The sequence below is a fragment of the Pseudooceanicola endophyticus genome (genome assembly GCF_018760365.1).
Taxonomy (GTDB): domain Bacteria; phylum Pseudomonadota; class Alphaproteobacteria; order Rhodobacterales; family Rhodobacteraceae; genus Pseudooceanicola; species Pseudooceanicola endophyticus.
Map to the genome: position 1 here is coordinate 220525 of NZ_JAHIAB010000004.1, position 54568 is coordinate 275092.

Consider the following 54568-nt stretch of genomic DNA (forward strand, 5'->3'; position numbering starts at 1 on the left):
CGCCCATCCCGACTGGCCGGGCCTGGACCTGCTGCGCAAGCGCAGCGAGGCGGGCTTTGCCGGGGCGACGTCTGACCAGATCGCGGCCTTCTTCAAGGGGCAGGCGCCGACCTCGGGGTTCGGGGCGCTGATCTGGTCCGAGATCCTTGAGGAACGCGGCCAGAAGGATCAGGCGCGTGCCGTGGTGCAGCAGGCCTGGCGCAGCCTGGTGATGAGCGAGGGCGAACAGGCCGCCCTGCGCGAGGCCTGGCCCGATGCCACCGCCGAAGTCGATGCCGAGCGCCTGTCGATGCTGTTCTGGGCCGGCGCGCGCGACCAGATCGCCGATCTGCTGCCGCTGGTGACGCCGCCGCTGCGCGATCTGGGGCTGGCCCGGGAACTGGCCCGGGCGGGCTCGGACGAGGCGCCCGGAGCCATTGCGGCCCTGCCCAAGGCGCAGCGGGACGATCCGGCCATCGCCTACGGTCTGTTCCGGGCGCTGATGGATCAGGGCCAGATCCCTGCCGCCCGCGCCCTGCTGCTGAACCAGAGCCAGAGCGCGGCGGGACTGGGCAATCCGCAGGCCTGGGCCGGGCAGCGCCGCTACTGGGCGCGCACCGATTTCCAGGACGGGGATTATGCCGATGCCTATGCCATGGCCTCGGACAGCGGGCTGAGCGGGGGCGCCGATTTTGCCGATCTGGAATGGCTGGCGGGCTTCATCGCGCTGCGCAACATGAAGCAGCCGGCGTCGGCGCTATCGCATTTCGAGCAGCTGCGCGACGGTGTCGGCTCTCCGATCTCGCTCGGGCGGGCCTGGTACTGGATCGGTCGCGCGCAGGAGGCCCTGGGCAACGATGCGGCGGCCCGGGCCGCCTATGGCGAGGGGGCGCAGTACCAGACGACCTATTACGGGCTGCTGGCCGCCGGGCGCGCCGGGCTGCCCTTCGATGCCAGCCTGGCCGGGGCCGATCCCCTGCCGGACTGGCACGTGCCCCGGATCGAGGGCTCGGACCTGCTTCAGGCGGCGCTGCTGCTGGAAGGGGCCGGGCGCACCGGCACCTCCGACATGTTCCTGATGCAGATGGCCGAGGGGCTGGACGAGGACGGGTTGAAGCGGCTGGCGGGTTTTCTGGAGGCGCGCGGCGATGCCCATCTGCTGATCCGCCTGGGCAAGGGCGCCGCCGACCGGGGCATCATCCTGCCGCAGGCCTATTACGCGCTGCATCCGCTGCGCGACATGACCCTGCCCGTGGCCCCCGAGCTGGCGCTTTCCATCGCCCGCCGCGAGAGCGAGTTCAACGCGACAGCCGCCAGCCCGGTGGGGGCGCGCGGCCTGATGCAGCTGATGCCGGGCACCGCCGACAAGGTGGCGCGCGACCTCGGGATCGACCACGACACCGCCATGCTGACCGCCGACTGGCGCCACAATGCCACCCTGGGCGCCGCCTACCTGGCCGAGCTGGGGCTGCGTTTCGATGGCAATGTGATGATGGTGGCAGCGGCCTACAATGCCGGGCCCGACCGGGTGGATGACTGGATTGCCACCTATGGCGATCCCCGACAGCCCGGTGTCGATCCCGTCGACTGGGCCGAGGAGATCCCCTACCGGGAGACCCGCAACTACGTTCAGCGCGTCGCCGAAAGCCTGCCGGTCTACCGCGCCCGGCTGGGCCGCGATCCCCTGCCGGAACCGTTCCGGCAGGAGCTGGGGGGCTCAGGCCTTCTGCCGCTCTCGGAAGAAGGTAAATAGGCCCGCGCCGATGATCAGCGCCGCCCCGATGGCGACATTGGTGCGGATGTGCTCTCCGAAGACCGGGATGGCGATCATGGTGCCGAAGGCCAGCTGGAAATAGGCGAAGGGCTGCACGGCCGAGGCCTCGGCGATCTCGTAGACGCGGATCAGCAGGTAGTGCCCCGAGGCGCCCGCGATGCACAGGATCAGCATCAGGATCCAGTCGGTGCCGCTCATCGTTTCCCAGGAGGAGAGGCCGATGGCGGTCATCAGCACGAAGCCGGTGACCCCGGTCCAGAAGAACGAGGTGGCCGAGCTGTCCTTGCGCGCCACGTAGCGGTTCAGCAGCCCGTAGCCCGCGAACATCAGCGCCGCGATCAGCGGGATGACGGCGGCGGGCTTGAAGACGCCAAAGCCGGGCTCCAGGATGATCAGCACGCCGATGAAGCCGACGCCGATTGCCGACCAGCGCCGCCAGCCGACCTTTTCACCCAGCACCGGACCGGAAAGCGCCGCGATCAGCAGCGGGTAGCAGATGAAGACCGCCTGGGTCTCGATGATGCCGAGATAGGTGAAGCCCAGCACCATGACGCAGATTTCCAGCGCCAGCAGCGCCGAGCGGAAGATCTGGATGCCCGGCTGCGCGGTCGAGGCGGCGGCGCGCAGGCTGCCGGCCTGCTTGATTCCCATCGCGATCACGAAGGCCGCGAAGAACCAGTAGCGCATCATCACCACCATCAGGACGTTGTAGGTCTCTGACAGGTGAAGCGAGAAGGCGTCCTGCACGGCGAAGATCAGCGTGGTGAGGATCATCAGCATGATCCCCTTGCGGGTATTCTGTTCGGTCATGTCCTGCGGCCCTGGGTCATGTGGCGCTTGCGTCCGAAACCCGGGGCCCGCGTCACTTCGAAGCCGGCTGCGGCCAGCGCCCGGCGGACATGGCCCGCGGCGGTATAGGTCGCGACCGTGCCCGAGGGCGCGGTGTGGTCATGCACGGCCTGCATCAGCGTCTCTTCCCACATTTCGGGGTTCTTGGCGGGCGCGAACCCGTCCAGGAACCACGCATCCGCCCGTTCCCGCCAGGCGGGAACCGTTTCGCGTGCATCTCCCGTGACCATGCGGAAGTCCAGATCCGGGAGGGTAAAGGCGCTCTTGCCCCAATAAGGCGAAAGCTCCTGCGAGAGGGCGGCGACCTCCGGGAAGGCGGCCTGGGCGCGGCGCATGTCCCCGGGGGCCATCGGATAGGCCTCGAAGGTGGTGAAGCGCAGGGTGCCGGGGCTGCCGGCCTCGCGCCAGAGCTTCAGCACCGCCAGCAGGTTCAGCCCGGTGCCAAAGCCCAGCTCTGCCACCTGGAAGCCGTCGCGGAAGCGCTCGGGCAGGCCGTTGCCGGCCAGGAAGACATGCGCGGTCTCCGCCAGCCCGTTGCCGAGGCTGAAATAGGGATCGTCGAACCGGGTGGCGACAGGCACGTCGCCTTCGGTCCAGTCAAGCTCGGGCGGCTGGTCCTGCATCTGGGTATCCTCTAGGAAGGCTCCGGCGGCCGGAGCGGGCCGAAGATGGATTGGAGGTGCGCAAATGGCAAGGATCGACGTGACGGTGCGCGGCGCGGGGGCCTTCGGGCTGGCCTGCGCCTGGGCCTGCCAGCTGCGTGGCGCGACGGTGCGGGTGGTCGATCCCTTCGGGGTGGCCGCCGGGGCCTCGGGCGGGGTGGTCGGGGCGCTGGCGCCCCATGTCCCCGAGAACTGGAACGAGAAGAAGGCCTTCCAGCTTGACAGCCTGCTGATGGCGGAAGGCTTCTGGGCCGGGGTCGAGGCAGTGTCCGGGCTGTCGTCGGGCTATGGGCGGACGGGGCGTTTGCAGCCGCTGGCCGATGCCCAGGCGGTGGAGCTGGCGCGGGGACGCGCGGGCACTGCGGCAGAGCTGTGGCAGGGCCGGGCACTGTGGGAGGTCATCGAGGGGAGCGGCGCGGACTGGGAGCCGGTCAGCCCGACGGGCCTGCTGGTGCGCGACACGCTTTCGGCGCGGATCCATCCGCAGCAGGCCTGCGCGGCGCTGGCCGGAGCGCTGGTCGCGAAAGGCGCGCAGATCGTGGCCGAGGCCCCCGACGAAGGCGTGGTGATCTGGGCCACCGGGGCGGCGGGCCTGGAAGAGATGAGCCGGAGTGCCGGGCGGCAGGTCGGCGTGCCGATCAAGGGGCAGGCCGCCGTGCTGGCCCATGACCCGGGCGCCGGGGTGGCGCAGCTGTTTGCCGGCGGGGTGCATGTGGTGCCCCATGCCGATGGCACCGTGGCGATCGGATCGACCACGGAGCGCGACTTTGACGGGCTGGGCTGCGATGCGCAGCTGGAGGCGGTGATCGCGGCGGCGCGGGCCGCCGTGCCGGCGCTGGAGGGTGCGCAGGTGCTGGCGCGCTGGGCAGGGCTGCGCCCCCGCGCCCGCAGTCGCGCCCCGATGCTGGGCGCCTGGCCGGGGCGCCCCGGGCAGTTCATCGCCAATGGCGGCTTCAAGATCGGCTTCGGGATGGCGCCGAAGGTGGGCGCCGTAATGGCCGATCTGGTGCTGGAGGGCGATGGCGCGGGGATCCCGGACGGATTCCGGGCGGAAGCGCTGTTCTGAAGGGGAGGGGCGCTGCCCCTCTTGCGCCTGCGGCGCAATTCACCCCGGGATATTTCGGGCCAGATGACAGAGAGCCCGGGCTAGCGGCCGCGCAGCCGGAAGACCCCCGTGGCGGTGGCGCAGAGCGTGCCTTCGCTGTCGGTCATTTTCGCCTCGGCGAAGAAGGTGCGGGCGCCGCCGCCGGTGCGAATGCCCTCGGCGATCAGGAGGCTGCCCTTCGCGGGGGCGAGGAAGTTGACCGAGAGATTCAGCGTCATGGCCATCTGGCGGCGCTCCGGATCGCCGGTGTAGCAGCCGGCAAAGCCCATCGCGGTGTCGGCCATCACCCCGTGGATGCCGCCGTGCAGGATGCCGTGGCGGTTGGTCAGGAAATCCTCGAGCGGCAGTTCGAGGCGGGCGAAGCCGTCGCGCCAGGCGCTGAGCCGGTAGCCGAGGTGCGACTGGATCGGGTAGGGGGCCTCGGTGAGGCGGGGGTCGAGATCGGGCATGGCGGCGTCCTGCTGCGGAAATCCCGGGCAGTCTGGCGATTGCGGACGGTCGGGGGAAGGGGGGGCTGCCGCTGGTGGCGCTAACCTGTGGCCCGGTTGCGATGCCGGGTCGGAAGGGGATTTCAAGGGCCGGGGGGATGTGGAATAACTCTCGCGACGTCAGAGGAGTTCTTCATGTCTGCCATTGATAAAGCCCTTATTCCCGAAGCCCTTTTCCCCACCATCGACGCGCTTTGCGCCACTGCCGTGAAACTTTCTGCCGTGATCGCGCGCGGCCCGCTGGGCCAGTCGCTCGGGGCCGGTGTGGGCGAGAACTCGGACGGTGACCAGCAGAAGGCGCTGGACGTGATGGCCGACGAGATGTTCGAGGCCGCGCTGAGGCCCGCGGGCGTGAAGCACTATGCCTCCGAAGAGCAGGAAACCGTGCTGGTGCTGGACGAGGCGGGCGCCTATGCGCTGGCCATCGACCCGCTGGATGGTTCGTCCAACATCGACGTGAACGTGACCATCGGCACGATCTTCTCGGTCTTCGAGGCCGAGGAGGAGGCCGAGGCGAGCTTCCTGCGGCCGGCCTCCGAGCAGATTGCCGCCGGCTACATCGCCTACGGGCCGCAGACGCTGATGGCGGTGACTTTCGGGACCGGCACGCATCTTTACGTGCTCGACCCCGAGACCGGCGCCTTCGAGCTGGCCACCGGGCAGATGGACCTGCCGGTGGCGGCCAAGGAGTTCTCGATCAACGCGTCGAACCGGCGGCACTGGACCCTGCCGGTGCGCGCCTATGTCGAGGAATGCGAGGCGGGCGTCGAGGGCGCCAAGGGCAAGAACATGAACTTCCGCTGGGTCGGGAGCCTGGTCGCGGAGACGCACCGCATCCTGACCCGGGGGGGCACGTTCCTGTATCCCTCGGATGCGCGCAAGGGCTATGAAAAGGGCCGGCTGCGGATGGTCTACGAGGTGGCGCCGATGGCCTTCCTGGTCGAGCAGGCGGGCGGCAAGGCCACCGACGGCAAGACGCCGATCCTGGAGCTGCAGGCGGGCGCCCTGCACGAGCGCTGCCCGCTGGTCTTCGGCTCGGCCGAGGAAGTGGACCGGATCGCCGAGCTGCACGGCTGAGGTCCGCAGGTGCCCCGGGGAGCGCCCTGTCGGGCGCTGCCTGCGGCGCAGGTATTTCGAACAAGAAAATGACAGGGCGCTTTCCCTTGCGGGGAGGGCGCTCTATACGGGCGGCGTTCTTGGAAAGGGAGCCGCCCGATGACTGCCGCCTTCGACCGTAACCTGAAGATCGCCCCGTCGATCCTTTCTGCCGATTTCGCCAATTTCGGCGCCGAGATCGAGGCCGTCGAGGCCCAGGGCGCAGACTGGATCCATGTGGACGTGATGGACGGGCATTTCGTGCCGAACCTGACCTTCGGTCCGCCGCTGTGCAAGGCGATCCGCAAGCACATCCACACCGTCATGGACGTGCACCTGATGATCACGCCGGTCGATCCCTATATCGATGCCTTCGTCGATGCCGGTGCCGATATCCTGACCGCGCATCTGGAGGCGGGGCCGCATATCCACCGGACGCTGCAGGCGATCCGGGGCGCGGGGGTGAAGGCCGGGCTGGCGCTGAACCCGGGCACCCCGGTCGAGGCGGTGACCCATCTGCTGGACATGATCGACCTGGTCTGCGTGATGACGGTGAACCCCGGTTTCGGCGGGCAGAAGTTCATCCACTCCCAGATCGCCAAGGTCGAGACCCTGCGCGCCATGATCGGCGACCGTCCGATCCATATCGAGATCGATGGCGGCATCACCCCCGAGACCGCGCCGCTGATGCGGGCGGCCGGGGCCGATGTGCTGGTGGCGGGTTCGGCCGTCTTCAAGGGCGGGTCGGTGGCGAACCCCGCGCCCTACGGAGAGAACATCCGCGCCATCCGCACCTCCTGCGACACGCTGGTCTGAGGGCCGTCGCGTCCCTTCGGGGACGCGCGCGCCGCTCCGCCCCTCGATGGGGCGGGCAGGCGCCCCCTAGAGACGCCCCAGGGCGCCGTCGGGATCGACCGGCGGGGCATCAGGTTCGCGCAGCGGGAAATCCAGCGTGATCCGGGTGCCGTGCGGGCCCGATTCCAGTGCGAAGGCGCCGCCCAGCTGCCGGGCCGAGGCTTCGATCACCTGCATGCCCAGGCCCTGCTGCGCCGTCACGCCCTGGGGCAGGCCGATGCCGTCATCGGTGAGCTCAAGCCGGCAGCGCCCCTCCTGCTCCGCACCGACCCGGAAGCGCACGATGCCCGTCCGCCCGTCCGGGAAGGCGTGCTTGTAGCTGTTGGAGGCGAATTCGTTCAGGATCACCCCCAGAGCGGCGGCGATATCGGCATCGACCTCCAGATCGGGCCAGTCGCTTTCCACCGTCACGTTCGGCGGCGCCGATCCGGCGATCAGCCCGCAGACCGAGGTGCCGAAACGTTTCAGCCCGATCGTCTCGCTGTCGGCGGCACGGTAGAGCTGCTCGTGCAGGGCGGCCACCGTCTCGATCCGGCGGCGGACCTGCTCCAGCGCGGCACGGGCTTCGGGGGTTTTCGCGTGCCGGGCCTGCATCCGCGTCAGCGCCGAGACCGATTGCAGCGAATTCTTCACCCGGTGATCGACCTCGCGGCGCATCAGCTCGGCCTGTTTCAGGCTGCGCTTCAGTTCCAGCTGCGCGATCACCTGCCGGGCCAGCACCTTCAGCGCGTCGCGCTGCAGCGGCGTCAGCTGGTTCGGCTTGGTGTCGATGACGCAGAGCGAGCCGATCGGCAGCCCCGCCGAGCTGCGCAGCACCGCGCCGGCGTAGAAGCGCAGGTGGTCCGCCCCGGTGACCAGCGGGTTGTCGAGCGTGCGGGCGTCGGTGCTGGCATCGGTGATCTCGAGGAAGTCGTCCTGCTGCAGGATCGCATGGGCGCAGATCGATTCGCGCAGGCTGGTCTGGGTCAGCGTGACGCCGGTGCGGGCCTTGAACCACTGCCGGTCCTGGTCGACCAGGCTGATCAGGGAGATCGGCATGCCGCAAAGCGCCGACGCCAGCTGGACGATGTCGTCGAAGGGCGTTTCGGGGTCGGTGTCGAGGATCTCGAACGAGCGCAGCTCGTGCAGGCGGGCGTCGTTCTCGGGGTGGTCGGGGGCTTGCATCGGTCTACTCGGTAACGGCTTCCCGGAGGAGGGGAGCGCATGATCTAATACATGCATCTTCGCCATGGCAAAGGCCTAATGCCGCCGGAGGGGCGCTTCGGCACATTGCGACGCAGCGTTCCTGCCCAGAAAACCCTTGCATTTGCAACGTCTTGTCCGGCGGTTCGCGCCGCACTGGGGGCGCGGCAGGGTGGGGTTGGGGCGCGGCAGCGGCGATCAAAGCCCGGGGCCTGCCAGTTTTCGGATCAGTTCCGCGGCATTGCGGACCTCGTGCTTGCGCAGCAGGCGGGCGCGCACGTCTTCGACCGTGCGCGGCGACAGGGCCAGGGTGCGGGCGATCTCCTTGCTGGTCTGGCCACGGGCCAGCCCCTGCACCACGTCGCGTTCGCGGGGCGTCATGGGGTTCTCGGTGGTGCGGGAAAGTGGCGCGAAACTCATCACCAGCCGGGCCAGGGGCGCTTCGGGCGTCAGGGTGCGGGCACGGAAGCGCACCCAGAACGGGCTGCCGCCGGCGCGCTGCATCATCCGCTCATCGCTGTAAAAGCCGGTGTCGCGCAGCGCCGAAAGGCCGATGTCGCGGATCGTGTCGAATTCGGCATCGCTCGCGTAGAGCACGCGAAAGCTTTGTCCGATCAGGTGGTTGGGGGCGTGGCCGACGAGCTCTGCGAAGGTCCGGTTGCAGGCCCGGATGATCCGGTCCTCGGCCAGCACCAGCCCCTGGGGGGCGTGGTCCCAGGCCAGAAATGTGCTCTCGTCCATGGCCGCCTCCACCGTATTCCTACGGTATTGAGACCGTAGTGCGCCCCGATCAAGCCTTAGGCCATGACAACCGTTCCCGCCGCCGAGGCACCGCCCATCCTTCATGCAGAGGCCCTGCGCGATGCCATCGCGGCGCGCAGGGATGATCTGATCGCGCTGACCCAGGACCTGCTGCGCATCCCGACGCTGAACCCGCCGGGCGACTGCTACCTGGAGATCTGCGAATACCTGGCGAAGCGGCTGAAGGCCTCGGGCTTCGAGGTGCAGCTGGTGCGCGCCCATGGTGCCAAGGGCGACACCGACCGTTATCCGCGCTGGAACGTGGTGGCCCGCAAGGAGGGCCCCCGGGGGGGCGATTGCGTGCATTTCAACAGCCATACCGATGTGGTCGAGGTCGGGCGCGGCTGGACCAAGGACCCCTTCGGCGGTGAACTGGAAGACGGCAGGATCTACGGGCGCGGCGCCTGCGACATGAAGGGGGGCCTCGCGGCCAGCATCATCGCGGTCGAGGCCTTCATCGCCGCCGTGCCCGACTGGGGCGGCGCGATCGAGATTTCCGGCACGGTGGACGAGGAATCGGGTGGCTATGCCGGTGTCGCCTATCTGGCCGAGAAGGGCTTTTACCAGAACGTCCAGCACGTCATCATCCCCGAGCCGCTGAACCCCGACCGCATCTGCCTGGGCCATCGCGGCGTCTGGTGGGCCGAGATCGAGACCTTCGGCGAGATCGCCCATGGGTCGATGCCGTTCCTGGGCGATTGCGCGGTGCGCCACATGGGCGCCGTGATCAACGAGATGGAAGAGACGCTGTTCCCCGCCCTTTTCGCCAAGACCACCGACATGCCGGTGGTGCCAGAAGGCGCGCGGCATTCGACGATGAACATCAATTCGCTGCATGGCGGCCTGCCCGAGCCCGGCAAGGACGAGACCGGCTTCCCCTCGGCCTGCGTGCCCGACAGTGCGCGGATGATCATCGACCGCCGCTACCTGATCGAGGAAGACCCCGAGGAGGTGAAAGCCGAGATCCGCGCCGTGCTGGAACGGGTGAAATCGAAGCGAGAGACCTTCACCTATGCGCTGCGCGAAATGTGGGGCGTGCCGCCCACCATGACCGACAAGGCCGCGCCGGTGGTGCAATCGGTGCATCGCGCGATCGAGGCGACCTATGGCAGGGCGCCGGATTACGTCGTTTCTCCGGGCACTTACGATCAAAAGCACATCGCCCGCATCGGCAAGCTGCACAATTGCATCGCCTATGGTCCCGGCATCCTCGACCTGGCGCACAAGCCCGACGAATGGGTCGGCGTCGAGGACATGCTGCGCTCGGCCGAGGTGATGGCGCTGGCGCTCGCCGAGCTGCTGGCCGGGCCCGCCGCATGACCCCTGCGGCGGGGACCGGGGATGTGGGTGCCGTCTGGCGGGCCGGCTCAGCCCGTCACGGGCCTGTTGTCGATCAGCCGCACGCCGCCCAGCCAGGCGGCGGCGAACAGGCGGCTTTCGCCCGCGGCCTTCTGGAGCAGTGTCAGGTCACTGGCCTCGCGCAGTTCAAGGTATTCGATCTGGGTGAAGCCGGCCTCGCTCAGCGCGGCTTCGGCGGCGGGCAGAAGGTCGGCCATGGCGGCGCCGCCGCGCAGGACCTCGGCCATCTCCTCCATGACCTTGGCCAGACGGGGGGCGGCGGCGCGCACCGCCTCGGGCAGCAGCAGGTTGCGCGAGGACATGGCAAGCCCGTCGTCCTCTCGCACCGTGGGGCAGCCGATGATCTCGATGTCGATGTCCAGATCGCGGGCCATCCGGCGCACCACCTGAAGCTGCTGCCAGTCCTTGCGCCCGAAATAGGCCCGGTCCGCGCTGGTCTGGCCGAAAAGCTTGGACACAACCGTTGCCACCCCGTCGAAATGGCCGGGCCGGTGCGCGCCGCACAGCACATCCGTCAGCCCGGTGACCGCCACGCTGGTGGCAAAGCCCTCGGGGTACATCTGGTCGCCGTCGGGCACGTAGATCGCATCGACGCCGAGCGGGGCAAGCTTGCGGGCGTCCTCCAGCTCCGTGCGGGGGTAGTTCGCCAGATCCTCGGGGTTGTTGAACTGCTTCGGGTTCACGAAGATCGTCACGATCACCCGGTCGCATTCGGCCTTCGCGGCCTTCACCAGGCTCAGGTGGCCTGCGTGCAGGGCACCCATGGTGGGCACGACGCCGATGACTTCCCCGGCGCGGCGCCAGCCCCGGGTCAGGGCGCGCAGATCGGCCAGCGTCCGGATGATCTTTTCGGAGCCGTCCGAGGGCGTTTTGGCGGCCAGGGTATCGGCAAAGACATGTTTGGCGGCGGGGAAGGCGCGCGCGCGGACCTCTTCGGCATAGGCGGCGATGGCGGCCTCGGCCTGGCGGCCCAGATGGGCGAAACGCTTAACGAACTTGGGCTTGAAGGCGGTGAACAGGCCCAGCATGTCATCCACCACCAGGATCTGCCCGTCGCAGCCCGCCGAGGCGCCGATGCCGATGGTCGGGATCGCGACCTCTGCGGTGATCCGGTCGGCCAGCGACGCGGGGACCTTCTCCAGCACCACGGCAAAGGCGCCGGCCTCGGCCACGGCCTGCGCATCGGCCAGAAGCGCCTCTCCCGCCGCGCCGCGCCCCTGCACCTTGTAGCCTCCAAGCGTGTTGATCGCCTGCGGCGTCAGCCCGATATGGGCCATCACCGGGATGCCGCGCGCGCTCAGGAAACGGATCGTGGCGGCCATGTGCACGCCGCCCTCCAGCTTGACGGCGGCGGCGCCGGTCTCGGCCATCAGCCGGGCGGCGTTGCGAAAGGCCTGTTCGGGGCTTTCCTCGTAGCTGGCGAAGGGCATGTCGATGACCAGCATGGCGCTGCTCAGGCCGCGGGCAACTGCCTGTCCATGCAGCACCATCATCTCCATCGACACGGGAAGCGTGGAGGCAAGGCCGTGCTGCACCATGCCGACGCTGTCGCCCACCAGAACCACGTCGCAATATGCGTCCATCATCGCGGCCATCGGCGTGGTGTAGGCGGTCAGCGACACGATGGGGCGCTGCCCCTTCATGGCGCGGATGTCGTCCGGCAGCGGGGCCGTCTTGCGGGCGGTGGCACTCATGTCTCGCTCCTCCTGTCACCGGGGCGGGCAGCTGCCCTTGCGGCAGTGCGGCATCGGTCGCGGGCTGGGTAACGGTATTGCGGGCCAAGGTCCAGCGCCCGAAGGGACAACAGAGCTTGACCCCGTTCCGAAGGGACGCAAGGGTCCGGCCGTAACAGGGAAGGGGACCCCCGGTGGCCCCGCTAGTGAGGGAGAAACAGTGATGCTTTCCAAGTGGATGAAGGTCACCGTCCTGGGCGCGCTGACACTGGCTGCGGCCAGCGGGGCCGCCCTGGCGCAGGCGCGCGACGATCTGAAGGTCGCCCTTCAGCTTGAGCCGCCGAACATGGACCCGACCTCGAATGCGGCGGGTGCCATCGACCAGGTGCTTTATGCCAACGTCTTCCAGGGCCTGACCCGCTTCGGCCCCGACGGAGAGATCCTGCCCGACCTGGCGAAAAGCTGGGACATTTCCGAGGGCGGCAAGGTCTACACCTTCCACCTGGCCGAGGGGGTCAAGTTCCACGACGGCACCGATTTCGATGCCTCCGACGTGAAGTTCACGCTGGACCGGGCGCGTGCGCCCGACAGCACCAATGCCCAGAAGGGCCTCTTTGCCGGGATCGACACGGTCGAGGTGGTCGATCCGCTGACCGTCAAGGTGGTGCTGAAGGCCCCCGACGGCGCCTTCCCCTTCAAGATGGCCTGGGGCGACGCGGTGATCGTGGCCCCCGAAAGCATCAAGGACATCGCGACCTATCCGGTCGGCACCGGCCCCTTCAAATTCGAGGACTGGGTGCAGGGCGATCACGTCGATCTTGAGAAGAACCCGGATTACTGGGGCACGCCCGCCAAGCTTGACCATGTGGAGTTCAAGTTCATCTCGGATCCCACGGCGGCCTTCGCGGCGATGATGGCGGGGGACGTGGATGTCTTCTACTCCTACCCGGCGCCCGAAAACCTGCCCCAGTTCGAGGCCGATCCGCGCTTCCAGGTCATCGTCGGCTCGACCGAGGGCGAGACGATCATGGCGATGAACAACGCCCGTCCGCCCTTCGACAACAAGCTGGTGCGCGAGGCGGTGGCCCATGCGGTGAACCGCAAGGAGGTGATCGACGGGGCGATGTTCGGCTACGGCACCCCGATCGGCACCCATTTCGCGCCGCACAATCCCGATTACGTCGATCTGACCTCCCTGTCGGACTACGATCCGGAGAAGTCGAAGGAGTTGCTGAAGCAGGCCGGCGTCACCCTGCCGCTGAAGGTCAAGATGACCCTGCCGCCCACCGCCTATGCCCGCCGCTCCGGAGAGATCATCGCCGCCGAGCTGCGCGCGGTCGGCATCGAACCCCAGATCGAGAATGTCGAATGGGCCCAGTGGCTGTCCTCGACCTTCAAGGGGGCGCATGACTTCGACCTGACGATCATCAGCCATACCGAGCCGATGGACATCGGCATCTATGCCAACCCGGACTACTACTTCGGCTACAACAACCCGGCCTTCCAGAAGGTCATGGCCGATCTCGACGTGGAGACCGACACCGCGAAACGCTCGGCCCTGCTGAAGGAGGCCCAGACGATCATCGCGCAGGACTACGTCAACGCCTATCTCTTCCAGCTGCCGCTGCAGACCGTGGCAGCCGCAGGCGTGAAGGGCCTCTGGAAGAACGCGCCGACCCAGGCCACGGACCTGACCGGCGTCTACTGGGAGAACTGAACCCCGGCCTCCACCGGCAGGGGATGTCCGGTGGAGGCGCGCAACCCCGGCGGCGCGCTGCCCGCCCTGTTTCGAAGCCTCCGGCGGAGGTATTTAAGACAAGAAAATGAGGGGGCGGCGCCCTGAATGCATTTTCTTGTCCCAAATACCTCGGGGGAGTCGCGCCCTGGCGCGACGGGGGCAGGGCCCCCGCCACCCGACAAGGAAGACCAAGACCTGCCATGACGCGCTATATCCTCACCCGGCTCCTGTCGCTCGTGCTGTCACTGGTTGCGGCTTCTGTGGCGATCTTTCTGGTGATCGAGATCCTGCCCGGTGATCCGGCGGCGATCATGCTGGGGGTCAATGCCCAGCCCGACACGCTGGCGGCGCTGCGCGCCGAGATGGGGCTCGATCAGCCGATGGTGATCCGTTACCTCGCCTGGGTCGGGGGGATGCTGCACGGAGATTTCGGCACTTCCTACACCTACCACACGCCTGTGGCCAAGCTGATCGGGGATCGCCTGGCGGTGTCGCTGCCGCTGGCGCTGTTCTCGCTTCTGCTGACCGTCGTCATCGCCTTCCCGGTGGGAATCTGGGCGGCGGCGCGGCGCGGATCCGCAGCCGACACGCTGATCATGGGGATCACCCAGCTGGGTGTCGCCATCCCGAACTTCTGGTTCGCCATGCTGATGGTCGTGCTTTTTGCCATCAACCTGCGCTGGTTCTCGGCCGGCGGTTTCGCGGGCTGGGACAAGGGGCTTCTGCCCGCGCTGAAATCGCTGACCCTGCCGGCGGTGGCGCTGGCCCTGCCGCAGGCCTCGATCCTGGCGCGGGTCATGCGTTCGGCCCTGCTCGACACCCTGTCGGAGGATTTCGTGCGCACCGCCCGCGCCAAGGGGCTGAGCCGCGCGAAGGCGCTGCGCCGGCACGCCCTGCGCAATGCGCTGATCCCGGTGCTGACCATCATCGGCATGCAGTTCTCCTTCCTGCTGGCGGGCGGCATCATCATCGAGAACGTCTTCTACCTGCCCGGCCTGGGCCGTCTGATCTTCCAGTCGATCTCGGCCCGGGACCTGATCACGGTGGAAAGCGTCGTCATGCTGCTGGTCTTCGCGGTGATCCTCGTCAACTTCCTGGTCGAGCTGGCCTATGCCCTTGTCGACCCCCGCCTGAGGAGCGGCCGATGAGCCCGATGCGCTTCCTGCGGTCCCGCAACCTGGTGATCGGCGCGCTGCTGACCGGGCTTTTCACCGGCGCCGCGCTGCTGAGCTTCCTCTGGGTGCCCTATGATGTCACGCAGATGGACATCGCCCACAAGATCAAGCCGCCTTCGGGGGTGCACTGGCTGGGCACCGATCACTATGGTCGCGACATCCTGAGCATGATCATGGTGGGCGCGCGCACCTCCATCGCGGTGGCGGTGCTGGCGGTGGGGATCGGCATGGGGCTGGGCGTGCCGCTGGGCCTCTGGGCGGCGGCGCGGCGTTTCTCGCTGCTGGACGAGGTGATCATGCGCGGCAACGATCTGGTCTTCGCCTTCCCCTCGCTGATCATCGCGGTGATGATCACCGCGATTCTCGGCCCCTCCGCCACCAACGCCATCATCGCCATCGGGATCTTCAACATCCCGGTCTTCGCGCGGCTGTCGCGCTCCGGGGCGCTTGGCCTGTGGAACCGCGACTTCATCCTGGCGGCGCGGGTCGCGGGCAAGGGGGCGATGCGGATCAGCTTCGAACATGTGCTGCCCAATATCCTCAACCTGCTGATCGTGCAGGGCACCATCCAGTTCTCCATGGGGATCCTGGCCGAGGCGGGCCTCTCCTACGTCGGCCTCGGTGCCCAGCCGCCCACGCCCAGCTGGGGGCGGATGCTGGCGGACAGCCAGACGATGATTTCCTTCGCGCCGCACATGGCGCTGTTCCCGGGTCTTGCCATCCTGCTGACGGTGCTGGGGCTGAACCTGCTGGGCGACGGCCTGCGGGACCTGCTTGATCCGAAACTGCGCCGGGGCCGGACATGAGCCTTCTCGACATCCGGAACCTCTCGCTCTCGATCCACGGCACGCCGATCCTGCACGACGTGTCGCTGCGCCTCGACCCGGGCCGCATCCTGGGCGTCATCGGCGAAAGCGGCTCGGGCAAGTCGATGACCGCCTTCACGGTGATGCGCCTGCTGCCCGAGGGGGCAGAGGCCAGCGGCCAGGTCACGCTGGACGGCCAGCCGATCCTGAGCCGAAGCGAGGCGCAGATGTGCGCCCTGCGCGGGCGCGACATCGGCATGGTCTTCCAGGAGCCGATGACGGCGCTCAACCCGCTGAAGACCATCGGCGATCAGGTGGCCGAGACGATCCTGATCCACGAGAAGATCCCGAAACGCGCCGCCATGATCCGCGCCGCCAAGGCGCTGGCGCGCGCCGAGCTGCCGCAGGACCGCTTTCCGCTGAGCCGCTATCCCCATGAACTCTCCGGCGGTCAGCGCCAGCGGGTCGTCATCGCCATGGCGATCGCGCTGCGCCCGAAGCTGCTGATCGCGGATGAACCGACCACGGCGCTTGATGTCACCACCCAGGCGCAGATCCTGCGGCTGCTGACCCGCCTCGTGCGCGAGGATGGCATGGGCCTGATGATGATCACCCATGATCTTGCCGTGGTGGCGGAAATGGCGGACGAGATCGCGATCATGCAGAAGGGCAGGGTGGTCGAGGCCGGTCCCACCGGCGCGCTGCTGGAAAACCTTCAGCACCCCTATTCCCGCGCCCTGCTGGCCGCCTCGACCCATGCGCCCGCCCGCAGCCCCGCCGCGCAGGACACCCCGCTGCTGGAGGTGACGGCGGTGCACCGCTTCTACCCGACGCCGCGCAAGTCGCTCTTCGGGGCGCCGGGGCGCTTTCACGCGGTCAAGGGCGTCTCCTTCAAATTGCGCAAGGGCGAAAGCCTGGGCCTGGTCGGCGAATCAGGCTGCGGCAAGTCCACCCTGACCCGTGCCATCCTGGGGCTGGAGCAGATCCAGGACGGCGCGATCCGGCTGAACGGGCGCCCGGTCTTCCAGGGCCGCCAGCCCGATCCGGAGGTCCGCCGCCGCATGCAGGTGGTCTTCCAGGACCCCTACGGCAGCTTCAATCCCCGCCACCGGGTGGGCCGCCTGGTGGCCGAGCCGTTTCATCTTTCCCCAAATATGCCCCGCGCGGAGCGCGATACCGCCGTTGCCGAAGCGCTGACGGCGGTGGGGCTGACCCCGGGCGACGCCGACAAGTACATCCACGAATTCTCGGGCGGGCAGCGCCAGCGCATCGCCATCGCCCGCGCGCTCATCACCCGCCCCGAGCTGATCCTGCTGGACGAGGCGGTCTCGGCGCTGGACGTGCAGGTGCGCGCGCGCATCCTCGACCTGCTGGCGGATCTCTCGGCGCGCTACGGGCTGTCCTATCTCTTCATCTCGCACGACCTCTCGGTGGTGCGGGCGATCACCGACCGGGTGATGGTCATGAAGGCCGGAGAGATCGTCGAAGCCGGCCCGACCGAGACGGTGTTCCGCGATCCCCGGCACCCCTATACCCGCCAGCTGCTGGCGGCGGCGCCGCGCCTGCCCGAGGGGCTGGGGTCCTGAGGCGCGGGCGTGCATCCTTGCACAACCGTTGTCGCACCCTGCGGGGGTGAAACCCGCGAAAAGATCCCCAAGTAACGGGGTGTAAAGGAAATTCGAAACATGGCCCCCGATGCGGGCCAGGAGGATGAAGCCATGACTGCACGTGTTGCGGTCCTCGTCGGCTCCCTCCGCGAAGACAGCCTGAACCGCAAGCTGGCCCAAGCGCTTGTCGCGCTGGCGCCAGAGGGGCTCGACTTCGACTTCGTGGAAACCGGCGATCTGCCGCTCTACAACCCCGACCTCGACGGGGCGGAACCGCCGGCCCCCTGGACACGGCTGCGCGACCAGATCCGCACCCATGACGCGGTGCTTTTCGTGACGCCCGAGTACAACCGCTCGGTGCCCGCTTCGCTGAAGAACGCGCTCGACGTGGGGTCCCGGCCAGCGGGGCAAAGCGTCTGGGCCGGAAAGCCCGCCGCCGTGGTCACCGGCAGCCCGGGCGGCATCGGCGGCTTTGGCGCCAACCACCATCTGCGGCAATCGCTGGTCTTCCTCGACATGCCGGCGATGCAGCAGCCCGAGGCCTATATCGGCCATCTGGGCACGTTGCTTGATGCCGAAGGCCGGGTGGCAGAGCCCGGCACGCGCGACTTCCTGGCGCGCATCATGGCGGCCTTCAGGGATTGGATCGGGCGGGGCGCTGCCTGATCCCGGACCGGCCCCGCGCCGGTCCCGGGCCCGGTCGTGATCCTTCGTGCGACCGGGTCCCGTGTTTGCGAAACGCCCTTCGGCAGCCCTGCCGGGGGGCGTTTCATCGCGGCCCTTGATATGGGCCATCACTGCAATACCCTTTCCAGCCAACCCCTATTGCGGTATGGACCCGCGATCCAAGGAGAAGGAGTCATCCATTATGGGTTACAAGGTCGTCGTCGTCGGTGCCACGGGCAACGTGGGCCGCGAAATGCTGAACATCCTGGCCGAGCGCCACTTCCCGGTGGACGAGATCGCCGTTCTCGCATCCCGGAAGTCGCTGGGCACCGAGGTCAGCTTTGGCGATACCACCCTGAAGACCCAGGATCTGGCCACCTTCGATTTCACCGGCTGGGACATCGCGCTCTTTGCCGTGGGCTCGGGCCCGACGAAGGAATTCGCCCCCAAGGCGGCCGCTGCCGGCTGCATCGTGATCGACAACTCCTCGCTCTACCGCTACGACCCGGACGTTCCGCTGGTCGTGCCGGAAGTGAACCCCGAGGCCGTCGAGGGCTATTACAAGAAGAACATCATCGCCAACCCCAACTGCTCGACCGCGCAGATGGTCGTGGCGCTGAAGCCGCTGCATGACCGCGCCAAGATCAAGCGCGTCGTGGTGTCGACCTACCAGTCCGTCTCGGGCGCCGGCAAGGAAGGCATGGACGAGCTCTGGGACCAGACCAAGGCGATCTACAACCCGACCGCCGACGTGCCGCCGAAGAAGTTTACCAAGCAGATCGCCTTCAACGTGATCCCGCATATCGACGTCTTCATGGAAGACGGCTCCACCAAGGAAGAGTGGAAGATGGTTGCGGAGACCAAGAAGATCGTCGATCCGAAGATCAAGGTGACCGCGACCTGCGTGCGCGTTCCGGTCTTCGTCGGCCACTCCGAAGCGCTCAACATCGAGTTCGAGGAGTTCCTGGACGAGGATGAAGCCCGCGACATCCTGCGCGAGGCCCCCGGTGTCATGGTGATCGACAAGCGCGAGGACAAGGGCTACGTGACCCCGGTCGAATGCGTCGGCGATTACGCCACCTTCATCTCGCGCATCCGTCAGGACAGCACGATCGACAACGGTCTGAACCTGTGGTGCGTCTCGGACAACCTGCGCAAGGGCGCGGCGCTGAACGCCGTTCAGATCGCCGAGACCCTCGGCACCCGGGTCCTGAAGAAGGGCTGATCGCCCCTTTTCCCCGATTTCACCGGACGTCCGGAGCAGTGATGCTCCGGGCGTTTCGCGTTTTGGGGGAATGCCGCCGGTTTCGGGCGGCACGGGAAAAGGCGTTTGCGGTCGGGGCCTTGGAATGCTCAGGCTGGGGCGATGCAACCCGGAGGAGTGTCCATGCGTCCCGTTCCGCCCCGTGCCCTGTTTTCTGGCCCCCTGATCGCCACGCTCTGCCTGGTCGCGCCCGCCCTGCGCGCCGAGGAAGTGGTGCTGAGCGGGCAGGTCCGTCAGGTGACGCTCTATCCGGATGCGGCGCGGGTAGCGCGTGCGGTGCCGCTGGACCTGGCGCCGGGAGATCACCAGCTGGTGCTGCCCGACATGCCCTTCGTCGATCCCGCCCTGCTGCGGATCACCACGCCCTCGGGGCAGATCGGGGCGGTGCGCTGGCGGGACAGCGCCCTGCCGCCCCGCACCGAGGCGGACAGCCCCGCGATCCGCGACGCCCGCGCCCGGGTGAAGGACGCGAAGGCTGCCGTCGATGCGTTGGAAACCCGCGCCAAGGGCGCCGAGGCCGAGGCCGCTGCCGCCGGGGACCGGCTGAAGGTGCTGGCCGGGCTGGGCCAGAACCCCGCCGCCGCCGATCCCGCGACGCTGCCGCAGCTGCTGTCGGTGGTGGCCACCCAGAGCCTTGCGGCGCGTCAGGACCAGCTGGCGGCCGAGGGGCGCGCGAAGGCGCTGCGCGACGGACTGCCGCCCCTGCAAAAGGCGCAGGAGGCCGCCGAGCAGGCGCTTGCCGCCCTGCTGACCGCCGCCGGTGGGCGCGCCCGCCTGGTGGTCGATTTCAGCAATGACAGCGCGGTGCAGGGCGAGATGACGGTCTCTTACCTGACCCAGGACGCGGGCTGGCAGCCGGCCTATGACGTCTCGCTTGTCACCACCGGGGCCAGCCCGGCGCTGGAGATCGCCCGCAAGGCTGTGATCCGGCAGGCGAGCGGCGAGGATTGGTCCGATGTGAAGCTCGACCTGTCCACCGCGCGGCCCTCGGGGCAGGTCGCCCCCTCCGAACTCTGGCCCGAGCTGCTGCGCTACGGCGATCCGCGCGCGCCGATGCCGCTGGCCCGTGCCGCCGGCGCGCCGGTGGCCGAGATGATGATGAAGGCCGATGCGGTCTCGCCCAATGACGGGCTGACGCTGGACTATGCCTACCCCCAGCCGGTGAGCCTGGCGAATGGCGCCGAGGCGCTGACGCTGTCGCTGGGAGAGACCCGGCTGGCCCCCGAGCTTTATGCCCGGGCGGTGCCGATGTCCGATCCCTCGGCCTATCTGATGGCGGGCTTCACCAATGAGGGCACGGAGCCGCTGCTGGCCTCCGACCAGGCGGCCTTCTACCTGGACGGCACCTACATGGGCACCCGCAGCCTGCCGCTGCTGCCGGCGGGCTCTGCGGCGGACTGGTCCTTCGGCCCGATCGACGGGCTGCGGCTGGAACGCCAGGTGGTGGCACGTTCGGAAGGGGATCGCGGCGTGATCGCGAAGTCGAACCGGCGCGAGGAAGAGGTGCGTCTGGTGCTGAAGAACCAGACCCGGCGCGACTGGGATCTGCGCGTGACCGACCGGGTGCCCTATTCCGAGCAGGACGACCTGAAGATCACCTGGCAGGCCGATCCGGCGCCCGAGGCCCGGGACGTGGACGGCCAGCGCGGGATCTTGGAATGGCGCCTGCCGCTGGCGGCCGGGGTGGAGAAGGTGATCACCCTGCAGGACAGCGTCAGCTGGCCCGAGGGCAAGGTGCTGAACTAGGCCGGCGGCGCGCCCGGCGGCAGCGGCGCGACGTGCATATTTGGGGAAAGATGAATGGGGGGTGGCCCGGCGGGGCAGCCGCCCGTCCCTTGCCAGCGGGGCGAGTCCGTATTTGGGGAAAGATGAAACCGGAAGGTGAAAGAGGCACCGGGGGGATCCGGTGCCTCTTTCATCTTTCCATAAATATGCAGTCGCACCGGGCGGGGCCGGCGCGCGGCCTCAGATGGCGCGGAAGGCCTTCTGGTCGGGCAGGTACTGTTCGACCGAGCCATTGCCGATGTCGTGCCACAGGCCGTGCAGCGACAGGTTCTCGGCTTCCACGGCGTCCTTCACGAAGGGGAAGGTCATCAGGTTCTCGAGCGAGACCAGGACGGCCTCCTTCTCCAGCGCGTCGCGCTGTGCCTCGTAGCCCTGGATGTCCTTGACCCGGTCGTAGCCCGGGCGCAGCAGGTCCATCCAGCGACCGACGAAGCTGGATTCCTCTTCCAGCTCAGGCGCATGGCCCGAGCACATGTCGAGGCAGCCCTGAACGCCACCGCATTTCGAATGGCCCATGATCACCACATGGGCGACCTTGAGGGCGGTCACCGCATATTCCAGCGCTGCCGAGGTGCCGTGCTGCTGGCCGTCGGGCTGGTAGGGGGGCACCAGGTTGGCAATGTTGCGGTGAATGAAGAACTCACCCTGGTCGGCGCCGAAGATGCCGGTCACATGCACGCGCGAGTCGCAGCAGGAGATGATCATCGTCTTCGGGCGCTGGCCCTCGTCGGCAAGGCGGCGGTACCAGGACTTGTTCTCGGTGAAGGTGGTGGCCTTCCAGCCGTGATAACGCTGTACCAGCAGGCTGGGCAGTGGCTTGGCGTGCTCCATGGTAAACTCCGGACGCTGAAATCGTATCGCGCGGACTATAGGGCCGTGGCGGGGGCGTTGAAATGCGGAAACCGCCAATTGGCGGAAAATCCTTTGCAAAACCGGGCGCATCACCCCTGCAAAACCGCAAAGCTGCAAGTCTTTGGGAACTTCCTTGCGCGAGGGTGTGCGCTGCCGTGGGGGCGCAGAGAAGGGGGTGCGAAAGGTGAGCCAGATCCTGGTGATGACCCGGAGCGAGCCGGTGGGGCTTGATCCGGAACGGCTGCGGCAGCTTTATGCCCAGCTTGGCGAGGCCGGGGCCGACAACGTGGTCTGCCGCGCCATGGAGGAGCTGGCGCTGCGCTTCTCCCATGCCGACCGGATGCTGCGCGAAGGCCGCCGGGAGGAGCTGCGCAAGGCCGTGCGCTCGCTTGCGGCGATTGCCGACCAGGTGGGGATGACGCTGCTGTCGCGGGTGGCGGGGGATGTCGGAGCCTGTCTGGGGGGCGGCGACGATGTGGCGCTTGCGGCCACTTTCGCGCGTCTGCTGCGAGTCGGCGAAAGCTCTCTCATGGCGATCTGGGAGCTGCAGGACATCACGCTCTGAGCGGTCCTGCGCGGCAGCCCTTGCGGCGGCGCGCAGCCGGGATAGGCTGGGCGGACCCGACAGCAGGAGCGCCAGAATGCCCAAGACCCCCGCCCTTACCTTCGCCCAGGACAGTGCCGGCGCGCTGCCGCTGCACGTGATCGAAACCGCCGCCCTGGCCCCCTGGCTGGAGGCGCAGCCCGCCGAGGTCGCGACCTGGGTGCGCGCCAGCGGTTTTACCGGCGCCCTGTCGCAGGCCTGCTTGGTGCCGGGGCCCGAGGGTCGTCCGGCGATGGCGCTGGCGGGCTACGGCGATGCGGCGGCGCGGGCGCGGTCCCGCTTCGTGCTGGCCGGTGCGGCGGCACGGCTGCCGGCGGGGGACTACCGGATCGCCTCGGGCCTGCCCGAGGAGGCCGCCGAGACCGAGGCCCTGGGCTGGCTTTTCGCCGGCTACGCCTTTGATCGCTACCGTGCGCAATCCGGCGTGAAGGCGCGTCTGGTGGCGCCGGACGGCATCCGCGCCGACCGGCTGGAAGCCATTGCCGCCGGCGAGGCGCTGACCCGCGACCTGATCAACACCCCGGCCTCCGACATGGGCCCGGCAGAGCTGGAAGCCGCCGCCCGCAGCCTGGCCGAGACCTTCGGCGCCCGGGTCGAGGTCACCACCGGAGAGGCCCTGCTGGCGCAGAACTTCCCGATGATCCACGCGGTCGGGCGTGCCGCCGCGCCGCATCGTGCGCCCCGGCTGATCGACCTGCGCTGGGGCGACAACGGCCCGATGCTGACGCTGGTCGGCAAGGGGGTCTGCTTCGACACCGGCGGGCTTGACCTGAAGCCCGCTTCCTCGATGGGGCTGATGAAGAAGGACATGGGCGGCTCGGCCACGGTGCTGGGGCTGGCGCGGATGATCATGGCGCGCGATCTGCCGGTGCGGCTGCGGGTGCTGATCCCGGCGGTCGAGAACGCGGTGGCGGGCGATGCCTTCAGGCCCCAGGACATCCTGACCTCCCGCAAGGGGCTGACGGTCGAGATCAACAATACCGATGCCGAGGGGCGGCTGGTGCTGGCCGATGCCCTGGCCTACGGGGCCGAGGAAAAGCCCGACCTGATGATCTCCTTCGCGACGCTGACGGGGGCCGCGCGGGTCGCCGTGGGCCCCGATATCGCGCCCTATTTCACCGATGATGCCGATGTGGCGGCGGCGCTGGAAAGCTCGGCCGCCGTGGTGGCGGATCCGGTCTGGCGGCTGCCCTTCCACGAGGCTTACGAAAGCATGATCGAACCCGGCATCGCCGATCTGGACAATGCGCCGAAGGGTGGGTTCGCGGGCTCCATCACGGCGGCGCTGTTCCTGCGCCGCTTTGCCGGGCCGGGCCTGCGCTACACCCATTTCGACATCTACGGCTGGGCGCCCTCGGATCTGCCGGGCCGCACGAAGGGCGGTACCGGGCAGGGCGCGCGGGCGCTCTTCTCGGCCCTGCCGGGGCTGCTGGGACTGTGAGCGCGCCAGACCGCCGCCGCTGGCCCTGCAATGGCCGCGTCGCCGCCGAGCGCCTGCGCGGCCAGGCCGAGGCGCGGCATTTCACCGCCGGAGAGCTCTGCCGGGTGAAGGCCCCCGCCGCCGATCTGCTGGACGCCCCCGGGGGGGCGCGCGACCGCCAGCTGCTGCATGGCGATGAGGTACTGGTCTACGAGGTCCGTGAGGGCATGGCCTTCCTGGAGGCCCGCAAGGATGGTTACACCGGCTACCTGGAGGCCGCGGCCCTGGCGCCGGACCGGCCCGGCGCGCGGCCCAATGCCGCCGTCCGCCTGCGCGAGACGCTCTGCTACGACCGCCCGAGCGCCCGCAGCATGGCCTCGGGGCGGCTTTCGCTCGGCGCCCGGGTGCTGGTCGAAAGCCTGGAAGACGGCTGGGCGCGCACCGGCGCGGGGTACATTCCCGCCGCCCACCTGGATCTCGATCTCCGCCCCGAGGTCGATCCGGTCGCGGTTTCGGCCCGCCTTCTGGGCATGCCCTATCTCTGGGGCGCCAACGGTTTCGGCGGCATCGACTGTTCCGGCCTGGTGCAGGCCGGCTGCCTCGCCTGCGGCATCGCCTGCCCGGGCGACAGCGACATGCAGTCCCGCGAACTGGGCGATCCGCTGCCCGCGGACGCCCCGCTTGCCCGTGGCGACCTGCTGTTCTGGAAGGGCCATGTCGCCTGGGTCGCCGATCCGCGGACCATCCTGCATGCCAATGGCCACAGCATGAGCGTCGCCTACGAGGGCCTCCCCGAGGCCATTGCCCGCATCGCCGCCAGCGACGGCCCGGTCACCGCCCGCCGCCGCCTGCCGGGGCTGGACGCGCGGCTGGCCCGCGCCTCTGCCCATTTTCTTGTTCCAAATACCTCGGGGGGATCAGCCGCAGGCTGAGGGGGGCAGCGCCCCCCGCCAACGCCGGTCCTATTCGACCGCGCGGATCAGCTTGCGCTCCAGCACCCGCAGCACGGTGCGCAGGTCGTGGCCGCGTTTCATCACCTGTCCGTCCATGCCGAGCACGGCGTACATGCCCTGCCTGTTGCGCAGCTTCGGGCGCTTTTCGATCCGGTAGAGCGGGTGTTCGGCGGTGCGCCGGAAGATCGAGAAGACGGCCACGTCGCTCAGCGCGGAGATGCCGTAATCGCGCCATTCGCCTGCCGCCACCATCCGCCCGTAGAGCGACAGGATGATGTTCAGCTCGGTCCGGTGGAAAGCCACCTGCTGGGCGGAGCCCCCTGGGATCGGGGGCGGTGTTTGCACTGTCATGAAGAAAAGGTGCGCCCGGTGCGGGGCAAAATCAAGGTGCTTCGTGGTGGCGCCGTGCCGGTGGCGGGGCGATGCGCCGGTTTCGGGCGGTGCGGGGGGCTCTGCCCCCCTCGGCGCGTGCCGCGCCGAGTCCCCCGCCATATTTGGGGAAAGATGAAAGCCTGACTCAGCCGTAGCTGCCCTGGCAGAACCAGCCGCCGGGCAGATCGGCGCCATGGGCCAGGAACAGCCAGAGGGCCCGGCCGTCCTCCAGCACGGCGGTGACGTAGTCGCGGGTGCCGCTGCGCCAGGCGGGATCGGCCAGCCACCATTCCGGGGCGATGCGTTCGCGGGCGGGGTGGGGCAGCAGGGCGCAGTCCTGGCGGCGCCAGCGGATCCGGCGCGGCGGCAGGCTTTCGGGGGGCAGCTGCGGGGCCGGTTCAGGGGGCCACATCCGCAGCGGGCGGGGCTGGGGCGGCGGCATCCAGGGGCTGTCGGGGGCGTCGGACCAGGCGGCGGCCAGGGTCAGCGCGCCCTTCTCGGGGATATGGGAGGCGCCGGGATGGCGGCGGGTCAGCGCCTCCAGGCCGATGCGGGCGCCGATGCGGGCCAGCAGGTCGTCGCGGGCGGGGGCGACGGGACGCCCCGGACGCCAGGCCGGCGAGGCGTTGCGCCGGCTGTCCAGGGGCAGCGGATCCGGGCGGGGCGCCTCTTCGGGGGCTTCGGTCCGGGCGGCGATCAGGCGCAGCATGTCGATGCCGAAGCCCGCATCGATCTGCGCCAGTTTCATCACCAGCAAGGGCCGGATGCGGGCGGGATCGGTGGTCGGACGGGCCAGCCCCACGGCGACCCACTGCATCGTGCCGTCGCTGCGCCAGGCCTCGAGCCGGATCTGGCGGGCGGCGCGGTCCTCCTGGCGCAGCGTGTCGCAGAGCCGCGGCAGCAGCCGGTCGAGGCCTGCCAGCAGGTCCTCCTCGAGGCCGATCGGGTCCGGCAGGGTCAGGCGGGTGGCAAAGGCCGGGGCCTCGCGCCGGGGCGAGACCGGTTCGGGGGCGTGCCCCAGGGCCTGGTCGAGGCGCAGCACCAGCCCCTGGCCGAAGCGCCGGGCCAGCGGGCCGCGCGGCTGGCCGGCCAGGTCGCCGATGCGCCGCAGCCCGAGGCGGTTCAGCTGGTCGAGCACCTCGGGGGCCAGGCGCAGCGCCGCGACCGGCAGCGGCGCGAGGATGCGGCCCAGCTGACCGGGGGGCGCGATGCGGCTGGCCGGGGCGGCCCCGGCGGCGATCACCGGGGCGCTGCCGCCGCGGTCCCAGTGCCGCCGGGTGGCTCGGGAGCGGGTGGCGCGCGCCTCCTGGTCGATGGCATCGCCGCTGCGGTCCGACCCGGCCCGGGCCCCGGCGTAGCGGGCCAGCGCCCAGGCGCCGCCGGGGGTATCGGCGATGGCGCCGCGGGCGGTCAGCCCCAGCCCGGCGCAGTCCTCTTCCAGGCGGGTCAGCAGCGCCTCCTCTCCGCCGAAGAGCCGGGCGCAGCCGGTGATGTCCAGCACCAGCCCGTCGCTGCCACTTTCGGCGATCCAGGGGGAATAGCGCCCGGCCCAGCGGCGCAGCGCGGTCAGCATCCCGGCCTCGGCCTCGGGGTTGCGCAGGCGGGTCAGCAGGTCGGGGCAGAGGCTGCGGGCCTCGCGCAGCGGCTGGCCGCGCCGCAGGCCAAGCGCCTGGGCCCCGGGCGACAGCGCGCTGAGCACCTGGCGGTTGCCGGTATCCTCGACCACGGCAAGCGGCAGTGCCGGGTCGATGCCGTCCCGGCGCAGGATCCGCTCCGCGCCGAGACGGCAGAACCAGAGCGACAGGATGCGGCGGGGGACGGGCATGATCGGGGCCTTTGTTCACTTTATGTTCGTATTTACGCCCTTGCGATGCGCCTGTCGAGACCCCTTGGCAGCGCCGCGTGCTGCGCTAAGCTCCCTTAGGTCAACGGGAGATTTCCATCATGAAACGACAGATATTCGCCCTTTCCCTCGGTCTGCTGGCGGTGGCCGCGGGCGTGCAGGCCAAGGAGGGCGTCGCCAATGCGGCGGCGGGCAAGCGCATGGACCTCATGGACGAGATCCGCGCGAGCTTTGCGGTGATCGGCGGCATGGCGCAGGGCAAGACCGCCTTCGACGCGGATGCGGCGGCGGCGGCACGGGCGAAGCTGCTGGAGGATGCGGCGATGATCCCCGCGGTCTTCAAGCCCGAGGAAAGCGATCCGAAATCCAAGGCCGCCCCGGCGATCTGGGAGGACTGGGACGAATTCACCGAACATGCCGGTGCGCTGGAGACGGCGGTGCAGGGGCTTGATACCGCGTCGCTGGACACGGTGAAGGCGGGCTTCGGGCCGGTGGCGAAAAGCTGCGGCAGCTGCCACGGCGAATTTCGCCTGAAGTAAACCCGTCCGGTCGGGAAAGCGGGGCGCGCGTGGCCGGAGGGGCCGCGCGCGCCCTTTTGACGGGCTCAGATGCAGCGGATCGCGGCGACGCGCCCGGCCGCGTCGAGGTGGATGGTCAGCCGGTCGGGGCGATGATCCATGGTCATCTGGCCGTTTTCCGGGATCACCCGGTAGGGGCCGGTGCGATCCGCCATCATGCTTTCGTCATAGGTCTGGCCGACCAGGTCCAGGTAGGGATCCATCCCGCAGCTGTCGGAGGGATCGGCCGCGGCGGCGCCCCCCGAGGCGAGCTCGTCCTGGGGGACAGGCAGGGGGCCCTCGTCCGGGGTGTCGGGGGTGTCGGAGGTGGCCGCCAGGGCCTGGGCCACGTCGCTGGTCAGCGATCCGGTATCGTCGCCCGGCGTGGCGGTGGCCTGGTCCGAGCCCGAGCCCGAGCCCGCCAGGTCGCCGGGACCCGGCGGCAGGTCGGTCGAGGTGACGGGGGCGGCGCCCTCGACGGCATTCACCTGCGGCTGCAGCGGGGCTGCGGGCGCGGCGGGCGCGCGTTCCAGCGGCGGCGCCTCGCAGGCGGCAAGCGCCAGAAGCAGCGGCAGGGTCAGCGGCAGGGCGCGCAGGGCTCCGGCACGCGGTGTCGCGGGGCGGGTCATCTTGGGCAGGATCGGCGGCATGGGCTCTCTCTCTTGCGGGGCGGTCAGCGCATCATCGCAGAACGTGGGGCGCGCAGGTCTTCCGACCAGTCCGATCTATGTGCTCCGTAGCGCGCAAGGAAGGTATCGACGGCCTCGCGGGCAACACGGGCGCGTTCCTCGAGCGAGAGGTCGCGGTCCAGCCCGAAGAGCATACGGACGAAAAAGCCCGCCCGGCACAGTTCGACGAACTGGTGGGCGGCCATGTCGGGATCCGCGATGGCCATTTCGCCGGTGACGGCGGCGGTCCGCAGGAAATCGCTGAGCAGCCGATGCGCCATTTCCGGGCCGCTTTCGTAGAATTCCAGGGCCAGGTCGGGGAAACGGTCGGCCTCGGTGGTGCAGATCCGGAAGATCGCCAGCGCCATCGGCGAGCAGAAGTAGTCCACCATCCGGGTGGCGGCGATCTCCAGCAGGGCGGGGGCGGGCAGGTCCACCGGCACCGTGGTCAGGGCCTCGCTGGCCTGGCGGCGGCATTCCAGACGGGCCACCTCGATGAACAGCAGCCGCTTGTCGGGGAAGTAGGAATAGAGCGTGGCCTTCGACACCTTCGCCTCACGGGCGATGTCATCGACGCAGGCACCGTCGAACCCGTCCTGAAGGAAGACCTTGCGCGCGCCCTCCAGCACCTGATCGTACTTGCGCCCCCGGCGCCTTTGCACAGCGTCGTCCGTCATCGTGGTGGTCCTTCATCCCCGCAGTCCTGACCCGGCAGGATCCCGTCCGGTTAAATCCTGCCGTGAAAACGAAGTATACACCTTTCCCGTCGCCCGGGGACAGCGATGGCGCGCTATCCTAGGGGCAGGGCGGAGAACCGGCAGGACTTGGCCGGTTTCGCGGGCGGCGCCGCTATGGCCTTGACGATGCGGGAGTGTTTCGTTCCGCGGTGGTCTTTGCTTGCATCCGGATCGGGCTATGTGTCTAGCCTGACCGGCCCCAGCTGATTGGACCCCTCCGATGCCCGCCTCGACGACGACGCCCCTTCCCGCCTCCCTGGAGGCCTATTGCGAAAGGTCCCGGATCGCGCTGACGCTGGCCTCGGCCCGGCTGCCCGACCAGCCGCTGATCTTCGCCAACCAGGCCTTCCTGACCCTGACCGGCTACGACGCGGAAGAGGTGCTGGACCGCAACTGCCGCTTCCTTCAGGGCGGAGAGACACCGGACGACCAGAAGGCGGCCCTGCGGGCCTTCATCGCCGATGACGGGATCGAGGCGAACTGCTTCCCGGTGATGAACTTCCGCAAGGACGGGTCGCGCTTCGACAACTACGTTTTCATGACCCGCCTGCGCGACAGCCATGGCGTGACCCAGTTTTTCCTGGGCTCCCAGTTCGATATGTCCCATGTCGCCCGCCGCGCCGAGATCGACGACTTCCAGCGCCACCTCGGGCAGAACGTTTCGGATATCGACGCGATCTCGCGGGAATTCGGGCTGACCATGCTGGGCACGGCCCGGATCATCTCCGACAGCGTCGCGACACTGGCGCGGATCACCCTGGAGGATCTGTAGGCGGCTGCGCAACGACGGGAGGGATTCCCGAGCCGGATCGGGCATTTGACCGACTGGTAAGTTGTCACCGGGCAGGGGGTGCTTTACCTCTTGATCTGCGTTGGCCCGTAACAGGCACAGACGCCTGCATGGCGCCCGGACGGGGCGCACTCGGCACGGAACGGAAATGGGTCAGAACGACAGCGCGGACAGTCTCTGCATCATCGGAATTGGCGCTTCGGCCGGCGGGCTGGAGGCGATCCGGGAGATGCTGGTGCCGGCGCGGGCCGAGGATCCGCTGGCCTATGTGGTGGTGCAGCACCTTGATCCGAATCACGAATCCATGCTGGCAGAGTTGCTGGATCGCAACACCCGCCTGACCGTGCGCCAGGCCGAGGAAGGCGAACCGGTCGAGCCCGGCCATGTCTACATCATCCCGCCGGGCTACGGCATGGGGCTGGAACAGGGCCGCATCACCCTGACCCCCTTCGCCCAGCCGCGCGGCCTGCGCCGCCCGATCGACGATTTCTTCCTCAGCCTGGCGCTGGACCAGGGGGCGAACGCGATCTGCGTGATCCTGTCGGGCACCGGCGCCGACGGCAGCGCCGGGTTGCGCGCGATCAAGGAACACGGCGGCATCTGCATCGCCCAGGACCGCTCGGCCCGCTATGACGGGATGCCCAATTCCGCCGTGGCCACCGGGCTGGTCGATCTGGTCTGCCCGCCGGGCGAGGTGATCGACCGGATCACCCGCTTCCGCCGGATCTCTCCGGACCTGGGCCCGCCCGAGGATACCCCCGTCGCCGACAGCCTGGCGCAGCTGTGCAACGCGCTGGTCAAGCGGACGGGGCACGATTTCTCGGGCTACAAGCGGTCGACCCTGCTGCGGCGCATCCAGCGTCGGATGCAGGTGCTGGGGATCGCCGACAGTGCGGAATACCTGGCCCGCGTCGCAACCGACGGCAAGGAGGCCGACACCCTTTTCGGCGAACTGCTGATCAACGTCACCCGCTTCTTCCGCGACACCGACAATTTCGCGCTGCTGCGCGAAGAGGCGATCCGCCCGCTGGTCGAGGGCGCCCATGACGGCGACGAGCTGCGGGTCTGGGTGCCGGGCTGCTCCTCGGGAGAGGAGCCATATTCTCTGGCGATGCTCTTTGCCGCCGAGATCGCGCGTTCGGGCAAGCAGGTGACGGCGCAGGTCTTCGCCACCGACATCGACGAGCGGATGCTGGAAATGGCGCGGGCCGGGCGCTACCCGCTGGCCGCGCTTCAGGACATCCCGGCGGACCTGCGCGACGCCTATACCGTGGGCCGCGAGGGGGCCTTCCAGATCTCGGCCCGGATCCGCGACATGGTGCGGTTCTCGGTGCACAGCCTGATCAAGGACCCGCCGTTCAGCCGCATCGACCTGATCTCGTGCCGCAACCTGCTGATCTATTTCGGTGACGGGTTGCAGGCCCTGGCGTTGCCGGTTTGCCATTACGCGCTGAAATCCGGTGGCTACCTGTTCCTGGGCCCCTCCGAAAGCATCGGGCGGGCCGAGCACCTCTTTGAACCGGTGGACCCGAAAGCGCGCCTGTTCCGGCGCAATCCGGGGCGGGCCCGCTATCCGATCGAACTGCCTGCAGTGCACAATCACGACCGGCGTCCGCGGCCGCATCCCACCCCCCGGACCCGCACCCACACCGAATGGGAATCTTCCGTGGCAAGCTCTCGTATCCTCGAAACATACGCCCCGCCGACCCTCCAGATCGACCGCAACGGCGCGGTCCTGGCGGCGACGGGGAAACTGTCGAAATTCCTCGACTTCGATCCCGCCAGCACCGGACCCTCCTTCGCGCAAAGCCTGGCCCGCCCGGGCCTGAGAGAGGCGCTGTCGGCGCTGATCCGCGAAGCCGGTGCCTCCAACACCCGCAAGGTCGCCCGCAAGGTCGAGGTGATCTCGGAGCTGGGCAAGCAGAGCGTCGACGTGATGGCCGATCCGCTGCCCGACGACACGCTGCTGATCATCTTCCGTGACCGCGCCCCGTTCGAGCCCATCGCCGGCGACGATTTCGAGGAGCTGGTGCCCTCGGAGTCCCATGTCCAGGTGCTTGAGGCCGAGCTGCGCGCCACCCGCACCCGGCTGCGTTCGACCGTGGAAGAGCTGGAGACGGCCAACGAAGAGCTGAAATCCTCGAACGAGGAAATGATGTCGATGAACGAGGAACTCCAGTCCACCAACGAGGAACTGGCGACCGTCAACGATGAGCTGAAATCCAAGGTCGAGCAGCTCTCCAGTGCCAATGCCGACCTGCGCAACCTTTTCGCCTCGACCTCGCTTGCGCTGGTGACGGTGGGGCGTTCCATGCGGATCCGCAACTTTACCCGCGCCGCCCGCGCCGTCTTCCCGTTCCAGGATGCCGACAAGGGCCGGCCGCTGCGCGATGTGCAGGGCGTGATCGACGAACCCGACCGGGTCGAGCAGCTGACCCGCACGGTGATCGAGACCGGAGAGCCGCAGACCACCCGCATCCGCTCGCGCGAGGGGCGCACGGTCTGGTCGCTGTCGATCACCCCCTACAAGCTGTCCGACGGCAGCACCGACGGGGCCACGCTGGTCTTCACCGACGTCACCGAGGCGCTGCTGCTTGAGGGCCGCCTGGCCGCCGAGGGCCAGCGCCTGAAGCTGGCGCTGGACGTGGCGGCGATCGGCGTCTGGGAGCTGGACCCCGAAACTGGCGCGCTGGAGGCCGATGCCACGGTGCGCGCGCTTTTCGACCTGCCGGCAGAGGGGGCGCTGAGCCTCGATGACCTGCTGGCCTGCATGGCGGCTTCGGACGCGGCCCGCGTCCAGGCAACGGTGGGCGAGGCGCTGCAGACGGGCGGCGATTTCGACGTCTCCTTCCAGGTGGCCACCAGCAGCGGCGCTGTGCGCTACATCAGGGGCATGGGCTCGGTCCAGTACGAGAACGGCCGGGCCAGCATCACCGGCGTCAAGATGGACATGACCCCTGAATTCGAACACGCCCAGATGCGAGAGCTGATGCTGCGCGAGATGAACCACCGGGTGAAGAACCTGTTCTCGATCATCTCGGCGATGCTGCGGATCGCCTCGCGCAAGGCCGAGACGCCGCAGGATCTGGTGGCCGATGTCAGCCGCCGGATCACCGCGCTGGCGCGTTCGCATGATCTGACCCAGGCGCGCAGCGTCGACGAGAAGGTCCGCCTGCGCGAGGTGATCGAGGCCGCGCTGGAACCCTACCGCGATCAGCACAGCATCACCCTGGAAGGGCCCGACAGCATCGAGGTGGCCTCCGAAGAGCTGACCTCGCTGGCGCTGATCCTGCATGAATGGAGCACGAACGCGGCGAAATATGGCGTTCTGGGCCCGGTGGCGGGGCAGCTTGCCGTGCGCTGGTGGCAGGAAAAAGATGACGGCGTGACATTGGAATGGAACGAAAGTTACGATGCGGCGTTGGATCTGAAAGAAGGCACCGACGGCTTCGGTTCGACCCTGATCCGCTCCTCCGCGCTCCAGCTCGGCGGGAAAGTGATCGTAGAGCAGAAGTCCGACGGCAGACTGAACAGGATGACTTACCGAAATGACCGTTACATCTGAGAGAGATCCGACGGCAGGAGGCCCGCTTCCTGCCGACCTTGCGCCGTGTGTCCTCGTGGTCGAGGACGAGGCCATCGTGGCCCTGGACCTCCAGTTCATCGTCGAGGACATGGGCCTGGAAGTCATGGGCCCCTGCGCCACCGTGCGCGCCGGCCTGCGCGCCGTGGGCGCCGCGCTGCCCAGCGTGGCGATCCTGGACGTGAAACTGCCCGACGGCGAGGTTTTCGAACTGGCCGACCGGCTTCATGCGGACCGTGTGCCGCTGATCTTCCATTCCGGCCATGCCGACGCCAAGGCGCTGTCCAAGCGCTATCCCGGCGCCGCCTTCTGCCCGAAGCCGACGACGCCCCGGCAGATCGAAAGCTGCGTCACCCGGGCCATGGAAGCGCGCTGAGGCGCCGCCATCCGCGCTGGCCGACCACCGTAACCCTCCGCCCGCCCGGGCCGGGGGTTTACTTTTTTGCGCACCTCGCCTTTGCTCGCGCCCTGAACCCTCAGGAGGATGACGGGCATGACGCAGACGCGGGCCAAGGCGGTGGTCTTTGACATCGGCAACGTGTTGATCGAATGGCAACCCGAGCGGCATTACGATGCCATGATCGGAGAGAGCCGCCGCCGTCAGCTGTTCTCCGAGGTGGATCTGCACGCGATGAACGATGCCGTGGACCGCGGCGGTGATCTGAAGGCGCTGTCCGATGCCCTGGCCGAGGCCACCCCCGCCTGGCGGTCCGAGATCCGCATGTGGCACGACGACTGGATCCGCATGGCCTCTCCGGCGATCCCGCGTTCGGTGCGGCTGCTGCGGGCGCTCAGGGCGCGCGGCGTGCCGGTCTATGCGCTGACCAATTTCGGCATCGGCACCTTCGCCATGGCGCAGGAGGTTTACGATTTCCTGAACGAGTTCGACCGCGCCTATGTGTCGGGGCATATGGCGGTGATCAAGCCCGACACCCGCATCTACGAGATGCTGGAGGCCGACAGCGGCCTGTCGGGGGCCGATCTGATCTTTGCCGACGACCGGGCCGACAACATTGCCGCCGCCGCCGCGCGGGGCTGGCAGGTGCATCATTTCACCGGCCCCGAGGGATGGGCCGAGCGGCTGGTGGCCGATGGCTACCTGAGCACGGAAGAGGCGGCCTGACGCCGGCGCCCCTCAGGCCGGTTGCGGCAGGGAGGGGCGTTCGCGCACCGGCAGGTGGACGATGGCGCTGAACAGGCCGACGCCGACGCCGATCCACCAGACCAGGGTGTAGTTGCCGTAGATGTCGTACATCCGCCCGCCCAGCCAGACGCCGAAGAAGCCGCCGATCTGGTGCGACAGGAAGACGATGCCGTACAGCGTGCCCATGTAGCGCAGCCCGTAGATATGGGCGATCAGCCCGCTGGTCAGCGGCACCGTGGCCAGCCACAGCCCGCCCATCAGCACCGAGAACAGCAGCACCGATCCCGGGGTGATCGGCATCAGGATGAAGGTGCCCGCGACCACGGTGCGCGCCAGGTAGATCCCCGCCAGCAGGTATTTCTTGGAATAGCGTTTGCCCAGCCAGCCCGCCGCCAGCGTGCCCGCCACATTCGCCGCCCCGATGACCGAGATCGACACCGCCCCAAGCGCCGAGGTGCTGGTGATGCCCGCCGAATGCAGCAGGCTGCCCGGCGCGATGGCGCCGCAGAGTTCCGTCACGAAGGCGGGGAAATGCGCGGTGATGAAGGCCAGCTGGTAGCCGCAGGAGAAGAAGCCGAGGAAGATCATCGCAAAGCTCGGGTCGCGGGCGGCGCGCAGAAGGATCTGGCCCAGGGTCTCTTCCAGCTCTGCCTTGCTGGCGGGGGGCGCCTCGGTCTTGAGGAAGGGCAGCAACAGCAGCACCAGCAGGATCGCGGCGGCAAACAGCAGGAAGACGCCCTGCCAGGACATCGCGCCCAGCAGGGCCTCGGCCAGCGGCGCGCCGAAGATCTGCCCGGCGCTGCCCGCAGCCGTGGCGATCGCCAGCGCCATGGAGCGGTTCTCGGGCGAGGCGGCGCGCCCGACCACCGCCAGGATCACCCCGAAGCCGGTGCCCGCGATGCCGAAACCCACCAGGAATTCCAGCGCCCAGTGCGCTTCGGGGGTGGTCGCGAAGGACGACAGCGACAGGCCCACCGCATAGGCGATGGCCCCCAGCACCACCGCCAGCCGGTCGCCCATCTTTTCCGCCATGGCGCCGAAGATCGGCTGGCCGATGCCCCAGGCCAGGTTCTGGATCGCGATCGCCAGCGAGAAGTCGGCGCGCGCCCAGCCGAATTCCTCGGCGATGGGGATCTGGAAGACGCCGAAGCTGGCGCGGATCGCGAAGCTGACCAGGATGATGAAGCACCCGGCGATCAGCACGGGGCTCAGAAGGCGGGGCTGGGCGGTCATCTGGGTCCTCCGGAGGTTGCGGGCCAGATTAGGCGTTGCCCCTCAAAGGTCAATTCAGCCTTTGTGGGACCCCGCATTCGCATCTGTGCGCTTCCCTGTCCCGGCGCCGCAGGGTAAGGGGCTGACATGACCAGCATGTCCGACCTCTACGCGGCCCGTGTCGCCGCCGGTGAAATCAAGCCCGATCCCGCGCAGCAGGCCGTGCTGCCCGAGTTCGACCGCATCCGCGAGGGCTTGAACGCGAAACCCGTCAAGGGCGGCCTGTTCCGCCGCGCCAAGCCCCCGGCGCCGCCGAAGGGGCTGTACCTGTGGGGCGGGGTCGGGCGCGGCAAGTCGATGCTGATGGACCTGTTCGTCGACGGGCTGGACGTGCCGGTGCGCCGGGTCCACTTCCATGCCTTCATGCAAGAGATCCACGAGGGCATGCACAAGGCCCGCAAGGCCGGGGTCGAGGACAGCCTGGCCCCCGTCGCGGCCAAGGTGATTTCCCAGGTGAAGGTGCTGGCCTTCGACGAGATGCAGATCACCGACATCACCGATGCGATGATCGTGGGCCGCCTGTTCCAGGCGCTGTTCGATGCCGGTGTCGTGGTGGTGACGACCTCGAACCGGGTGCCGGACGACCTTTACAAGAACGGGCTGAACCGGCAGCTGTTCCTGCCCTTCATCGCGCTCATCAAGGAGCAGCTGGTGGTCCACGAGATGGCCAGCGACAACGATTACCGCCAGAACCGCCTATCGGGCGCGCAGGTCTATTTCGCCCCCGTCGACAGCGCCGCCCGCACCGCCGTGCAGGAGATCTGGAGCGATCTGACCAACAAGGATCCCGGCACGCCGCGCGCGCTGACGGTGAAGGGCCGCAAGGTGATGCTGCCCGCCTATCACGACGGCGTGGCGCGCGCCCGCTTCCATGACCTCTGCGGAGAGATGCTGGGCCCGGGCGACTACCTGGCCATCGCCGAGGAGGTCGAGGTGCTGATCCTCGAGGACATCCCGACGCTGGGCCGGTCGAACTTCAACGAGGCCAAGCGTTTCGTGACGCTGATCGACGCGCTCTACGAAGCCAAGGTGAAGCTGATCTGCACCGCTGCCGACCAGCCGGAATCGCTTTATACCGAGGGTGAGGGCGTCTTCGAATTCGAACGCACCGCCTCGCGCCTGCGCGAGATGCAGGACCGCGACTGGGGCCGGGAAGAGGGCTGAGACGCGCCGGGCAGGGGGCTGAAACGGGAAGGGGGTCGTTGACCGACCCCCGTTTATGCCCGATGATTCCGTACCTGCCCCAGAACCCGATGCGCGGTGATAGGCGACAGATGCGCACCGGAGTCCGGGATGTTGTCCCTGTATCCTGTATTGCCACCCAGTTTAGGCGAATCGAATCGCTTCGGTCAACCTAAAGCGAATCGGTTGGGCAAGCTGAAACGCCTGAATTCGTTAACGATTCGGGAAAGCTGATTCGCGTCAGGCAGTTACGGTCCGGTCGGGCCTGCACTTTTTTTCGCACCCCGGGGGGCGCCGGGGGCGATCCGGCCCCGAAAACGGGGCCGGAGGCCTTATGCGTTGGCGCCCAGCACCTGTCCGGCCAGGTAGAGCGAGCCCGCGATCAGGATCCGCGCCTCGGGGTTTTCCCCGGCGATGCGGGTCAGCGCCGCCTCGACGCTGTCATCGGTATCGGCGTCGATGCCGCAGTCGGCGGCAGCGGCGGCGGTCGCCTCGGCGGGCAGGGTTGCGGCGGCACCGGGGATCGCCACGGCGTGCAGCCGTTCCACCAGCGGCGCCAGCGGACGCAGGTAGCCGCCGATATCCTTGGTGTTGAGCATCCCGCAGACCATGTAGGTCGGTCGCGCGGGCAGCTTCGAGAGGTGATCGGCCAGGGCCTCTCCGGCGGCGGGGTTGTGGCCGCCATCCAGCCAGACCTCGGCCTGCGGCACCAGAGAGACCAGCTTGCCGGTCTTCAGCCGTTGCAGACGGGCGGGCCATTCGGCGGTGGTGACGGCGGCCTCGCAGGCGGCCTCGTCAAAGCCGAGGTGGCGCAGGGCGGCCAGGGCCGCACCGGCATTGGCGATCTGGTGGGCGCCCGGCAGGTTCGGCAGCGGCAGGTCCAGCAGGCCGGTTTCATCCTGGAAGATCAGCCGGCCGCGTTCTTCCCAGACATGCCAGTGCTGGCCATGGACCAGCAGGGGCGCGCCAATCTTCGCGGCGCGGGCCTCGATCACCTCCAGCGCCTCGTCGGGCTGCGGGCCCACGACGCAGGGGGTGCCGCGCTTCAGGATGCCGGCCTTTTCGCCGGCGATCTTGGCCACGGTGTCGCCCAGGAAATCCTGGTGATCGAGGGAGATCGGCGTGAGGATCGTCATCGCGGGCTGCGCCACCACGTTGGTGGCGTCCAGCCGCCCACCCAGGCCCGTCTCCAGCAGCAGCCAGTCGGCGGGGGTGTCGGCGAAGGCCTTGAAGGCGGCGCAGGTGGTGATCTCGAAATAGGTGATCGGATCTGGGCCGTTGGCGGCCAGGCAGTCATCAAGGAGCGCGCTCAGCGCATCTTCTCCGATCAGCGTGCCGGCCAGGCGGATCCGTTCATGGAAGCGCACCAGATGCGGCGAGGTATAGGCGTGGACGGACTTGCCCGCGCCTTCCAGCCCGGCGCGGATCATCGCCTGGGTGGAGCCCTTGCCGTTGGTGCCCGCCAGGTGGATCACCGGCGGCAGCTTCTCTTCGGGATGGTCCAGCGCCGCCAGAAGGCGCCAGACCCGGTCCAGCACCAGGTCGATCACCTTGGGGTGCAGGGCCATCATGCGCTCAAGCAGCGCATCCGACGTGGGGGTTGTCACGACTTGTCCTGGGCTTTCTTTTCGGCCGCCTTGGCCTTGGCGGCCTTCTTGGGTTCCGGGTCCTCGGCCTTGGCGGCTTCGGGGGCGGCGGCCTGGGGGGCCTCGGCATCGGCCACCTTGCCCGGGGCGGGCAGGTCACCGGCGACGGCGGGCGGCAGGCCCATCAGCATCCGGGTGATGGTGATCAGCTCTTCGCGCATCTTGGTGCGCGGGGTCACGCGGTCCAGCATACCGTGATCCAGCAGGTACTCGGCGCGCTGGAAGCCGTCGGGCAGCTTCTCGCGGATGGTCTGCTCGATCACGCGGGGACCGGCAAAGCAGATCAGCGCGTTGGGTTCGGCGATATGCACGTCGCCCAGCATCGCGTAGGACGCGGTCACGCCGCCCGTGGTGGGGTGGGTCAGCACGACGATGTAGGGCAGGCCCGCTTCCTTCAGCATCTGCACGGCAACCGTGGTGCGCGGCATCTGCATCAGCGACAGGATGCCTTCCTGCATCCGCGCGCCACCGGCGGCCGAGAACAGCACCAGCGGGCATTTCTTCTGCACGGCGCGTTCGGCAGCGGCGATGATGGCATTGCCGACATACATCCCCATGGAGCCGCCCATGAAGCTGAAGTCCTGCGCCGCAGCAACGATCCGGGTGCGCCCGATCTCGCCCTCGCCGACCAGCATCGCCTCGTGTTCGGCGGTCTTCTTGCGCGCTTCGCGCATCCGGTCGGGATATTTCTTCTGGTCGCGGAAATGCAGCGGATCGGAGACGGGCTCGGGCACCGAGACCTCGGTGAAGATGCCGCCGTCGAACAGCGCATTGAACCGGGCCCGCGGCGAGATCGCCATGTGATGCCCGCAGCTGGTGCAGACATTCAGGTTTTCCGACAGTTCGCGGTGGAACAGCATCGTCCCGCAGTTGTCGCATTTCGACCAGAGGTTCTCGGGCGTTTCACGACGCGAGAAGATCGAGTTGATCCGCGGACGGACGTAGTTAGAGATCCAGTTCATCGACGCTCCCCTGGGATGGCCAGTCGCGCCCTCAGATAAGGGGGTTGTCACTGGATTGCAATCAACGCCGCAAGGCCAGCCGGGCGGAAAGCCACCCGAGCAGCAGGATCAGCAGCTCCACGCAGAGCGGAAGCGACAGGATCGGCCCGAAGGCGGCATCTTCGGGCATCAGCGGATCGTAGGCGGGGAACAGGAACAGCGCGAGGCCGGAATCCGGGCCGTTCAGATCACCGAAGAACAGGAAGGCATAGGCGTTGTTGGCAAGGTGCAGGCCGATCCCGGGGGCAAGGCTGCCGGTGCGCGCGGCCAGGTCCGAACAGGCCAGGCCGAAGCAGAAGGCCCAGATCACGTATTGCCAGTTCTCGATCCAGGCGCCGCCCTCTTCCCAGTGCACGGCGGCGAAGGCGAGGTTCGGCAGGCCCATCCAGATCCACGCAGATGTGAAGCGCGCGGCCAGCAGCTGCTGAAGGTAACCGCGATAGAGCATCTCTTCCGAGGCGGTCTGCAGCAGCAGCGCCAGCAGCGCGAAGGGCAGGGCGGCCAGCCAGTGCAGCGGCGGGCGGATCGTCTGGGTGGCGCGGATCTCGTCCCAGGGCGGCAGCAGCTGGACCAGGATGTAGAAGGCCATGGCGCCCAGGAAGGCGGTGCGCAGCAGTCGCCACAGCCTTCGGTGGTCCAGCGGCGCCGGTCCGAACAGCGTCGCCGGGCTGCGTCCGTGCAGCACCCGCACCACCGCCGCCACCCCCAGCCCCAGCACCGCATAGGAGGCCAGCTGCACGATCAGCCCGCGCGCGGTGTCGCCGTAAAAGACCTCGTCCGCGAGGTCGGGAGAGAGCCGCGCCGTCAGCCCGTCAAACAGCGACAGGCCGCCGGCGAACAGCATCTCGACCAGCAGCAGGCCCAGGGCGATGCGCCAGATCGGAGCGTTGTCGGCACGGGCGGCGGCGATATAGGCGGCATGGGGCGCATAGGCGGGCCGCGCGCCGGGGCGTGTGGGTATCATCTTCTCAGGGCAAGTCGGGCCGCCAGCCAGGTGACCGCCGTGGTCGCCAGGTCCAGCGGCATCAGCGGGCGCAGCGCCGGGTCGGCACTGGCCACCGGCAGGTGGTAAAGCGCCAGCCCGCCCAGCTGATCCCCGAAGGAGACCAGCAGGATGGCCAGCAGGTTGTTCACGAGATGCAGCGCCAGGGCCGGGCCCAGGGTGCCGCTGCGGGCGGTCAGGTCGGCAGCCACCAGCCCGAACAGCGTCGCCGAGGCGACGAACCAGGGGCCGTTGGCGCCCTCGCTGGCCTGGAAATGCAGCAGGCCGAACAGGATCGAGGGGGCGGCCATCCAGATCCAGGGGCTGCGGAAGCGTTGTGCCAGCCGCGCCTGAAGGTAGCCGCGGAACAGCAGCTCTTCGGTGGCGATCTGCACCGCGACGGCGGGCACCGCCAGCGGCAGCAGCAGCAGCCAGGGCGGGGTGGCGAGGTGGCGCACCGGGGCCAGCTCTTCGGGCATCGGCAGGATCCAGAGCAGCGTCTGGAGCGCCAGCCCCGCCAGCCCGACCCGCAGGCCCTGGCGCAGCGCCAGCGGCCAGGGCCCCAGCAGGCTGTGCAGCGCCCGGCCATGCACCATGTTGACCATGCCCGCCAGCGCCAGCAGCCCGGCGCTGAACGAGCCCAGGTAGATCAGCGTCAGACGCGCGCTCACCACCCCAGGTTGCGGCGGAAACAGCGCCGCGGCGCCCAGAAACCAGATCCCCGAGATGGTCAGGTAGAGCAGCAGGAAGATGCCGATCCCCATCCCGGTGCGCCAAAGCGCCGGCGGGTCATCGGACCAGCGGGGCGCTGCGGGGGGGATGTCTGCGGGGTCGGGGTGCTCCATTCCGGCACGCTAGCGCCGGGGGCGTCGGCTCGCAATCGCCCATCTGCGCCGGGCTTACCCCTTGTGTGCCAGAAGGGGCTGCAATATGAGCGCGGAACCCTTAGAATAAAGCCCATCGAGTCTTCAGGACGCCGAAACCATGACCCTGCTTTCCCGACCGAGCCTTCCGCTGCCCCGGCGTCTGCTGCGCCCCGCCGCCCTGCTTCTGGTCGGTCTGCTGGCCGGCTGCGAGGCGACGCCGCAGGCCGAGGGATCGATCGGGTTCCTGTCGAACATGGACGGCACCAGCGGCACCGCGCTGGAGGCCGCGCGGGTGGCCGACAACCGGGTGGTGATCCGCGGCCCCGACGGCTACTGCATCGACGCCCGCAGCCTGCGCAACCGCCCCGAGAAATCCTTTGCCCTTCTGGCACGCTGCGATGTGCTGTCGGGCGGACTGGTCGGCGCCCCGGTCGAGATGGCCGTGCTGACCGTCACCGTCACCCCCGCGTCGGGCTCTCTGCCCCGGGCCGAGACCCTGGCCAGCAGCTTTTCCGCCGGCGACGTGCTGAAGGCGCTGAACCGGGCCGGGTTGCGGCTGCTGCAACTGGCGCGCGGCGGCAACGACCTGATCAGCACCGCCGATCCGCAGCACTGGCGCGGCGCCTTCGAACTGAAGGGCTACCTGGTTTCCATGGCGGCCTATGGTCCGCCCGAAAGCGACGTGCGCGGCAACGGCGGGCGGTCGCTGCTGCAGGCCATGGCCCGGGCGATCCAGATCGCGACCCGCGACGGATCCTGACCCGCCGGGCGCCGGCCGGAAATTCTTCCTTAGGTTGTATTGTCGCGTTGGTTTGTTCAGACCTTCGGGCTAGGCTTTCCGCAACAGGCGGGGGGCGCGATGGCCGGAGGCGGCTGGCAGGCTTGGCGGGACAACTGGGTGGCACGGCAGGAGCTGGCGCTGTGGCAGTCCCGTGCCCGGGCGGCGCTGCGGATGCCGCTGGGCCGGCTGCGCCGCACCGGCGCCCAGGCGCATCAGCTGCGCGCCGCGCTGGACGAGGTGATCCATGCCGCCGACAGCCGCCTGGCCCTGCCGCTGATTGGCAGCCGGGCCTTCCCCTTCGCGGAAGAGGCCGACCGGGCGCTGCGCCCCGCCCCCTGGCGCGGCCCGATCCCCGAGATCGGCCTGACCGCCCTCGCGCCCGGCCAGAAGCTGGGAGAGGAGGTGGCGCTGTTCCACGACTGCCCGCGCGCAGAGATCGTGCTGCGCCAGCTGCGCAGCCCGCTGCAACACGGGCTGGCGCCCTTCGCCCTGCGGCTGGAGGTCTTCGGCTTTGCCGGCAGTTTCCTGTCGCTGGTGGTCGATCTGCCGTCGGAGATGCTGGAGGATCTGGGGCCGCGGCACGTGCTGCAGGTCGATGCAATGGTGCGCACCGAAGCGCCGCTGCCGCTCTATGTGCGGCTGAACCTCTGTCAGGGGCCCAATACCGACGAACGCGTGCAGGCGCTGTCCGGCAGCGGAGAGGAGCGGCGGGCCGAGTTCGACCTGGGCAGCGCCGTACCGGACGCCTGCCTGGCCCCGCGCCCGGTCGAGCGGGCCTGGATCGACATCATCTTCGCGACGCCCGGGATGAACGGGATCGACCTGTGCGACCTGGTGGTCAGCCGCCGCCTGCGGGCCGCCCTGTGAGAGAGGAGCGCGTGCCATGTCCGCGATGACCCTGACACCGCTGCGCCTGGCCGAGGGCCGCTGGCATGCACAGATCGAGGCGCCGGGCACCGCGCCGCCGGCGCTGTCGGTCACCTGGTTCGACCGCCCCGTTGCCGGCATCCGGCTGGGTCCCGGTCCGCGCCCCGGCCTGTGGGATCTGGTCGTCCCGGTGCCGCAGGAGGCGCTTTGCGACGGGCTCCAGGTTTTCCTGGTGCGGGGGGGCGACGGCACGCTGCTGGGACAGTTCTGCCTGCTGGCCGGCGCCCTGCCGCAGGACAGCCTGCACGCCGAGGTGGCCCTGCTGCGGGCCGAGCTGGACCTGCTGAAGCGGGCCTTCCGGGAGCAGGGCCGGGCGGCGGCAACAGCGGCAGGGTCTGTTTCGCAGTAATAAACGATTAATCTTAAAACCCAGATATTGTCCTGCCCCTGCCTTTTTTCTGCCCGATTTCAGCCCGAGCCTGACCCCGGGAGCGGACCGGAGAACAGACATGGATCGGCTGACGGAGATGGAGGCCTTCGCCACGGTCGTGGATCAGGGCGGCTTCACGGATGCGGCGCGCAAGATGGGCATTTCCAAGTCCGCCGTCTCGAAACACGTTTCGGCGCTGGAGGCGCGGCTGGGGGTGCGGTTGCTGAACCGGACCACGCGGCGGGTCTCTCCGACCGAGATCGGCCTGGCCTATTACGACCGGGCGCGGCGGGTGCTGGAGGATGCCGGAGAGGCCGATGCCCTGGTCACCGCCATGCATGCCGCGCCCTCGGGGCATCTGCGCATCAGCGTCGGCACCGATTTCGGGGTCACCCACATGGGGCCGGTGGTGGCCGATTTCCTGCAGCTCTACCCGGATGTCAGCGTCAGCCTGGACCTGAACAACCGCCCCGTCGATGTGCTGGCCGAGGGGTTCGACATGGCGGTGCGCATCGGGATCGGCCCGCCGCCGCAGGGGCTGACGGCAAGGACCCTGGCGCAGACCGCACGGATGCTGGTGGCCAGCCCCAGCTACCTTCAGGCGGCGGGACGGCCGCAGCGCATCGACGACCTGAGCGAACACCGCCTGCTGCATTATGCCGATGCCGCCGGCGGGCCGTCCTGGCAGCTGACGGCGCTGTCGGGGGAAAAGCGCACCATCCGCGCCGCCGGTGTGCTGACGGTGAACGACGGCCGCGCCCTGCTGCAGGCCGCCCAGGAGGGGCTGGGGATCGGTTTCCTGCCCGCCTTCCTGTGCCAGCCCGCCCTGCGTGAGCGCCGCCTGGACGAGGTGCTGCCGGAACTGCCGCGCGAGACGCTTCAGGTGCAGGCCCTGCATGCGCCGGGGGCGATCACCCAGCCGAAGCTGCGGCTTTTCGTGGAACATCTGGCGCGCGCCTTCGGTGGGCGGGGCCCGCTGGGCTGGTAGCCGGGGGGCGCAGGCCTCAGGGCGTGCTGGCCAGTACCGCCTCGACCCGCCGGTTGGCCTGGCGTCCGGCACGGCTGTCATTGCTGTCCCGCGGCGCCAGGAAGCCGATGCCACGGGCGCTGATCTGCCCGGCGGGCACCCCGTAACGGGTCTTCAGCACCTGTTCGACCGCCTGGGCCCGGTGCAGTGACAGCGCCATGTTGCTGTCCAGCCCGCCCTCGCTGTCGGTATGGCCGACCAGGATCACCCGGCGGGCGGCATCGGCCTTCAGGAACTGTGCCAGCGCCGCCAGACTGGGGGTCTCTGGCGTTGCCAGCGTCGCCGAGCCGGTGGCGAAATCCAGCCCCGGCAACACCGCATGGCCGCGTGCCGCCAGCCCCTCGGCCACCTGCGGGGGCGCGGTCCCGGTGTCCTGCTCCTCGGCGGGCAGCGCCACCGGATCGGAGACCTCCGGGGCGGCGGGGCCCGGAGCCGGGCCGGTCATCGGCGTCACCGAGATCCGCTGGACATAGCCGGCATCGGGCCCGTGCGAGATCAGCAGGAAGATCGCCTGCGGCCCTTCCGGCCCCTGCCGCCGCGCCGAGATGGCCTGGAAATCGAACAGGTCCACCGCCATGTCCGGGGGCGCGATCACCTCGGTTGCGAAGCGGAAGTCGAAGCCGCCGCAGCTGGTGGCGCTGCAATCCAGCACCACGTCCCAGCCGGTGGCGACCAGCGCCTTGCGCAGGGGGGCGGCCATCTGCTCGACCGTCATGTCCCGGGAGGACAGGCGCCAGCTGCGCAGGCTGACCCGGCCCGACAGGCTGCGCACCGGCAGCGCGCCGTCGGCATAGGGGCCGACCGGCAGGTCGTAGCGGCCCGGGGCGCGGCTGTCCTGGTGGGTCAGGGTCGCGGCATAGGGCAGGCTGTCGGACAGCGGCCCCGGCGTGCCGGAGGGCAGGGCATCGGGGACGGCGGGGCGTTCGGGCCGCGCCTGGTCGGTTGCCAGGGCGGCAGGCACCGCACTGGCCCCGGCGGTGGCCAGGCCTTGGGCCGGCAGGCCCAGGACCATGCCTGCACAGCACAGTCCGACGATCGTTCGTCCGGTTCTCCGGATGGCCACCCTGATGCGCTCTCCCCTGAGCTGCCTGCTGTCGTCACGCGATGCGGTAATGGTAGCGACCTTGCCACAACATGCCGAGGCCGCGATAGAGCCCGTTGGCCGGTGCATTCCCGGTGGTGCAGATCACGGCCAGTTCTTGCGCACCGGCGGCGGCGGCCCAGTGCCCGGCGGCCAGCATCATCTGCCGGCCCAGCCCCTTGCCCCGGAACGCCTTCCGCACCTCCAGCGCATGCAGCATCGCCACCCCGTCCGACAGGGCCACGAAGGCCGAGGCCGCCGGAGCATCCCCGACCCGGCCGATCAGCGTGGTGGCGGGGCCGGCGGCGCGCTCCATCACCTCGATCCGGGCTGCGCCGATGCCGCCCTCGGCCCAGATCTCGCGCTGGATCTCAAGCACCGGCCAGGCGGGCAGGCCGAAGACCTCCGGGTGGCGGGGCGGGGCGGTCAGCACGCTGATCGGGCAGGACCAGATGTTGACCGGATCGATGATCTCGTAGCCGCGCGCGGCCAGTGCGCCATCCAGCGCCTCGTCCCCGGGGCGGATGTTGAACAGCTTCTGCTGCCCCATCGCCAGCAGCCCGGCCTCGGCCGCATCCAGATCGGAAACCGTCCATGGCCCCTCCGCCGAGGCGGAAGAGACCCGCTTGCCCCCGCCGCGCCCCGCGCGCAGCAGGAACGGGCCGCAGCTGTCGAAACGGGCGGCGGGCCAGGTGGCATCGACCACCGCCATGTAGCGCGCGGTCTGGGCCGCCAGGGCTTCGGGCGGCAGGGTGTCTGTGTCCGGGCTCATGCCGGGAACAGCGCGGCAAGCCGGGTCATCGCCTCGGAGATCCGCGCGCCATCGGTGCCCCGGATGACGATATTGGCGCCGTAGACGCCGTCGCGCTGGTAGGGATAGGAACCGATGGAAAGGTCGGTGTACTCCTCGGCCAGCTTGCGCAGCGGGCCGGCGATCTCGCCCTCGCCCCGGTCGATGCGCAGCGATTGCGACAGCAGCGGCTGGCCGCCGGTCAGCTTCGGCAGGGTCGAGGCGACCATGGCCTCGAAGACGCTGGGCACGCCGGCCATGACATGGACGTTCTCCACCGTGAAACCCGGCGCGATCGAAACGGGGTTGTCGATCAGCGTCGCCCCCTCGGGGATGCGCGCCATGCGCAGCCGCGCCTCGGTGATCTCGACGCCGCGGGCGTTCCAGTGATCGCTCAGCAGGGTGCGGGCATCGTCGCGGATGTCGATGCCGCGCCCGAAGGCCTGCGCCACGCAATCGGCGGTGATGTCGTCATGGGTCGGCCCGATCCCGCCCGAGGTGAACACCTCGTCATAGGCGCCGGACAGGGCGGTGACGGCGGCGATGATGGCGGCGGCGTCATCGCTGACCACCCGCACTTCCTTCAGGTCGATGCCCACCTTCGTCAGCTCTCCCGCCAGGTGGTACATGTTGGCATCGCGCGTGCGACCCGACAGGATCTCGTCCCCGATGACGAGCATGGCTGCGGTGGGATTGGGCATCTTCGCCTCCTTGAGCTTGACAGGGCAAAGCTATAGGGCCGGGACATGCGCTTTCAAACCCCTCTTGTGCCCGCCACGCTGCTGCGCCGCTACAAGCGGTTCCTCGCGGATATCCGCCTTGAGGACGGCAGCGAGGTGACGGCCCATTGCGCCAACCCGGGCTCCATGATGGGTCTGGCAGAGCCGGGGATGCGGATCTGGGTGGAACCCAACGACGATCCGAAGAAGAAGCTGAAATACGGCTGGCGCCTGGTCGAGCACCCGGATGGCCATTTCACCGGCGTCGATACCTCGGTGCCGAACCGGGCGCTGCGTGCGGCGCTGATGGCGGGCCAGGTGCCGGGGCTGGAAGGCTATGCCCAGATCCTGCCCGAGCAGAAATACGGCGAGAACAGCCGCATCGACTTCCTGCTGAAGGACCCCGCGCGCGCCGATGCCTATGTCGAGGTGAAGTCGGTCACCCTGTCGCGCGCCCCGGGCCTCGCGGAGTTTCCCGACAGCCGCACCGCGCGCGGCCTGAAGCATCTGGAGGAGCTGGCGCGGATGGCCGAAGCGGGACACCGCGCGGTGATGCTGTTCCTGGTGCAGCGCACCGATGCGCAGCAAACGGCACTGGCCGGCGATATCGACCCGGCCTATGCGGCGGGCTACGCGGCGGCCCGGGCGGCGGGTGTCGAAGCCCTGGCCTTCGGCTGCGTGATCACGCCGGAGGCGATCACCCTGGGCGCGGCCCTGCCGGCGCCGCCGGTGGGCCAGGGGCGCCGGGGTGGACTGGCCTTCGGCGGATTTTTGCAGTAGGTCGAAGGAACGCGCTGGTCACGGGGCTGACCCTCTCCGGCAATTTCCAATTTGCGCAAGGGCAGACGACGTTGAAACAGGAACACCGCGGTCGCATGACGAGAGAGGGCATCCGGATCTACGAGCCGGCCGATTTCGAGGGGATGCGCAAGGCCTCCCAGGTCACGGCGCGGATCCTCGACGAGATCGCCGAACATGTCTTCGTCGGCCAGACCACCGAAGAGATCGACCGCATCATCGAGGCCAAGGTGACCGAATACGGCTCGACCTCGGCGACGATCGGCTACAAGGGCTACAAGCACGCCTCCTGCATCTCGATCAACCACGTGGTCTGCCACGGCATCCCGGGGCCGAAGACGCTGAAGGACGGCGACATCCTGAACATCGACGTGACGGTGATCGTGGATGGCTGGTTTGGCGACAGCTCGCGGATGTACGTGGCGGGGAAACTGTCCCGCAAGGCCGAGCGGCTGATCCAGGTCACCCATGACGCGCTGATGATCGGCATCGAGCAGGTGAAGCCCGGCAAGACCTTCGGTGACATCGGCCATGCGATCCAGAGCTATGTCGAAGGCCACCGCATGTCGGTGGTGCGCGATTTCTGCGGCCACGGTGTCGGCAAGGTCTTCCACGCGCCGCCGAACGTGCTGCACTACGGCCGCCCCGGCACCGGCGCCGTGCTGGAAGAGGGCATGATCTTCACCATCGAGCCGATGGTGAACCTCGGCCGCCCCGAGACCAAGGTCCTTGCCGATGACTGGACCGCCGTCACCCGCGACAAGTCGCTCTCGGCCCAGTTCGAACATTCGGTCGGCGTCACCGCCGATGGGGTCGACATCTTCACCCTGTCGCCGGGTGGGCTGTTCCACCCGACCTACAGCCAGGACTGAGCGGAGGCCCGGGCCCGGCATCGAGCCGGCCCCGGCCCTGCCGTCTCCTGCGGAGCCGGCGCAGCTCCCCTGTCATCTGGCCGGAAATATCCCGGGGGAGTCTCCGCAGGAGACGGGGGCAGCGCCCCCCTTCCGCCCCTTGCCTCTGCGTGCAACGCCCGCCAGTCTGGCGCGGCGCAAACCGGGGGCCTCCTTCATGACGACCGATCCGAACCGCCTCGACGGGCAGAGCATTCTGCTGACCGGCGCCTCCGGGGGCATCGGCCAGGCGATTGCCACCCGTCTAGTTGCGCTCGGCGCCCATCCGGTGCTGCATTACGGGCGCAACCGGGCCGCCGCCGAGGCCCTGCGGGCGCGTCTCGGGCAGGGCACGCTGGTGCAGGCCGACCTGTCGGATCCCGACGGCGCCACCCAGCTCTGGACCCGGGCGCAGGAGGCACGGGGCCGCCTGCACGCCCTGGTCAACAATGCCGGCCTGCGTGCCGTCGCGCGGATCACCGATCCGCTGGACACCTGGCAGCAGGCCTGGGAGGCCGACCTGCGCGTCAATCTTCTCGCCCCCGCCGATCTGGTGCGCTGTGCGATCCCGCATTTCGCGGCCCATGGCGGCGGGCGCATCGTCTCGATCGCAAGCCGCGCGGCGCAGCGCGGCTACACGGCGGATCACATGCCCTACGGGGCCTCCAAGGCCGGGCTGATCAACCTGATGAAATCGGTGGCGCGCAACCACGGCGCCGAAGGGATCACCGCGCTTTCCATCGCCCCGGGTTTCGTGCGCACCGAGATGGCCGAGGACTTCATCCGCAGCCATGGCAAGGCCGCTGCCGTCGGCGACATCCCGATTGCCGAGATGGTGGAGCCCGAGGAACTGGCCCAGCTGGTGGCCTTCGCCCTGCTGCCCTCGCAGCGCTCGCTGAACGGCGCGACGCTGGACATGAACGGCGGCAGCTACCTGCGCTGAGCCTCCTTGGGCTCAGACCTCAGCTTCGTTCCAGGAAGGTCACATGGGTGTCGCCGAAGCGGCGGGTGTCGAGCAGCTCGAACCCCTCGGGCGCCGGCTGGGGGCTGCTTTCTTCCCAGATGATCAGGGCGCCGGGGGCGATCCAGCCCTGCGCCATGGCCGAGGCCAGCGCCTTGCCGCCCAGATCCAGCCCGTAGGGCGGATCGAGGAAGACCAGCGTTGCCGGGTCTCCGGACAGGGGCGGCAGGCGGGTCGCGTTGGCGCGGCTGAGGGTGGCGCGGTCCTTCACCCCCAGCTCGGCCAGGTTGGCACCGATCAGCTTCTGCGCCACCCGCCCGTCATCGACGAAGGTGACCCGGGCGGCGCCGCGCGACAGCGCCTCAAGCCCGAGCGCGCCGGTGCCCGCGAAAAGATCCAGCACCACCGCATCCCCGATGGGATCGCCGAAGCGCCCGCCCAGCAGCATCGAGAAGAGACTCTCGCGCACGCGGTCGGTGGTGGGGCGCAGATGCGCGCCCGCATCACCCTTGCCGAGCGCCGCCAGCCGGCGTCCGCGAAACTCTCCTCCGATGATCCGCATCAGCCCCTCATCAGCGTCTTGAGGTCGGTTGCCGGGTCCGCCACCTTGTCGGCATCGGCGGATTTTCCGGCGTCGATCAGGCGCTTGCCCACCATGTAGGCGCGCGGGTCGTTCATCGCGTCCACCGCCAGCAGCGTCTCGCCCGCATAGTACCAGTGCGAGACCGCGCCCTTGTCGCCGTGGCGGGTGACGATTTTGTCGTAGCCGGTGTTCAGGCCGGTGATCTGCAGCTTCACGTCGTACTGGTCGGACCAGAACCAGGGGGTCGGCACGTAGGTCTTGCCGGCGCCCAGCATGTTCTCGGCCACGACCTCGGCCATGTCGATGGCATTGGGGACCGATTCCAGCCGCAGCCGCCCCGCGCCATGGGGAACCGAGGCGCAATCGCCCGCCGCCCAGATGAAGGGATCGCTGGTGCGGCCCTCGGCATCGGTGCGGATGCCGTTCTCGATCTCAAGCCCGGCTTCCTCGGCCAGGCCGGTGACCGGAAGGATGCCGGTGCCGACGATGGCAAAGTCGATCTCCATCTCGGTGCCGTCCGACAGCACGGCGCCGGTGACGACATCGCTGCCGGTCAGACGCTCCAGCCCGGTGCCTTCCAGGATCTTCACCCCGTGACCCCCATGCAGCTTGCGGAAGAAGTCAGAGGTCTCCGGCGAGGCGACCCGTTGCAGGATGCGCGGCGCCATTTCGACCAGCGTGACCTCAAGGCCCTTCTTGGCCGCGACCGCCGCCGCTTCCAGTCCGATGTAGCCGCCGCCGATGATCAGCACGCGCTTGCCTTTGGTGAAATGCGGCGCCATGGCATCGGCATCCGAGAGGTCGCGCACCGTGAAGACATTGCCCAGCGTGCCGCCCAGGGCCGCGGGCAGGTGGCGCGGCGCCGATCCGGTGGTCAGCGCCAGCATGTCGTAGGCGATGGTTTCGCCATCCACCACGATCTCTTTCGCGGCGGGGGCGATGGCCTCGACCCGGCTGCCGGTGTGCAGCTCGATCCCGTTGTCGGCATACCAGGCTTCGGGGCGCAGGTAGAGGCGGGCCTCTTCCATCTCGCCCAGCAGGTATTTCTTGGACAGCGGGGGGCGCTGGTAGGGCGGCGCCGCCTCGGCGCCATAGAGGCTGATCCGCCCCTCGAACCCGAGCGTGCGCAGCTTCGCCACAAGCGAGGCCCCGGCCTGTCCGGCCCCGATCACCACAATATGGGTCATGGTATCCCTTTCTCTGTCTGGCTCCCTGCCGCGCGACAGCTATAGTCCAACCCACGGCAAACGCAATTCAACGACAGGATTTCGCGACATGACTCTCTCAACCGGCGATACCCTTCCCGACGCCACGCTGGTCACGCTGACCGCCGAAGGCCCCAAGCCCGTTTCCATGAAAGACAAGACCGCCGGCCGCAAGGTCGTGATCTTCGGCCTGCCCGGCGCCTTCACCGGCACCTGCTCGACCGCGCATGTGCCCAGCTTCATGCGCACCATCGATGCCTTCAAGGCCAAGGGCGTGGACGAGGTGATCTGTGTCTCGGTCAACGACCCCTTCGTGATGGATGCCTGGTCCAAGGACACCGGCGCCGGCGCGGCGGGCCTGACCTTCCTGGCCGATGCCTCCAGCGACTTCACCAAGGCCATCGGCATGAACTTCTCAGCCCCCGCGATCGGCTTTGCCGACCGCTCCAAGCGCTATGCGCTTTATGCCGAGGACGGCGTGGTCAAGGTCTTCAACCTGGAGGAAAACCCCGGCGTCTGCGAGATGTCGGCAGGCGAGACCCTGCTGGAAGCGATCTGATCGCAGGCCCGGCGCCCGGGGCTCCGGGGGCCGGGATCAGCGGCGGGGCGCGGGCGCATAGGCTTCCAGCCACTGCACCTGGGCCTCGCTTTCCACGGCCTCGTGGAAGCGGGCGCGCACCTCGGCGATGGCGCGGGGCGCGTCCAGGCCGCGCTCCATCATCAGCATGGCGCAGACCAGCCCGCTGCGCCCGGCGCCGTACTGGCAGGACAGCGCGAAGCTGCCGCCACGGTCCAGCAGCGCGTGCAGCTGCGGGGACAGGGCGCGCCAGCAGGCCATGAAGGCCGGCCCCGGCGCCTGGAAATCGGCAATCGGCAGGTGGTGCAGGGCGATCCCCCGGGGGGCCAGGGCAGCCCGCAGCAGCGGCAGCGCCGCCTCGGGCAGTTCCTCGCTCTCGACCAGCAGGATCAGCAGCGGCGCGCCGGTCGCGCGGATGTCGGCCAGGGTGTCTTCCAGGCAGAGCGGGTCGATATAGGCCTGCCCATCTATGCCGCTTTGCAGCCCCGGAAAGCCCGACATGGCCACCTGGCCGGCCCCGGGCATCGGCACGAGGGCGCGGAACAGGCTGGCGCTGCTGGCATTTGTGTCACTCATGCGCGGGCTCCTGCGGAATTTCACCATGCGATGTTGCGCGCCGCTCGACGAGGCGTCGGGTATGTATACATCTCCCTAGGGTGGTGTTAACCACATTTCAGGCCAGATCAGGGGGCCAGATCAGGGGCCCGTTCAGGGGGCCTGACGAGGGGTGCATGAGAAAGAACAGCAACGAGATTGCGGCCACAATCCGTGAGCGTATCTGCCTGACCCGGGGCGATGACATCATGCTGCTGCACGAGGGGCAGCTGGCAACGGAATTCGGCGTGTCGCGCACGCCGGTCCGGCAGGTGCTTCAGATGCTGGCCTATGAACGGCTGGTCGAGACGCGCTCGGGGGTGGGGACGATCGTCACGCCGCTGCTGCCGGAACGGCGCACCCAGGACGAGACCGCCTTCCGGGCGCTGCTGGATGCGGCGGCGGCCTGCCCGCTGGACGGGCCGGTGCCGCAGCTGTGCCACGCCCGGCTGATCTATGCCCGCCAGGCGCTGCGCGGCGATGACTGCGACCTGCATGCGCTTTACGCGGCCATGTCGGGGATGATGGATGCGACCTCGGGGCTGGTGGCGGACGATATCGTCGCCACGGCGCTGCGGGCTGCCTGGCTGCGCCATATCCGCTGGGCCTTCCAGGGCGCCGATGCGCCCTCGGTCAGCCTGCATCCGAAGCTGGGGGCCGGCCTGATCGAGGCGCTCGGGGCCGAGAGCTCGGCTGCGGACCTGCTGCGGATCCTGGTGCGCGTGGCCGCCTGAGGCGGCCACGGTCCTTGTGGGGGCCGTTCAGGCGGCGTCGCTGCTGTCGTTCAGATGGTGCAGGGTGCGCGTGGGGAAGGGGATCTCGATCCCGGCGGCATCCAGCGCCTCTTTCACGCGGCGGGTGCAATCGGTCTGGAAGCCCCAGGCATCGGCGTTGCTGCACCAGACCCGCACCGTGAAATCGACCGAGAAATCGCCCAGGTTGCTGACCTGGATGAAGGGGGCAGGTTCGCTCAGGGCGCGGGGATCGGCCATGATCGTGTTCAGGATCGTGTCCTCGGCCAGCTTCAGGTTGGCGCCGTAGCCGACCCCGAAGACCCATTGCACGCGGCGGGTCTGGTTGATCGAGTAGTTGGTGATCGTGTTGCCCCAGACCTGGGAATTCGGGATGATGATCTGCACGTTCTGCAGGTTCGCCAGCTCGGTATAGTTCAGCGAGATGTTCTTCACGGTGCCGGTCTGGCCGTTGACCACGACGAAATCGCCGATCTTGATCGGCCGGAAGAAGATGATCATCACCCCGGCGGCGACGTTGGACAGCGTGCCCTGCAGCGCCAGGCCGATGGCCAGGCCGGCGGCACCGATCACCGCCACGACCGAGGTCGTCTGCACCCCGAAGGTGTTCAGCACGAAGAGCACCGAGAAGCCGATGATCGCATAGCTGAGGATCGAGCCGAGGAATTCGAACAGCGTGTCGTCAAGGCGCTGGTGGCTGCGCGCCAGGCCCAGAACCCGGCGCTTGGCCCAGCCGGCCAGGAAGAAGCCGATCGCCAGGATCAGCACCGCCCCCACCACGTTGCCCAGCAGGGAGGCCAGGAAATCGAGGGTCAGCAGATCCCCCAGCGATTTTCCGTTCCAGATCTCGGTGTGCAGGATCGTTTCGAGGTTCATGTAAGCAACTGGTCCATTTTTCTTGCAAGTTTCGCGTCAAGAGAGGTGACGCCACCCATGTCATGGGTCGTAAGCGCAACCGTAACGCGATTGTAGCAATTGCTCCAGTCGGGGTGGTGATCCCACTTTTCCGCCCACATGGCGGCGCGGGTCATGAAGGCGAAGGCCTCGGTGAAATCCTGGAAGGTAAAGTCCTTCTGCAGGACATCGGTCTCTGCGTCATAGGTCCAGCCGGTCGCGTAGAGCGGCTCGAAAAGGGTTTCCCGGACGGACGGGCTGAGAAGCTCTGTCATTCCTGTTCC

At 68.8% G+C, this 54568-nt stretch carries 55 protein-coding genes and 1 pseudogene (2 of these 56 running past the window's edge); 30 read left to right on the forward strand and 26 right to left on the reverse strand.

Translation table 11 applies throughout. The features are described 5' to 3' along the window. Positions 1–1732: the 3' portion of a lytic transglycosylase domain-containing protein gene (locus KM176_RS25285; protein WP_160895950.1), read on the forward strand. The gene continues 290 nt to the left of window position 1, outside the view; 1732 of the gene's 2022 nt are visible here — the last part of the coding sequence; the start codon falls outside the window, past its left edge; the stop codon is at positions 1730–1732. Here the strand turns inward: KM176_RS25285 and KM176_RS09410 are convergent. Then, complete coding sequence (locus KM176_RS09410; RefSeq protein WP_160895949.1) at positions 1697–2563, reverse strand: DMT family transporter; 867 nt, start codon at positions 2561–2563, stop codon at positions 1697–1699. The two genes, KM176_RS25285 and KM176_RS09410, sit on opposite strands and share 36 nt — an antisense overlap. Further along, positions 2560–3225: a tRNA (5-methylaminomethyl-2-thiouridine)(34)-methyltransferase MnmD gene (gene mnmD, locus KM176_RS09415; protein ID WP_160895948.1), complete on the reverse strand. Its 666-nt coding sequence runs from the start codon at positions 3223–3225 to the stop codon at positions 2560–2562. Before mnmD ends, KM176_RS09410 begins: the two co-directional genes overlap by 4 nt. Positions 3226–3289: 64 nt before the next feature. On the opposite strand from mnmD, the gene KM176_RS09420 reads away from it, so the two are divergent. Continuing rightward, positions 3290–4330: an NAD(P)/FAD-dependent oxidoreductase gene (locus KM176_RS09420; RefSeq protein WP_160895947.1), complete on the forward strand. Its 1041-nt coding sequence runs from the start codon at positions 3290–3292 to the stop codon at positions 4328–4330. 80 nt (positions 4331–4410) lie between these two features. On the opposite strand, the gene KM176_RS09425 is transcribed toward KM176_RS09420, so the two are convergent. Then, on the reverse strand, positions 4411–4818 hold the full coding sequence (locus tag KM176_RS09425) for a PaaI family thioesterase (RefSeq protein WP_160895946.1): 408 nt from the start codon (positions 4816–4818) through the stop codon (positions 4411–4413). Between the two features lie 174 nt (positions 4819–4992). Here KM176_RS09425 and KM176_RS09430 point away from each other — a divergent pair, with 174 nt between their 5' ends. Together KM176_RS09430 and rpe are read left to right on the forward strand one after the other, a co-directional pair. Beyond that, entirely contained in the window at positions 4993–5934 is a 942-nt protein-coding gene (locus KM176_RS09430) for a class 1 fructose-bisphosphatase (protein ID WP_160895945.1), read from the forward strand. A gap of 138 nt (positions 5935–6072) precedes the next feature. Continuing rightward, a complete protein-coding gene (gene rpe / locus KM176_RS09435; protein WP_160895944.1) occupies positions 6073–6768 on the forward strand; it encodes a ribulose-phosphate 3-epimerase in 696 nt (231 codons plus the stop codon). A 66-nt stretch (positions 6769–6834) separates the two neighbouring features. On the opposite strand, the gene KM176_RS09440 is transcribed toward rpe, so the two are convergent. Continuing rightward, complete coding sequence (locus KM176_RS09440; protein ID WP_160895943.1) at positions 6835–7971, reverse strand: sensor histidine kinase; 1137 nt, start codon at positions 7969–7971, stop codon at positions 6835–6837. A 216-nt stretch (positions 7972–8187) separates the two neighbouring features. Then, entirely contained in the window at positions 8188–8730 is a 543-nt protein-coding gene (locus KM176_RS09445; protein WP_160895942.1) for a PAS and helix-turn-helix domain-containing protein, read from the reverse strand. Positions 8731–8793: 63 nt separating this feature from the next. Here KM176_RS09445 and KM176_RS09450 point away from each other — a divergent pair, with 63 nt between their 5' ends. Beyond that, a complete protein-coding gene (locus KM176_RS09450) occupies positions 8794–10110 on the forward strand; it encodes an acetylornithine deacetylase/succinyl-diaminopimelate desuccinylase family protein (protein ID WP_160895941.1) in 1317 nt (438 codons plus the stop codon). 47 nt (positions 10111–10157) lie between these two features. Here the strand turns inward: KM176_RS09450 and panC are convergent, their stop codons facing one another. Both panC and panB read right to left on the reverse strand, forming a co-directional pair. Next, positions 10158–10994, reverse strand: coding sequence for a pantoate--beta-alanine ligase (gene panC / locus KM176_RS09455; RefSeq protein WP_311136183.1), 837 nt, complete (start codon positions 10992–10994; stop codon positions 10158–10160). 24 nt (positions 10995–11018) lie between these two features. Further along, a pseudogene (gene panB, locus KM176_RS24865) lies at positions 11019–11843 on the reverse strand (3-methyl-2-oxobutanoate hydroxymethyltransferase); the annotation flags it as partial. A 202-nt stretch (positions 11844–12045) separates the two neighbouring features. On the opposite strand from panB, the gene KM176_RS09460 reads away from it, so the two are divergent. The 7 genes from KM176_RS09460 to KM176_RS09490 all read left to right on the forward strand — a co-directional run bounded on the left by KM176_RS09460 (position 12046) and on the right by KM176_RS09490 (position 20824). Further along, the gene (locus KM176_RS09460; RefSeq protein ID WP_236045259.1) at positions 12046–13539 is read left to right on the forward strand and encodes an ABC transporter substrate-binding protein; all 1494 of its coding nucleotides are present in this window, start codon (positions 12046–12048) and stop codon (positions 13537–13539) included. A 221-nt stretch (positions 13540–13760) separates the two neighbouring features. After that, a complete protein-coding gene (locus KM176_RS09465; protein ID WP_160895939.1) occupies positions 13761–14708 on the forward strand; it encodes an ABC transporter permease in 948 nt (315 codons plus the stop codon). Further along, complete coding sequence (locus KM176_RS09470; protein WP_160895938.1) at positions 14705–15541, forward strand: ABC transporter permease; 837 nt, start codon at positions 14705–14707, stop codon at positions 15539–15541. The genes KM176_RS09465 and KM176_RS09470 overlap by 4 nt, the downstream gene beginning before the upstream one ends. After that, complete coding sequence (locus KM176_RS09475; protein WP_160895937.1) at positions 15538–17127, forward strand: ABC transporter ATP-binding protein; 1590 nt, start codon at positions 15538–15540, stop codon at positions 17125–17127. The genes KM176_RS09470 and KM176_RS09475 overlap by 4 nt, the downstream gene beginning before the upstream one ends. 132 nt (positions 17128–17259) lie before the next feature. After that, complete coding sequence (locus KM176_RS09480; RefSeq protein ID WP_160895936.1) at positions 17260–17814, forward strand: NADPH-dependent FMN reductase; 555 nt, start codon at positions 17260–17262, stop codon at positions 17812–17814. A gap of 202 nt (positions 17815–18016) precedes the next feature. Beyond that, complete coding sequence (locus tag KM176_RS09485) at positions 18017–19039, forward strand: aspartate-semialdehyde dehydrogenase (protein WP_160895935.1); 1023 nt, start codon at positions 18017–18019, stop codon at positions 19037–19039. Positions 19040–19201: 162 nt separating this feature from the next. After that, complete coding sequence (locus KM176_RS09490) at positions 19202–20824, forward strand: DUF4139 domain-containing protein (RefSeq protein ID WP_160895934.1); 1623 nt, start codon at positions 19202–19204, stop codon at positions 20822–20824. 219 nt (positions 20825–21043) lie between these two features. On the opposite strand, the gene KM176_RS09495 is transcribed toward KM176_RS09490, so the two are convergent. Further along, on the reverse strand, positions 21044–21694 hold the full coding sequence (locus KM176_RS09495; RefSeq protein ID WP_160895933.1) for a carbonic anhydrase: 651 nt from the start codon (positions 21692–21694) through the stop codon (positions 21044–21046). Positions 21695–21899: 205 nt separating this feature from the next. On the opposite strand from KM176_RS09495, the gene KM176_RS09500 reads away from it, so the two are divergent. From KM176_RS09500 to KM176_RS09510, 3 genes are all read left to right on the forward strand, one after another. Then, on the forward strand, positions 21900–22280 hold the full coding sequence (locus KM176_RS09500) for a hypothetical protein (protein WP_311136180.1): 381 nt from the start codon (positions 21900–21902) through the stop codon (positions 22278–22280). A 76-nt stretch (positions 22281–22356) separates the two neighbouring features. Further along, complete coding sequence (locus KM176_RS09505; protein WP_160895931.1) at positions 22357–23760, forward strand: leucyl aminopeptidase family protein; 1404 nt, start codon at positions 22357–22359, stop codon at positions 23758–23760. Beyond that, positions 23757–24671 (forward strand): C40 family peptidase, encoded by a 915-nt coding sequence (locus tag KM176_RS09510; protein ID WP_160895930.1) that lies wholly within the window; start codon positions 23757–23759, stop codon positions 24669–24671. Before KM176_RS09505 ends, KM176_RS09510 begins: the two co-directional genes overlap by 4 nt. A 30-nt stretch (positions 24672–24701) precedes the next feature. Here KM176_RS09510 and KM176_RS09515 read toward each other — a convergent pair whose 3' ends face one another. Together KM176_RS09515 and KM176_RS09520 are read right to left on the reverse strand one after the other, a co-directional pair. Continuing rightward, positions 24702–25043, reverse strand: a complete 342-nt coding sequence (locus KM176_RS09515) for a DUF2794 domain-containing protein (protein WP_160895929.1) — start codon at positions 25041–25043, stop codon at positions 24702–24704. 166 nt (positions 25044–25209) lie between these two features. Then, positions 25210–26889, reverse strand: coding sequence for a Y-family DNA polymerase (locus KM176_RS09520; protein WP_160895928.1), 1680 nt, complete (start codon positions 26887–26889; stop codon positions 25210–25212). A gap of 119 nt (positions 26890–27008) precedes the next feature. Here KM176_RS09520 and KM176_RS09525 point away from each other — a divergent pair, with 119 nt between their 5' ends. Further along, on the forward strand, positions 27009–27446 hold the full coding sequence (locus KM176_RS09525) for a c-type cytochrome (RefSeq protein ID WP_160895927.1): 438 nt from the start codon (positions 27009–27011) through the stop codon (positions 27444–27446). 65 nt (positions 27447–27511) lie between these two features. Here KM176_RS09525 and KM176_RS24870 read toward each other — a convergent pair whose 3' ends face one another. Beyond that, positions 27512–28114, reverse strand: coding sequence for an I78 family peptidase inhibitor (locus KM176_RS24870; protein WP_236045239.1), 603 nt, complete (start codon positions 28112–28114; stop codon positions 27512–27514). Between the two features lie 23 nt (positions 28115–28137). Next, entirely contained in the window at positions 28138–28809 is a 672-nt protein-coding gene (locus tag KM176_RS09535; RefSeq protein ID WP_160895926.1) for a TetR/AcrR family transcriptional regulator, read from the reverse strand. Positions 28810–29089: 280 nt separating this feature from the next. Between KM176_RS09535 and KM176_RS09540 the strand changes: the two genes are divergently transcribed. The 4 genes from KM176_RS09540 to KM176_RS09555 all read left to right on the forward strand — a co-directional run bounded on the left by KM176_RS09540 (position 29090) and on the right by KM176_RS09555 (position 34365). After that, on the forward strand, positions 29090–29641 hold the full coding sequence (locus KM176_RS09540; protein WP_236045240.1) for a PAS domain-containing protein: 552 nt from the start codon (positions 29090–29092) through the stop codon (positions 29639–29641). A gap of 166 nt (positions 29642–29807) precedes the next feature. Then, positions 29808–33224, forward strand: coding sequence for a chemotaxis protein CheB (locus KM176_RS09545; protein ID WP_160895925.1), 3417 nt, complete (start codon positions 29808–29810; stop codon positions 33222–33224). Next, a complete protein-coding gene (locus KM176_RS09550) occupies positions 33208–33618 on the forward strand; it encodes a response regulator (RefSeq protein WP_160895924.1) in 411 nt (136 codons plus the stop codon). Before KM176_RS09545 ends, KM176_RS09550 begins: the two co-directional genes overlap by 17 nt. A gap of 117 nt (positions 33619–33735) precedes the next feature. Continuing rightward, complete coding sequence (locus KM176_RS09555; protein WP_160895923.1) at positions 33736–34365, forward strand: HAD-IA family hydrolase; 630 nt, start codon at positions 33736–33738, stop codon at positions 34363–34365. Between the two features lie 12 nt (positions 34366–34377). Here KM176_RS09555 and KM176_RS09560 read toward each other — a convergent pair whose 3' ends face one another. Continuing rightward, positions 34378–35619, reverse strand: a complete 1242-nt coding sequence (locus KM176_RS09560) for an MFS transporter (protein WP_160895922.1) — start codon at positions 35617–35619, stop codon at positions 34378–34380. Between the two features lie 126 nt (positions 35620–35745). Between KM176_RS09560 and zapE the strand changes: the two genes are divergently transcribed. After that, positions 35746–36822 (forward strand): cell division protein ZapE, encoded by a 1077-nt coding sequence (zapE, locus tag KM176_RS09565; RefSeq protein ID WP_160895921.1) that lies wholly within the window; start codon positions 35746–35748, stop codon positions 36820–36822. A gap of 350 nt (positions 36823–37172) precedes the next feature. Here the strand turns inward: zapE and KM176_RS09570 are convergent, their stop codons facing one another. The 4 genes from KM176_RS09570 to KM176_RS09585 all read right to left on the reverse strand — a co-directional run bounded on the left by KM176_RS09570 (position 37173) and on the right by KM176_RS09585 (position 41314). Continuing rightward, positions 37173–38447: a bifunctional folylpolyglutamate synthase/dihydrofolate synthase gene (locus KM176_RS09570; RefSeq protein ID WP_311136179.1), complete on the reverse strand. Its 1275-nt coding sequence runs from the start codon at positions 38445–38447 to the stop codon at positions 37173–37175. Further along, positions 38444–39448, reverse strand: a complete 1005-nt coding sequence (gene accD, locus KM176_RS09575; RefSeq protein ID WP_160895920.1) for an acetyl-CoA carboxylase, carboxyltransferase subunit beta — start codon at positions 39446–39448, stop codon at positions 38444–38446. The genes KM176_RS09570 and accD overlap by 4 nt, the downstream gene beginning before the upstream one ends. A gap of 61 nt (positions 39449–39509) precedes the next feature. Then, a complete protein-coding gene (locus KM176_RS09580) occupies positions 39510–40451 on the reverse strand; it encodes a CPBP family intramembrane glutamic endopeptidase (RefSeq protein WP_160895919.1) in 942 nt (313 codons plus the stop codon). Further along, positions 40448–41314 carry a CPBP family intramembrane glutamic endopeptidase gene (locus tag KM176_RS09585; RefSeq protein WP_160895918.1) on the reverse strand — a complete coding sequence of 289 codons (867 nt, stop codon included), beginning with the start codon at positions 41312–41314 and terminating at the stop codon, positions 40448–40450. Before KM176_RS09585 ends, KM176_RS09580 begins: the two co-directional genes overlap by 4 nt. 139 nt (positions 41315–41453) lie before the next feature. Between KM176_RS09585 and KM176_RS09590 the strand changes: the two genes are divergently transcribed. The 4 genes from KM176_RS09590 to KM176_RS09605 all read left to right on the forward strand — a co-directional run bounded on the left by KM176_RS09590 (position 41454) and on the right by KM176_RS09605 (position 44401). Further along, positions 41454–42095 (forward strand): hypothetical protein, encoded by a 642-nt coding sequence (locus KM176_RS09590; RefSeq protein ID WP_160895917.1) that lies wholly within the window; start codon positions 41454–41456, stop codon positions 42093–42095. A gap of 99 nt (positions 42096–42194) precedes the next feature. Further along, positions 42195–42983 (forward strand): DUF6478 family protein, encoded by a 789-nt coding sequence (locus KM176_RS09595; protein WP_160895916.1) that lies wholly within the window; start codon positions 42195–42197, stop codon positions 42981–42983. Positions 42984–42999: 16 nt separating this feature from the next. Next, complete coding sequence (locus KM176_RS09600) at positions 43000–43392, forward strand: hypothetical protein (RefSeq protein ID WP_160895915.1); 393 nt, start codon at positions 43000–43002, stop codon at positions 43390–43392. Between the two features lie 100 nt (positions 43393–43492). After that, on the forward strand, positions 43493–44401 hold the full coding sequence (locus tag KM176_RS09605) for a LysR family transcriptional regulator (RefSeq protein ID WP_160895914.1): 909 nt from the start codon (positions 43493–43495) through the stop codon (positions 44399–44401). A gap of 16 nt (positions 44402–44417) precedes the next feature. On the opposite strand, the gene KM176_RS09610 is transcribed toward KM176_RS09605, so the two are convergent. From KM176_RS09610 to KM176_RS09620, 3 genes are all read right to left on the reverse strand, one after another. Then, positions 44418–45452: an OmpA family protein gene (locus KM176_RS09610; RefSeq protein WP_160895913.1), complete on the reverse strand. Its 1035-nt coding sequence runs from the start codon at positions 45450–45452 to the stop codon at positions 44418–44420. A gap of 85 nt (positions 45453–45537) precedes the next feature. Next, on the reverse strand, positions 45538–46293 hold the full coding sequence (locus tag KM176_RS09615) for a GNAT family N-acetyltransferase (RefSeq protein WP_375372133.1): 756 nt from the start codon (positions 46291–46293) through the stop codon (positions 45538–45540). After that, a complete protein-coding gene (locus KM176_RS09620) occupies positions 46290–47012 on the reverse strand; it encodes a competence/damage-inducible protein A (RefSeq protein ID WP_160895912.1) in 723 nt (240 codons plus the stop codon). The genes KM176_RS09615 and KM176_RS09620 overlap by 4 nt, the downstream gene beginning before the upstream one ends. A gap of 45 nt (positions 47013–47057) precedes the next feature. On the opposite strand from KM176_RS09620, the gene sfsA reads away from it, so the two are divergent. From sfsA to KM176_RS09635, 3 genes are all read left to right on the forward strand, one after another. Continuing rightward, positions 47058–47810, forward strand: a complete 753-nt coding sequence (gene sfsA / locus KM176_RS09625; protein ID WP_160895911.1) for a DNA/RNA nuclease SfsA — start codon at positions 47058–47060, stop codon at positions 47808–47810. Between the two features lie 95 nt (positions 47811–47905). Further along, positions 47906–48700, forward strand: a complete 795-nt coding sequence (gene map, locus KM176_RS09630; RefSeq protein WP_160895910.1) for a type I methionyl aminopeptidase — start codon at positions 47906–47908, stop codon at positions 48698–48700. A 196-nt stretch (positions 48701–48896) separates the two neighbouring features. Further along, on the forward strand, positions 48897–49661 hold the full coding sequence (locus KM176_RS09635; protein ID WP_160895909.1) for an SDR family NAD(P)-dependent oxidoreductase: 765 nt from the start codon (positions 48897–48899) through the stop codon (positions 49659–49661). A gap of 19 nt (positions 49662–49680) precedes the next feature. Here the strand turns inward: KM176_RS09635 and rsmD are convergent, their stop codons facing one another. Both rsmD and KM176_RS09645 read right to left on the reverse strand, forming a co-directional pair. Then, positions 49681–50241, reverse strand: a complete 561-nt coding sequence (gene rsmD / locus KM176_RS09640) for a 16S rRNA (guanine(966)-N(2))-methyltransferase RsmD (RefSeq protein ID WP_160895908.1) — start codon at positions 50239–50241, stop codon at positions 49681–49683. Further along, positions 50241–51449, reverse strand: a complete 1209-nt coding sequence (locus tag KM176_RS09645; protein ID WP_160895907.1) for an NAD(P)/FAD-dependent oxidoreductase — start codon at positions 51447–51449, stop codon at positions 50241–50243. The genes rsmD and KM176_RS09645 overlap by 1 nt, the downstream gene beginning before the upstream one ends. A gap of 88 nt (positions 51450–51537) precedes the next feature. On the opposite strand from KM176_RS09645, the gene KM176_RS09650 reads away from it, so the two are divergent. Beyond that, positions 51538–52026: a peroxiredoxin gene (locus tag KM176_RS09650; RefSeq protein WP_160895906.1), complete on the forward strand. Its 489-nt coding sequence runs from the start codon at positions 51538–51540 to the stop codon at positions 52024–52026. Between the two features lie 36 nt (positions 52027–52062). Here the strand turns inward: KM176_RS09650 and KM176_RS09655 are convergent, their stop codons facing one another. Next, positions 52063–52620: a protein-tyrosine phosphatase family protein gene (locus tag KM176_RS09655; protein WP_160895905.1), complete on the reverse strand. Its 558-nt coding sequence runs from the start codon at positions 52618–52620 to the stop codon at positions 52063–52065. 155 nt (positions 52621–52775) lie between these two features. On the opposite strand from KM176_RS09655, the gene KM176_RS09660 reads away from it, so the two are divergent. After that, positions 52776–53372, forward strand: coding sequence for a GntR family transcriptional regulator (locus KM176_RS09660; protein ID WP_202397961.1), 597 nt, complete (start codon positions 52776–52778; stop codon positions 53370–53372). A 27-nt stretch (positions 53373–53399) separates the two neighbouring features. Here KM176_RS09660 and KM176_RS09665 read toward each other — a convergent pair whose 3' ends face one another. The 3 genes in view from KM176_RS09665 to KM176_RS09675 are tightly spaced (each overlapping or abutting the next) and all read right to left on the reverse strand, a layout consistent with a single transcriptional unit that may run on beyond the window. Then, complete coding sequence (locus KM176_RS09665; RefSeq protein ID WP_160895904.1) at positions 53400–54266, reverse strand: mechanosensitive ion channel family protein; 867 nt, start codon at positions 54264–54266, stop codon at positions 53400–53402. Continuing rightward, a complete protein-coding gene (locus KM176_RS09670) occupies positions 54263–54559 on the reverse strand; it encodes a 4a-hydroxytetrahydrobiopterin dehydratase (protein ID WP_160895903.1) in 297 nt (98 codons plus the stop codon). Before KM176_RS09670 ends, KM176_RS09665 begins: the two co-directional genes overlap by 4 nt. Beyond that, positions 54556–54568, reverse strand: the end of a protein-coding gene (locus tag KM176_RS09675; RefSeq protein ID WP_160895902.1) for a GNAT family N-acetyltransferase. Its footprint extends 1193 nt past the window's final position; only the last 13 of its 1206 coding nucleotides appear in the window; its start codon lies beyond the right edge, outside the window — the gene reads right to left on this strand; its stop codon occupies positions 54556–54558. The genes KM176_RS09670 and KM176_RS09675 overlap by 4 nt, the downstream gene beginning before the upstream one ends.

Bases quoted from the DNA above. Each gene is read 5' to 3' on its own strand.
- KM176_RS09645 (WP_160895907.1), bottom strand. From the start codon at position 51,449: ATGACCCATATTGTGGTGATCGGGGCCGGACAGGCCGGGGCCTCGCTT.
- KM176_RS09425 (WP_160895946.1), bottom strand. From the start codon at position 4,818: ATGCCCGATCTCGACCCCCGCCTCACCGAGGCCCCCTACCCGATCCAG.
- KM176_RS09670 (WP_160895903.1), bottom strand. From the start codon at position 54,559: ATGACAGAGCTTCTCAGCCCGTCCGTCCGGGAAACCCTTTTCGAGCCG.
- KM176_RS09470 (WP_160895938.1), top strand. From the start codon at position 14,705: ATGAGCCCGATGCGCTTCCTGCGGTCCCGCAACCTGGTGATCGGCGCG.
- map (WP_160895910.1), top strand. From the start codon at position 47,906: ATGACGAGAGAGGGCATCCGGATCTACGAGCCGGCCGATTTCGAGGGG.
- KM176_RS09550 (WP_160895924.1), top strand. From the start codon at position 33,208: ATGACCGTTACATCTGAGAGAGATCCGACGGCAGGAGGCCCGCTTCCT.
- KM176_RS09655 (WP_160895905.1), bottom strand. From the start codon at position 52,620: ATGAGTGACACAAATGCCAGCAGCGCCAGCCTGTTCCGCGCCCTCGTG.
- KM176_RS09610 (WP_160895913.1), bottom strand. From the start codon at position 45,452: ATGGTCCTGGGCCTGCCGGCCCAAGGCCTGGCCACCGCCGGGGCCAGT.
- KM176_RS09555 (WP_160895923.1), top strand. From the start codon at position 33,736: ATGACGCAGACGCGGGCCAAGGCGGTGGTCTTTGACATCGGCAACGTG.
- KM176_RS09515 (WP_160895929.1), bottom strand. From the start codon at position 25,043: ATGACAGTGCAAACACCGCCCCCGATCCCAGGGGGCTCCGCCCAGCAG.
- KM176_RS09485 (WP_160895935.1), top strand. From the start codon at position 18,017: ATGGGTTACAAGGTCGTCGTCGTCGGTGCCACGGGCAACGTGGGCCGC.
- KM176_RS09490 (WP_160895934.1), top strand. From the start codon at position 19,202: ATGCGTCCCGTTCCGCCCCGTGCCCTGTTTTCTGGCCCCCTGATCGCC.
- KM176_RS09535 (WP_160895926.1), bottom strand. From the start codon at position 28,809: ATGACGGACGACGCTGTGCAAAGGCGCCGGGGGCGCAAGTACGATCAG.
- accD (WP_160895920.1), bottom strand. From the start codon at position 39,448: ATGAACTGGATCTCTAACTACGTCCGTCCGCGGATCAACTCGATCTTC.
- KM176_RS09540 (WP_236045240.1), top strand. From the start codon at position 29,090: ATGCCCGCCTCGACGACGACGCCCCTTCCCGCCTCCCTGGAGGCCTAT.
- KM176_RS09600 (WP_160895915.1), top strand. From the start codon at position 43,000: ATGTCCGCGATGACCCTGACACCGCTGCGCCTGGCCGAGGGCCGCTGG.
- KM176_RS09460 (WP_236045259.1), top strand. From the start codon at position 12,046: ATGCTTTCCAAGTGGATGAAGGTCACCGTCCTGGGCGCGCTGACACTG.
- rsmD (WP_160895908.1), bottom strand. From the start codon at position 50,241: ATGCGGATCATCGGAGGAGAGTTTCGCGGACGCCGGCTGGCGGCGCTC.
- KM176_RS09605 (WP_160895914.1), top strand. From the start codon at position 43,493: ATGGATCGGCTGACGGAGATGGAGGCCTTCGCCACGGTCGTGGATCAG.
- KM176_RS09430 (WP_160895945.1), top strand. From the start codon at position 4,993: ATGTCTGCCATTGATAAAGCCCTTATTCCCGAAGCCCTTTTCCCCACC.
- KM176_RS09615 (WP_375372133.1), bottom strand. From the start codon at position 46,293: ATGAGCCCGGACACAGACACCCTGCCGCCCGAAGCCCTGGCGGCCCAG.
- KM176_RS09450 (WP_160895941.1), top strand. From the start codon at position 8,794: ATGACAACCGTTCCCGCCGCCGAGGCACCGCCCATCCTTCATGCAGAG.
- KM176_RS09445 (WP_160895942.1), bottom strand. From the start codon at position 8,730: ATGGACGAGAGCACATTTCTGGCCTGGGACCACGCCCCCCAGGGGCTG.
- KM176_RS09635 (WP_160895909.1), top strand. From the start codon at position 48,897: ATGACGACCGATCCGAACCGCCTCGACGGGCAGAGCATTCTGCTGACC.
- KM176_RS09420 (WP_160895947.1), top strand. From the start codon at position 3,290: ATGGCAAGGATCGACGTGACGGTGCGCGGCGCGGGGGCCTTCGGGCTG.
- KM176_RS09505 (WP_160895931.1), top strand. From the start codon at position 22,357: ATGCCCAAGACCCCCGCCCTTACCTTCGCCCAGGACAGTGCCGGCGCG.
- rpe (WP_160895944.1), top strand. From the start codon at position 6,073: ATGACTGCCGCCTTCGACCGTAACCTGAAGATCGCCCCGTCGATCCTT.
- KM176_RS09590 (WP_160895917.1), top strand. From the start codon at position 41,454: ATGACCCTGCTTTCCCGACCGAGCCTTCCGCTGCCCCGGCGTCTGCTG.
- KM176_RS09520 (WP_160895928.1), bottom strand. From the start codon at position 26,889: ATGCCCGTCCCCCGCCGCATCCTGTCGCTCTGGTTCTGCCGTCTCGGC.
- zapE (WP_160895921.1), top strand. From the start codon at position 35,746: ATGACCAGCATGTCCGACCTCTACGCGGCCCGTGTCGCCGCCGGTGAA.
- KM176_RS09660 (WP_202397961.1), top strand. From the start codon at position 52,776: ATGAGAAAGAACAGCAACGAGATTGCGGCCACAATCCGTGAGCGTATC.
- KM176_RS09410 (WP_160895949.1), bottom strand. From the start codon at position 2,563: ATGACCGAACAGAATACCCGCAAGGGGATCATGCTGATGATCCTCACC.
- KM176_RS09580 (WP_160895919.1), bottom strand. From the start codon at position 40,451: ATGATACCCACACGCCCCGGCGCGCGGCCCGCCTATGCGCCCCATGCC.
- mnmD (WP_160895948.1), bottom strand. From the start codon at position 3,225: ATGCAGGACCAGCCGCCCGAGCTTGACTGGACCGAAGGCGACGTGCCT.
- KM176_RS09560 (WP_160895922.1), bottom strand. From the start codon at position 35,619: ATGACCGCCCAGCCCCGCCTTCTGAGCCCCGTGCTGATCGCCGGGTGC.
- KM176_RS09585 (WP_160895918.1), bottom strand. From the start codon at position 41,314: ATGGAGCACCCCGACCCCGCAGACATCCCCCCCGCAGCGCCCCGCTGG.
- KM176_RS09440 (WP_160895943.1), bottom strand. From the start codon at position 7,971: ATGCAAGCCCCCGACCACCCCGAGAACGACGCCCGCCTGCACGAGCTG.
- KM176_RS09665 (WP_160895904.1), bottom strand. From the start codon at position 54,266: ATGAACCTCGAAACGATCCTGCACACCGAGATCTGGAACGGAAAATCG.
- KM176_RS09465 (WP_160895939.1), top strand. From the start codon at position 13,761: ATGACGCGCTATATCCTCACCCGGCTCCTGTCGCTCGTGCTGTCACTG.
- KM176_RS09545 (WP_160895925.1), top strand. From the start codon at position 29,808: ATGGGTCAGAACGACAGCGCGGACAGTCTCTGCATCATCGGAATTGGC.
- KM176_RS24870 (WP_236045239.1), bottom strand. From the start codon at position 28,114: ATGCCGCCGATCCTGCCCAAGATGACCCGCCCCGCGACACCGCGTGCC.
- KM176_RS09475 (WP_160895937.1), top strand. From the start codon at position 15,538: ATGAGCCTTCTCGACATCCGGAACCTCTCGCTCTCGATCCACGGCACG.
- sfsA (WP_160895911.1), top strand. From the start codon at position 47,058: ATGCGCTTTCAAACCCCTCTTGTGCCCGCCACGCTGCTGCGCCGCTAC.
- KM176_RS09650 (WP_160895906.1), top strand. From the start codon at position 51,538: ATGACTCTCTCAACCGGCGATACCCTTCCCGACGCCACGCTGGTCACG.
- KM176_RS09480 (WP_160895936.1), top strand. From the start codon at position 17,260: ATGACTGCACGTGTTGCGGTCCTCGTCGGCTCCCTCCGCGAAGACAGC.
- KM176_RS09595 (WP_160895916.1), top strand. From the start codon at position 42,195: ATGGCCGGAGGCGGCTGGCAGGCTTGGCGGGACAACTGGGTGGCACGG.
- KM176_RS09620 (WP_160895912.1), bottom strand. From the start codon at position 47,012: ATGCCCAATCCCACCGCAGCCATGCTCGTCATCGGGGACGAGATCCTG.
- KM176_RS09525 (WP_160895927.1), top strand. From the start codon at position 27,009: ATGAAACGACAGATATTCGCCCTTTCCCTCGGTCTGCTGGCGGTGGCC.
- KM176_RS09495 (WP_160895933.1), bottom strand. From the start codon at position 21,694: ATGGAGCACGCCAAGCCACTGCCCAGCCTGCTGGTACAGCGTTATCAC.